The organism is Catellatospora chokoriensis, assembly GCF_011297315.1.
GTDB lineage: Bacteria > Actinomycetota > Actinomycetes > Mycobacteriales > Micromonosporaceae > Catellatospora > Catellatospora citrea.
Genome location: NZ_JAAOTI010000016.1, coordinates 1 through 57,671, shown reverse-complemented (window position 1 = coordinate 57,671; position 57,671 = coordinate 1). Strand labels below are relative to the sequence as shown.

The 57,671-nt window shown below is 72.0% G+C and carries 32 protein-coding genes; 13 read left to right on the top strand and 19 right to left on the bottom strand.

What is annotated here, in order from left to right; genetic code table 11:
- Nucleotides 1-4: 4 nt before the first annotated feature.
- Nucleotides 5-1,414: a type VII secretion protein EccB gene (gene eccB / locus HAV39_RS23720; protein WP_191841362.1), complete on the bottom strand. Its 1,410-nt coding sequence runs from the start codon at nucleotides 1,412-1,414 to the stop codon at nucleotides 5-7.
- 2 nt (nucleotides 1,415-1,416) lie between these two features.
- Entirely contained in the window at nucleotides 1,417-2,802 is a 1,386-nt protein-coding gene (gene eccD, locus HAV39_RS23715; RefSeq protein WP_191841361.1) for a type VII secretion integral membrane protein EccD, read from the bottom strand.
- Nucleotides 2,803-2,947: 145 nt separating this feature from the next.
- On the opposite strand from eccD, the gene eccCa reads away from it, so the two are divergent.
- On the top strand, nucleotides 2,948-7,006 hold the full coding sequence (gene eccCa / locus HAV39_RS23710; protein WP_191841360.1) for a type VII secretion protein EccCa: 4,059 nt from the start codon (nucleotides 2,948-2,950) through the stop codon (nucleotides 7,004-7,006).
- Nucleotides 7,007-7,032: 26 nt separating this feature from the next.
- Here the strand turns inward: eccCa and HAV39_RS23705 are convergent, their stop codons facing one another.
- On the bottom strand, nucleotides 7,033-8,181 hold the full coding sequence (locus HAV39_RS23705) for a S8 family serine peptidase (RefSeq protein WP_191841359.1): 1,149 nt from the start codon (nucleotides 8,179-8,181) through the stop codon (nucleotides 7,033-7,035).
- A gap of 152 nt (nucleotides 8,182-8,333) precedes the next feature.
- Between HAV39_RS23705 and HAV39_RS23700 the strand changes: the two genes are divergently transcribed.
- From HAV39_RS23700 to HAV39_RS23680, 5 genes are all read left to right on the top strand, one after another.
- Nucleotides 8,334-11,528, top strand: coding sequence for a right-handed parallel beta-helix repeat-containing protein (locus HAV39_RS23700; protein WP_191841358.1), 3,195 nt, complete (start codon nucleotides 8,334-8,336; stop codon nucleotides 11,526-11,528).
- Between the two features lie 358 nt (nucleotides 11,529-11,886).
- Nucleotides 11,887-12,207: a hypothetical protein gene (locus tag HAV39_RS23695; RefSeq protein WP_191841357.1), complete on the top strand. Its 321-nt coding sequence runs from the start codon at nucleotides 11,887-11,889 to the stop codon at nucleotides 12,205-12,207.
- Between the two features lie 25 nt (nucleotides 12,208-12,232).
- Nucleotides 12,233-12,529: a WXG100 family type VII secretion target gene (locus HAV39_RS23690; protein WP_191841356.1), complete on the top strand. Its 297-nt coding sequence runs from the start codon at nucleotides 12,233-12,235 to the stop codon at nucleotides 12,527-12,529.
- 45 nt (nucleotides 12,530-12,574) lie between these two features.
- Nucleotides 12,575-22,774, top strand: a complete 10,200-nt coding sequence (locus HAV39_RS23685; protein WP_191841355.1) for a WXG100 family type VII secretion target — start codon at nucleotides 12,575-12,577, stop codon at nucleotides 22,772-22,774.
- A gap of 18 nt (nucleotides 22,775-22,792) precedes the next feature.
- Nucleotides 22,793-23,824, top strand: coding sequence for a hypothetical protein (locus tag HAV39_RS23680; protein ID WP_191841354.1), 1,032 nt, complete (start codon nucleotides 22,793-22,795; stop codon nucleotides 23,822-23,824).
- Nucleotides 23,825-23,849: 25 nt separating this feature from the next.
- Here the strand turns inward: HAV39_RS23680 and HAV39_RS23675 are convergent, their stop codons facing one another.
- The 8 genes from HAV39_RS23675 to HAV39_RS23640 all read right to left on the bottom strand — a co-directional run bounded on the left by HAV39_RS23675 (nucleotide 23,850) and on the right by HAV39_RS23640 (nucleotide 33,061).
- A complete protein-coding gene (locus HAV39_RS23675; RefSeq protein ID WP_191841353.1) occupies nucleotides 23,850-24,554 on the bottom strand; it encodes a response regulator transcription factor in 705 nt (234 codons plus the stop codon).
- Between the two features lie 523 nt (nucleotides 24,555-25,077).
- A complete protein-coding gene (locus HAV39_RS23670; protein ID WP_191841352.1) occupies nucleotides 25,078-25,902 on the bottom strand; it encodes a GNAT family N-acetyltransferase in 825 nt (274 codons plus the stop codon).
- 62 nt (nucleotides 25,903-25,964) lie between these two features.
- Nucleotides 25,965-26,699, bottom strand: a complete 735-nt coding sequence (locus tag HAV39_RS23665; protein ID WP_191841351.1) for a dienelactone hydrolase family protein — start codon at nucleotides 26,697-26,699, stop codon at nucleotides 25,965-25,967.
- 220 nt (nucleotides 26,700-26,919) lie between these two features.
- Nucleotides 26,920-27,930: a ketol-acid reductoisomerase gene (gene ilvC / locus HAV39_RS23660; RefSeq protein WP_191841350.1), complete on the bottom strand. Its 1,011-nt coding sequence runs from the start codon at nucleotides 27,928-27,930 to the stop codon at nucleotides 26,920-26,922.
- A 774-nt stretch (nucleotides 27,931-28,704) separates the two neighbouring features.
- On the bottom strand, nucleotides 28,705-29,151 hold the full coding sequence (locus HAV39_RS23655) for an SRPBCC family protein (protein ID WP_191841349.1): 447 nt from the start codon (nucleotides 29,149-29,151) through the stop codon (nucleotides 28,705-28,707).
- Between the two features lie 221 nt (nucleotides 29,152-29,372).
- Nucleotides 29,373-29,996, bottom strand: a complete 624-nt coding sequence (locus HAV39_RS23650; protein ID WP_191841348.1) for a hypothetical protein — start codon at nucleotides 29,994-29,996, stop codon at nucleotides 29,373-29,375.
- 91 nt (nucleotides 29,997-30,087) lie between these two features.
- Nucleotides 30,088-32,034 carry a zinc ribbon domain-containing protein gene (locus tag HAV39_RS23645; protein WP_191841347.1) on the bottom strand — a complete coding sequence of 649 codons (1,947 nt, stop codon included), beginning with the start codon at nucleotides 32,032-32,034 and terminating at the stop codon, nucleotides 30,088-30,090.
- Between the two features lie 322 nt (nucleotides 32,035-32,356).
- A complete protein-coding gene (locus HAV39_RS23640) occupies nucleotides 32,357-33,061 on the bottom strand; it encodes a hypothetical protein (RefSeq protein WP_191841346.1) in 705 nt (234 codons plus the stop codon).
- 227 nt (nucleotides 33,062-33,288) lie between these two features.
- On the opposite strand from HAV39_RS23640, the gene HAV39_RS23635 reads away from it, so the two are divergent.
- Nucleotides 33,289-34,317, top strand: coding sequence for an SAM-dependent methyltransferase (locus HAV39_RS23635; protein ID WP_191841345.1), 1,029 nt, complete (start codon nucleotides 33,289-33,291; stop codon nucleotides 34,315-34,317).
- Between the two features lie 106 nt (nucleotides 34,318-34,423).
- Here the strand turns inward: HAV39_RS23635 and HAV39_RS23630 are convergent, their stop codons facing one another.
- From HAV39_RS23630 to HAV39_RS23615, 4 genes are all read right to left on the bottom strand, one after another.
- Nucleotides 34,424-35,419 (bottom strand): RNA polymerase sigma factor, encoded by a 996-nt coding sequence (locus tag HAV39_RS23630; protein ID WP_239121025.1) that lies wholly within the window; start codon nucleotides 35,417-35,419, stop codon nucleotides 34,424-34,426.
- Nucleotides 35,420-35,870: 451 nt separating this feature from the next.
- The gene (locus tag HAV39_RS23625; protein WP_191841343.1) at nucleotides 35,871-36,689 is read right to left on the bottom strand and encodes an alpha/beta fold hydrolase; all 819 of its coding nucleotides are present in this window, start codon (nucleotides 36,687-36,689) and stop codon (nucleotides 35,871-35,873) included.
- Between the two features lie 148 nt (nucleotides 36,690-36,837).
- A complete protein-coding gene (locus HAV39_RS23620) occupies nucleotides 36,838-40,026 on the bottom strand; it encodes an ATP-binding protein (protein WP_191841342.1) in 3,189 nt (1,062 codons plus the stop codon).
- A 374-nt stretch (nucleotides 40,027-40,400) separates the two neighbouring features.
- The gene (locus HAV39_RS23615) at nucleotides 40,401-41,189 is read right to left on the bottom strand and encodes a GNAT family N-acetyltransferase (RefSeq protein ID WP_191841341.1); all 789 of its coding nucleotides are present in this window, start codon (nucleotides 41,187-41,189) and stop codon (nucleotides 40,401-40,403) included.
- A 421-nt stretch (nucleotides 41,190-41,610) separates the two neighbouring features.
- On the opposite strand from HAV39_RS23615, the gene HAV39_RS23610 reads away from it, so the two are divergent.
- Nucleotides 41,611-42,054 (top strand): CBS domain-containing protein, encoded by a 444-nt coding sequence (locus HAV39_RS23610; RefSeq protein ID WP_191841340.1) that lies wholly within the window; start codon nucleotides 41,611-41,613, stop codon nucleotides 42,052-42,054.
- A gap of 49 nt (nucleotides 42,055-42,103) precedes the next feature.
- A complete protein-coding gene (locus tag HAV39_RS23605; protein WP_191841339.1) occupies nucleotides 42,104-45,829 on the top strand; it encodes an FHA domain-containing protein in 3,726 nt (1,241 codons plus the stop codon).
- 10 nt (nucleotides 45,830-45,839) lie between these two features.
- Here the strand turns inward: HAV39_RS23605 and HAV39_RS23600 are convergent, their stop codons facing one another.
- Complete coding sequence (locus HAV39_RS23600; RefSeq protein WP_239121024.1) at nucleotides 45,840-48,140, bottom strand: sensor histidine kinase; 2,301 nt, start codon at nucleotides 48,138-48,140, stop codon at nucleotides 45,840-45,842.
- A gap of 105 nt (nucleotides 48,141-48,245) precedes the next feature.
- Between HAV39_RS23600 and HAV39_RS23595 the strand changes: the two genes are divergently transcribed.
- The gene (locus HAV39_RS23595) at nucleotides 48,246-48,920 is read left to right on the top strand and encodes a response regulator (protein WP_239121023.1); all 675 of its coding nucleotides are present in this window, start codon (nucleotides 48,246-48,248) and stop codon (nucleotides 48,918-48,920) included.
- Between the two features lie 58 nt (nucleotides 48,921-48,978).
- Here the strand turns inward: HAV39_RS23595 and HAV39_RS23590 are convergent, their stop codons facing one another.
- The 3 genes from HAV39_RS23590 to HAV39_RS23580 all read right to left on the bottom strand — a co-directional run bounded on the left by HAV39_RS23590 (nucleotide 48,979) and on the right by HAV39_RS23580 (nucleotide 55,204).
- Complete coding sequence (locus HAV39_RS23590; protein WP_191841336.1) at nucleotides 48,979-52,047, bottom strand: M4 family metallopeptidase; 3,069 nt, start codon at nucleotides 52,045-52,047, stop codon at nucleotides 48,979-48,981.
- Nucleotides 52,048-52,323: 276 nt separating this feature from the next.
- Nucleotides 52,324-54,168, bottom strand: coding sequence for an alpha-galactosidase (locus HAV39_RS23585; protein WP_191841335.1), 1,845 nt, complete (start codon nucleotides 54,166-54,168; stop codon nucleotides 52,324-52,326).
- Nucleotides 54,169-54,265: 97 nt separating this feature from the next.
- Entirely contained in the window at nucleotides 54,266-55,204 is a 939-nt protein-coding gene (locus HAV39_RS23580) for a cyclase family protein (protein ID WP_191841334.1), read from the bottom strand.
- A 288-nt stretch (nucleotides 55,205-55,492) separates the two neighbouring features.
- On the opposite strand from HAV39_RS23580, the gene HAV39_RS23575 reads away from it, so the two are divergent.
- From HAV39_RS23575 to HAV39_RS23565, 3 genes are all read left to right on the top strand, one after another.
- Nucleotides 55,493-55,957 carry a hypothetical protein gene (locus tag HAV39_RS23575; protein ID WP_191841333.1) on the top strand — a complete coding sequence of 155 codons (465 nt, stop codon included), beginning with the start codon at nucleotides 55,493-55,495 and terminating at the stop codon, nucleotides 55,955-55,957.
- A 106-nt stretch (nucleotides 55,958-56,063) separates the two neighbouring features.
- A complete protein-coding gene (locus HAV39_RS23570; protein WP_191841332.1) occupies nucleotides 56,064-56,690 on the top strand; it encodes a hypothetical protein in 627 nt (208 codons plus the stop codon).
- Between the two features lie 152 nt (nucleotides 56,691-56,842).
- Nucleotides 56,843-57,568 carry a HEAT repeat domain-containing protein gene (locus HAV39_RS23565; RefSeq protein WP_191841331.1) on the top strand — a complete coding sequence of 242 codons (726 nt, stop codon included), beginning with the start codon at nucleotides 56,843-56,845 and terminating at the stop codon, nucleotides 57,566-57,568.
- Nucleotides 57,569-57,671 lie beyond the last annotated feature (103 nt).

Here is a 57,671-nt window from a genome sequence, read left to right as displayed (position 1 = left end):
CGGGTCACCCGGCCGCGGCCGCCACCGGATCGAGCACCGGCCCCGACGGCACCAGCGCCAGCAGCGTCGCGGGCAGGTCCACTGCCACGACACCCCCGTAGCCGAGCGCGGTGACCGCCGCGTCGCTCATCGGGTAGCGCACGCCGACGTCGGTGATCAGCCAGCGGGCGCTGCCCGGACGGCCCGGCGCGGTCTCCGGGCGCACCAGCACCCCCGCTCCGGCGGCGACCGCGACCAGGGTCGCCGAGCGCTGGTCCACCGCGCCCGGCGGCGGCGTGGCGGCCCGCAGGTGCCCGACCCGCGCGGTCACCAGGGCCAGGCTCGCGTCGGCGCCGAATGTGGCCCGCGCGCACGGCACCTGGTCGCCCAGTTCGTTGGGGTCCAGCAGCAGCGGGGGCCGGGCCGGCAGGCCGCCGTCGCCGATCGGCCGGGCGGCGACCGGGGCCGACACCACGCCCGCGGAGCTGACCGGCACCGCCCGGGGGCTGCCGTCGTAGGCGGCGCGGCTGCGCGGGTCGGCGAGGATCAGCTCGGCCATCGTCGGGGTCAGCGAGGCCAGGCCGTCGGCGAGCACCAGCCGGAAGCCGGCGCTGTCGTCGTCGGCGCCGGATACGCGCAGCACCTGCCCGATCCGGGTCGGCTTGCCGTCCACGGGCGGTCCTGCTGCGCCGACGCCGGCGACGGGCGGCGGGGCCAGGTCCGGCCCGGCGGGGAAGCCGTTGAGCCAGGTGTCGGCCACCGGTGTCGCTCGCACGCCGTCGAGTGCCAGGGCGACCGAGGCGGCCGGGTCGGCCACCCGCATACGGCGGTTTCCCCAGATGAGATAGCGGGTGCCGTCGGGGATGGCGACCAGCATCGCGCGATCGACCGGGGTGGCCGCGAGGTCGGCGGGGGCGCCGATGGCCAGCAGCACCGTCGGCCGGGACTGGCCGGTGACCTCGGGTGCGCTGGTGGCGCAGACCAGCCACGGGTCGCGGCTGAGCCGGGCGGTGGCGGGCAGCGAGTCGGGTGCTCCGGTGATGCCCACGGGCAGGCCGTGCGGCACGCCTGCCAGCGACTTGACCGACACCGAGCGCACGACGGAGTCGGGTCCGGTCAGCAGCAGCGCGGAGGCGTGGTTGCGGACGGGGCGCAGCACGCCGGCGGTGCTGTCGTAGACGTAGGCGGTGCCGGTCTCCTTCTCGACGACGATGGTGCCGGGTTCGCGCCAGGAGGTGCTGCCGCCGGGGAAGAAGAAGCCGTAGGCCCCGCAGCCGGCCACGATGAGCGCGCCGATGATCAGCCCGGCGAACGCCGCGACGCTGAACCGGCGGGTCGGGGTCTCCAGCGCGTCGGGCTCGCCGGTCAGCAGGGCCGAGCGCAGCCGTCCGACGACGAAGTTGTGGGCCTGCAGCTGGTCGCGTTTGGTCTGCACGGTCAGCCGGCCAGGCCCCGGACGTAGCCGTACACCCCGAGCACCGCCAGCAGCAGCGGGATCAGCGCGACGGCGAGGGTGGTCTCGAACAGCTCGGCGGCGCGTCCCCAGTACGGTCGCGGCCGGCGGCTCTCCGGGGTGCGTACGGCGGCCAGCAGGCCGAGTCCGAGCACGAGCGCGGTCGCGGGCAGGCCGTACAGCTGGAACGCCGGCCCGGTCAGCCGCAGGGCCAGCAGCAGCAGGCCCCACCCGGCGGCGGCGGTCAGCGCCCAGCGGGCCCAGGCCCCGGTGAGGATGCGGGTGCGCAGCAGGAGCAGCACGCACACCGCCGCGGCCAGGGTCGGCGGCGACCAGCCGGCCCGGTCGGCGAGCAGCCACAGCCCGGCGGCGGCGACCAGCGCGATGGCGATGTGCCCGGCGGTCACGTAGCGGTCGACGACGACGGTGCGCTCGTGCAGGGTCGCGTCGGGCACGGGTTCCACGTCGCGGGTGATGTCGTCGGGGGTGGTGGGCAGGTCGGGCAGCCGCAGCCCGCCCAGCCGGAAGGCCAGCGAGGGCAGCTGCGGGCTGATCAGCAGCGCGAGCACGGTGACCACGGCCGCGGCGGCCACGGGGGTCAGCAGGCCGCTGGCGGCCAGCAGCGCGCCCGCGGTCACCGCCGCGCTGGTGGCCACCACGACGAACGCCATGGGGCGCAGGTCGCCGACGGCCACGGCGACGGCGACGCTCAGCGCGGCGGCCATGGCGACGGCGGCGGCCAGGCCGGCCGCGAACTCGGGTGGGGCCTGGCCGGCGCCGGTCAGGGCGGGTGCCAGCAGGCCCGCCGCCGCGGCGTAGAGGACGGCGCTGCCGCCGAGCACGAGCGCGGCGGGCCGGTCGGCCAGCGCGCGGGCGGCCAGGGCGGCGGCCAGCAGCAGTACGGCGGACATGCCCGCGGCGGCGAGCGCGTGCGCCCAGCCGGCCCCGGGTGACAGCGGCGCGGCCAGTCCGGCGGCGAGGGCGGCGGCGGCCGCCACGCGCAGGGTGGTCCGGGCGCGTTCGGTGGTCCACCGGCCGGGGCGCTGCCGCACGCCGGCGGCCACGCCCTCGATGAGGTCGTCGTGGGCGTAGGTCGGGGTGGGGTTGTCGCGGGCATTGAGGTAGACGACGTCGCCGTCGCGCAGCCCGAGGGCGGTGGCGGTCTGCTCCTCGTCCAGCGGTTTGCCGCCGAGTTTCTGCAGTACCGCGCCCCGGCCGGCCATCTCCCGGGCGGTCTCCTCGCCGAGCAGGTCCACGATGGCCGGGGTCACGTCCGCGAGCGTCAGCGTGGCGGGCACGGCCAGGTCGATGCTGCCGTGGGGCCCGATGATCGTGAGCCGGCAACGCTCTGCGGAGGTGCTGACGTTCACATTTCACTCTCCCCTGCCACGGCGTGGCGACGAGAGCAGGTTAGCGGCGGCCACCGGGCCGAACATGGGCCTGCGGACCCAAGCCGCCTGCCGTCGCGGCACGCAGAATGAACGCGTTCTGCCGCCCGCCCCCTGGGAGAGTCCCATGACCACGGTGATCTTCCGCCGGCCCGTGCGCCAGCCGGGTCCCCCACTGCCCCGGGGCGAGATGATCCTGCAGGAGCCCCCCACGCTGCCGGAGCTGAGCGGTGTCGACATGTCGTCGATGCTGACGTACCTGCCGATGGCGCTGGGCACCGGCGCGATGGCGCTGATCTTCATTCAGCCGGGGTCGTCGTCGCTGACCTATGTGGCCGGTGGCCTGATGGGTGTGTCGGGTCTGGGCATGCTGGTCAGCCAGCTGGGTCGCGGGGGCGGCGAGCGCAAGCAGCGGCTGCGCGGCGAGCGCCGTGACTACCTGCGTTACCTGGGGCAGATGCGCCGGCAGGTGCGGCAGCTGTCGGAGAAGCAGGCGGCGGCGCTGTTCTGGAACCATCCGGATCCCGAGGTGCTGTGGTCGCTGGCGGGCAACCGGCGGATGTGGGAGCGCCGCCCGACCGGTGGCGACTTCGCCGAGATCCGGCTCGGGCTGGGCAGCCAGCGGCTGACCGTGACGCTGACCCCGCCGCAGACCAAGCCGGTGGAGGACCTGGAGCCGCTGTCAGCGCGGGCGCTGCGCCGGTTCCTGCAGGCGCACTGGACCGTGCCCGGCACGCCGATCGCCGTGCAGTTGCGTGGTTTCGCGCGGGTGCTGGTGCAGTCCACCGACGAGCCCGCCGTGCCGCAGGAGGAGCGGCCCGGGGCGCTGCGGCTGCCGTCCGGCGAACACGGGCTGGACCTGGTGCGGGCGATGCTGGGCCAGCTGGTGACCTTCCACAGCCCGGACGACCTGCGCATCGTGGTGTGCGCGCCGGTCGAGCGCCACGCGCGCTGGGACTGGGTGAAGTGGCTGCCGCACGCGCAGCACCCGGGGCAGAGCGACGGCGCGGGCGCGGCGCGGCAGGTGGCGGAGTCGTTCGCCGACCTGGAGCGGCTGCTCGGGCCGACCTTCGCCGACCGGCCGCGGTTCGACGACCCGGCGCTGCCGAGCCGGGAGGAGCCGTACACGGTGATCGTCGTCGACGGGGTGCCGATCCCGCCGACGTCGCGGTTCGCGATGAGCAGCGTGCGCAACTGCACGATGATCGACCTCGGCGACTCGCTGCGCTGGGCGGTCGACCCGGTCACCCTGCGGCTGCTGGTGCGGCCCGACGTGATCGAGATGATCGGCGCCGACCCGCAGGGCCGCGACAGCGCGACCGCGCTGAGCACCCCGGACCGCCTGGGCCCGGACCACGCCCGGGTGCTGAGCCGCCGGCTGTCGCCGTACCGGCTGGGCTCCTCGGCCGAGACGGTCGACTCGCTGACCGTCGACCTGGACCTGACCGTGCTGCTGGGGCTCGGCGACGCCGAGACGTTCGACCCGGCGGCGGCGCGCACGGGCCGCTCGCGCTGGGACCACATGCGGGTGCCGATCGGGATCTCGGCCAACGGGACCCCGGTGGAGCTGGATCTCAAGGAGGCCGCGCAGGGCGGCATGGGCCCGCACGGAATGATCATCGGGGCGACCGGTTCGGGCAAGAGCGAGCTGCTGCGCACCCTGGTGCTGGCGCTGGCGGTGACGCACAGCTCCGAGGTGCTCAACGTGATCCTGGTCGACTTCAAGGGCGGCGCCACGTTCCTCGGGCTGGAGACGCTGCCGCACACCTCGGCCCTGATCACCAACCTGGCCGACGAGCTGCCGCTGGTCGACCGGATGCAGGAGGCGCTGCAGGGCGAGCTGGTACGCCGCCAGGAGCTGCTGCGCCAGGCCGGGCACAGTTCGCTGCGCGACTACGAGAAGGCCCGCGCGGGTGGGGCGCCGCTCGCGCCGCTGCCCACGCTGCTGGTGGTGGTGGACGAGTTCAGCGAGCTGCTGGCGACCAAACGCGAGTTCCTGGACACCTTCGTGATGATCGGGCGGCTGGGCCGCAGTCTCGGCGTGCACCTGCTGCTGGCCTCGCAGCGCCTGGACGAGGGCCGCATCCACCAGCTCGAATCGCACCTGTCCTACCGCATCGGCCTGCGGACGTTCTCGGCCGGGGAGAGCCGCAGCGTGATCGGGGTGCCGGACGCGTACACCCTGCCGACCGCGCCGGGCAACGGCTACCTGCGCATCGACACCAACACCCTGGTCCGGTTCAAGGCCGCGTACGTGTCGGCGCCGCTGAAGCGGGCCGAGCGCCAGCAGCGCCAGGAACGGGCCCGGCTGGACCTGACCAGGTATGTGGTCGGGCACGTGCCGATGCCGGAGCACGCGGCCACGCCCGCGGCCCCGGCCGAGGCTGCCGACGGCGAGGACGCGCAGGCGAGCGGGCCGCGGCTGCTCGACGTGATCGCGGGTCGGCTGCTCGGGCACGGCCCGCAGGCGCACCAGGTGTGGCTGCCGCCGCTGCAGGAACCGCCGACGCTGGACCAGCTGCTCCCGCCGGTGCGGATCACCGCGGAGCGGGGGCTGGGTGTCGTCCCGGAGCAGGGCCTCGACGAGCAGCAGCGCGGTGCCGCGGGCCGGCTGCGGGTGCCGGTCGGTGTCGTCGACCGCCCGTCGGAGCAGCGCCGCGACCTGCTCATCGCCGACCTGACCGGGGCCGGTGGCCATGTCGGTGTCGGCGGCGCCCCGCAGAGCGGCAAGAGCACCCTGGTCCGGACGCTGATCACCGGGTTGGCGCTCACCCACACGCCGGCCGAGGTGCAGTTCTACTGCCTCGACTTCGGCGGCGGCAGCCTGGCCGGGCTGGCCGGGCTGCCGCACGTCGGCGGTGTCGTCGGCCGGCTGGACCGGGAGCGGGTCACCCGCACCATCGCCGAGGTCACCGACCTGCTGCTGCGCCGCGAGCAGCGCTTCTCCGCCCTGGGCCTGGACAGCATCACCGAGTACCGGCTGCGCCGCGAGCAGGGCACGCTGCCGGCGGGGGCCGACGACGGCTACGGCGACGTGTTCCTGGTCGTGGACGGCTGGTCGACGCTGCACCAGGACTTCGACACGCTGGAGGCGCAGTTCTCGGACCTGGCCACGCGCGGGCTCAACTACGGCATCCACCTGATCGTCACCGCCTCGCGCTGGTCGGAGATCCGGCCGTGGCTGCGTGACCTGCTCGGCACCCGGTTCGAGCTGCACCTGGGCGACCCGGTCGACTCCGAGATCGGGATGCGCCAGGCGGCCAACGTCCCGGCCATCCCCGGCCGCGGCCTGACCCGCGACGCGCTGCACTTCCTGGCGGCACTGCCACGCATCGACGGGCTGGCGCGCACCGGTGACCTCAACGAGACCGCCCGCGAGCTGGCCGAGCACAGTGCGCGGGCCTGGCCGGGCCCGCGGGCGCCGAAGGTGCGCCTGCTGCCGACCCTGCTGCCGGCCGCCGAGCTGCCCGCGCCCGACGCGCCCCGGCGGGTGGCGCTGGGGCTGGACGAGGCGCAGCTCGACACGGTCTGGCACGACTTCGACCAGCAGCCCCACCTGATGATCTTCGGGGAGTCCGAGTCGGGCAAGACGAACCTGCTGCGGCTGATCGCCCGCAGCATCGTGCGCAACAACTCGGCCGACCAGGCGCGCATCCTGCTGGCCGACACCCGCCGCCACCTCTACGACGCGGTGCCGCCCGACATCCAGGTCGGCTACGCGGTCTCCACCGCGGCGCTGACCGATCTGGTCAAGCAGGCCGTGGAGGCGGTCACCCCGCGCCTGCCCGGACCCGACATCACGCCCGACCGGCTGGCCCGCCGGGACTGGTGGGCCGGCCCGCACCTGTTCGTGCTCATCGACGACTACGACCTGCTCGCCGGCGGCTACAGCAGCCCGCTGGAGCCGCTGCTGGAGGCGCTGCCCCAGGGCTCCGAGGTGGGCCTGCACCTGGTGCTGGCCCGCACGACCTCGGGTGCGTCGCGGGCGATGATGTCCGACCCGGCGCTGCGGCGGCTGTGGGACCTGGGCACCAGTGCCCTGCTGTTCTCCTACGACAAGTCCGAGGGCGTGTTCCTGGGCGAGGCCAAGCCGCTGCGGCTGCCGCCCGGCCGGGCGCAGCTGGTCAGCCGGCGGCTCGCCCCGACCCTGATCCACACCGCGCTGCAGCCGGCCGGATCGGACTGACGATGGCAGACGTCGACGGGATCGGCTCAGTGCGCGCGGGCGCGCCTGCGGCGGATCCGCGGCGCGGCCAGCGCCAAGGCCGCCATCAGCAGGGTCAGGCCACCCGCCGCGGCGGCGACGGCCACCGCGACCCGGAAGGCGCGGTCGTCGACCGGCTGCGGGCGGGCGATGTCGGCGGGCGGCACCGGCACGCTCGGCACGGCCGCGCCGCGCTCGGCGGGCAGCACCGCGGTGACGGCGGCGTACAGGTCGAGCGCTCCGTGGCCGAGCTGCGGGTCCGGCACCTGCCGGGGCACCCGGTCGCTCGTCGCCAGCAGCCGCTGCTTGACCTGCGCGGCGGTCAGCTTCGGGTGGTGTGCCCGCACCAGCGCGGCGGCCCCGGCGACGTATGCCGCCGCGTAGGCGTTGCCGCCGGCGACCACGTGCCCGGAGCCGCGGGGGCCGAGGCTGAGCACCCCGGCGCCGGGCGCCATCAGGTCGACCGGGGCCGCGGTGCCCGACACCAGGCCGCCGTCGGGGTCGAAGCCGCCGACCGACAGGATCCGCTCGCTGACCCACGGGTCCACCGGCACCGCACGGTCGGTGGGTCCCCAGGAGGCGGCGACGACCAGGGCGTCCCGGGCCTGGGCCTCCTCCAGCGCGATACGCAGCGGCGCCCCGGCCCGCACCATGGGCGTGCCGACCACGATCACCCGCGCGCCGCGCTGCGCGGCCGTGCCGATCGCCGTGGCCAGCGCCGTTTCCGGCGGCGGCTGGTCGTCGTCGACGGAGACCCGCAGCGGCAGTATCCGTGCCTGCGGGGCGAGCCCGGCGAAGCCGACCTCCGGCTGGCTGCCCGCGGCCACGATGCCCGCGACGAACGTGCCGTGGCCCAGGCAGTCGTCGTCGGCGCGACCGCCGGCGAGCACGTCCAGCCCGGGTTCGACCCGTCCCTGCAGCTGGCGGACCTGCGCGTCGACGCCGGAGTCCAGGACCGCCACGGTGATGCCCGCGCCCTGGGTCAGCGGCCAGATCCGCTGCGGGCGCAGCCACTGCTGGGCCCAGGGCAGGTCCGGGACGACGGTGCGGGCCGGCGGGGCGCAGTCGGCTGCCGCCGCGGCCGCCGGCACCGGCATCCCGGCGAAGGCCAGCACCGCCGCCAGGCCCAGCCGGCTCCAGCGTGTCACGCGTCGCATCCGTACTCCCTGTCGAAGCTGCCGCTCTGGCCGCCGCCTGCGAACCCCGGCTGGCGGCACTGTACGAACCGCAGGCGGTCCGGGCATGGGCCCGCAGACCCGGCCTGGGCCCGACTCGGGCGCTCGTCGTCCCCGCATGGAAAGGTCCCCCGGTGAACCACCGCGTCCTCACCGTCTCCGCCACCGCCCCCGACTCCTACCGCACCATCGGCGCGGCGCTGCAGGCGGTCCGGCCGGGCTGGATCGTCAGCGTCCTGCCCGGCACCTACGCGGAGTCGCTGAACCTGCACGTGCCCTGCACCATCACCAGCGAGGAGGGGCCGGGCACGGTCGTCATCGCGGCACCGGCGGGCAGCGCCGTGGTGATGGAGGCCGAGGAGGCGACCCTGAGCGGGCTGACCCTGGCCTGCTCCGATCTCGACCTGTCCGCGATCGACATCCCGTCCGGGCGGCTGCTGCTGGAGGAGTGCGAGATCCGGGCGCAGGCCGGCGCGGCGATCTACGCCAGGGCGTCGGGCGACCTGACGGTGTCGCGCTGCCACATCCGCAACACCGCCGGCGCCGGGATCATCGCCGTCGACCATGCCACGGTGCTGGTCGAGGAGACCACGCTCAGCCAGGTGCGCACCTCGGCCGTGGTGGTGCGGGCGTCGGCGTCGCTGGTGATGCGCGACAGCATCGTGGCCGACGTCGGCGGCAACGCCATCTGCGGCACCGAGCAGTCCCGGCTCACGGTCGAGCGCTGCACCGTGTCCCGGGCCACGGGGCCGGCGATCGCCGTCGAGGGCGACTGCGAGGCCGTGCTGCGGGCCAGCGCCGTGACCGACACCCAGGAGGCGGGCCTGCTGGTGACCGGCCAGGCCCGGCCGCTGGTGGAGGACTGCCGGTTCACCGGCACCGCGGGTGCGGGCATCGTCGTGGACGGCGGCGCCGACCCCCGCGTGACCGGCACGTCGATCGCCTCCGCCGCGACCCACGGCATGGTCGTCACCGGCGGCGCGACCGGCACCTACCTGGACCTGGCCATCGCCGACAGCGGCGCGGGACTGGCCGTGGTCGGCGGCGCCGACCCGCTGCTGCAGCGGCTGTCGGTGACCGGCAGCCGCGGCCACGGCGTCACCGTCTCCGCCGACGGGCGGGGGCGGCTGGAGGACTGCACGGTGTCCGGTTCGCTGGGCGCCGGGCTGTACACCGCCGACGGCGGCACGCCCGTGCTGCGCGGCAGCCGGCTGACCGGCTCCGGCGAGGCCGGTGTGCTCGTCGGCGAGCGAGGTGCGGGCACGCTGCGCGAATGCCAGGTCGAGGAGTCCGCCGGGCACGGCGTGCAGATCACGGCGGGAGGCGAGCTGGTCCTGGAGGAATGCTCGATCTCGGCCAGCCGCGGCGCGGGTGTGCTGGTCGACGACGACGGCGCCGTGTGGATCACCCGCTGCGAGGTCTCGGGCAACACCGCCGACGGCGTACGGATCGGCCAGGTCCGGTCGTCGTCGATCAAGGGCTGCGCCCTGCACCACAACGGCGGCAGCGGCCTGCACCAGGGCAGCGGCGACGTGGACCTGGCCGTGGCCGATCTGGACAGCCACGACAACGGGCAGCCCGACCACCGGCTCGCACCCGGCGAAGCGATTGAGGCCGCCGACGAACGCCCGGTCCCGGCGGGAGAGTCGCGCCGCACCGCACCGCCGCCCGCGCTGGAGGGCCTGCTGGCCGAGCTGGACGGCCTGGTCGGGCTGGCCGGGGTGAAGCAGGAGGTGAACATGCTCGTCGACCTGCAACTGCTGGCCGGCCGCCGCGCCGCGGTGGGCTTGCCGCCGCCGCCGATGAGCCGCCACCTGGTCTTCGCCGGCCCGCCCGGCACCGGCAAGACCACCATCGCCCGGCTGTACGGGCAGATCCTGCAGGCGCTGGGCACCCTGCGCAAGGGGCACGTGGTCGAGGTCGCCCGCGCCGACCTCGTCGCGCAGATCATCGGCGGCACCGCGATCAAGACCACGGAGAAGTTCGAATCGGCGCTGGGCGGGCTGCTGTTCATCGACGAGGCGTACGCGCTGACCGACGAGGGCGGCGGCACCGGGCCCTCGTTCGGCCAGGAGGCCATCGACACCCTCGTCAAGCTGATGGAGGACCACCGCGAGGACATCGTGGTCGTCGCGGCCGGCTACTCACCGCAGATGCGCTCGTTCCTGTCGTCCAATCCCGGCCTGGCCTCGCGCTTCACCCGGACCATCGAGTTCGAGAGCTACTCCGACGACGAGCTGGTCACCATCGTCGAGAACTTCTGCAAGCGCCACCGCTACACCCTCGACTACGGCACCGGCCACGCGCTGAAGAACCTGTTCGCGCTCATCCCGCGCGACGGCAACTTCGGCAACGGCCGTACCGCGCGCAAGGTGTTCGAGGACGCCATCGGGCGGCAGGCGCAGCGGCTGTCGCGGGCCGAGGTGGTCTCCGCGCCGGAGCTGACCCGGCTGCGGCCGGAGGACATCGGCCCGCCGCCTACCGGCGGCATCCGCCTGGGCGGCGCCGCCGAGCGCCCCGACCTGGCGCAGCTGCGGGCCAAGCTCGCCGCCCTGGTCGGCCTGGAGGAGGTCAAGCGCGAGGTCAACGACACCGTCAACCTCCTGGCGACCTCGCGCAAGCGGGCCGAGGCGGGGCTGCCGGTGCCCGCGCTGGGCCGGCACCTGGTCTTCTCCGGCGGGCCCGGCACCGGCAAGACGACCGTCGCCCGCCTGTACGGGCAGGTGCTGACCGCGCTGGGAGTGCTGGCCAGCGGGCAGCTGGTCGAGGTCAGCCGGGCCGACCTGGTCGCCGAGTACGTCGGTCAGACCGCGCAGCGCACCAGGGAGAAGTTCGAGCAGGCCCGGGGCGGGGTGCTGTTCATCGACGAGGCGTACACCCTCGCGCCGACCGAACGCTCCGGCGGCGCCGACTTCGGCCGGGAAGCCGTCGACATGCTGATCAAACTCATGGAGGACCACCGCGACGACGTCGTCGTCATCGCCGCCGGGTACGACGAGGAGATGGCCGCGTTCCTGAAGGCGTATCCCGGGCTCGGCTCGCGGTTCGCCCACACCGTCCACTTCGCCGACTACACGCCGCAGCAGCTGGTCACCATCGTCGAGCAGCACTCGGCCGCCTCCGGGTACGAGCTGACGCTGGAGGCGCGGTCGGCGCTGCGCAAGCACTTCACCGCGGTCCCGCGCGAGCACGGGTTCGGCAACGGCCGCTTCGCCCGGCAGGTGCTCGACGCGATGATCGTGCGCCAGTCGGGACGGATCAGCAAGATAGCCGAGCCCACCCGCGAGGACCTCGTCACGCTCCTGCCCCAGGACATCGACAAGCGCTGACCGCCTTCGGTTCGGTGCTCGGCAGCCGATGTGCGGTGAACGGCGGCCAAAGCCCAGCCGTCGAATCACCTGCCCGCGGGCATCGTCGCGGTACGCCTGCTCCCGCACCGGGCAGGCGTGCCGCTGGGGGCCCTTGCGTTTATCGCCTGGTCAGCGGCTCGGATGAGTTCCCGGGCCTACGTTCATCGGTGTGTGACCGGCGCGTCGCCCCGGGTGCCTTTAGGCCTTAGGAGAACCAGCCGAACTGGTTACGTTCGGCTTCGCAGCGGCGCCGTGCGGCGACGACGCCAGAGGTGAACGGCCTCGGCGACGCCGGACGGTGTGCCTGCCGCTGCGGGCGATCCAGGGGGTGCGGGCCATGACGCAGGCGCAGCCGTGTGCTGACGAAGACGCTTTCGCGGTATCCCACCGGCTGCTGCTGGTGGCACAGGTGGTGCGCGACGCCCATGCCGCGCTGCGGTCGGGCCTCGACGCGGCCGACGGCTGCTGGGGCGGTGACGGCGAGCTGGCCACCTGGTCGGCCGAAGCCCATGCGCCCGCGTGCGGCACGGTGCTGGCCGGCACGGACGCGGTCGCGGCGCTGCTGGCCGGCCTCAGCCGGCAGGCCGACGGGATCGCCCTGGCCGCGACGTCGGGCACCGTCCCCAGCAGCGCCGACGCGCTCGTCCCGAGCGTGTGAGCCCGGAGCCGGCAGGAGGACGGCCGTGGCCCGACTGTTGAAGGTCGACACAGGCGCCGTGGACGGCGTCGGGCACCGCCTGCTCATGGCGGGCAGCCAGGTCGACGCCCACCGGCAGAACCTGGAGCGCGGACTGGGCGCGACGCCGAACGCGTGGGGCCGCGACGACGAGTTCGCCCGCAAGTTCGCCGAGCAGTACCGGCCCGGCCACGACGAGGTGCTCGAAGGCACGAGGAACCTCGCCCGACTGCTGAGCGACATGGGCGAACACGTGCGCACGACCGGCAAGTTCTTCGGCGCGGTCGAGCACGACAACACGTGATCGCGGCCGCACATGTTCACGGCGTCGCCGGGTCGGGGGTGACCCATGGGCATGCACGTGCCGGAGTGGGTGAGCAAGTTCTTCCTCGTCGTCACCGGTGAATCCTGGCCGCAGGCCGACGAGGACCAGCTCTGGGAGATGGCCGACGCGTGGGCCGCCTTCGAGACGAACATGACCGCCATCGAGACCGAGATCGCGGAACTGTCGCGGGTGGTGCAGAGCGGCGGCTGGGAGGGCGACGCCGCCGCGGCCGTACGCGGCCGATTGACCGAGCTGGTCGACGGCGGAAGCCTGCGGAAGCTGGTCGAGGCGGCGGGCAAGCTGTCACGCTTCGCAGACGACGCGGGCACCAACGTCGAGTACACGAAAGCGTCGATCATCGGGCAGTTGCTCATCCTGACCGTACAGATCATCATGCTGCTGCCGTGGGTGTCGTTCCCCCCGACGTCGGCGTGGGCGTCGGGCTGGATCTCCTCCCTGATCGCCTTCGGGCGCTACATGTCGGCCACCTTCTTCCGGCGGCTGATCACCTCCATCCTCTTCGGCATCGTGCTGCAGGTCGGCCTTGACGTGGCGATCCAGTTCACGCAGCTGTTCATCACCGGCACCCGGGACAAGTGGGACGCCAAGCGCACCGGCGGCGCCGCCCTGGCCGGAGCGATCGGCGGCGTGCTCGGCCCGATCCTGTCCGCCGGGTTCGGCCGGATCTTCGGGCCGAGGTTCGTCACCTCGATCGTGGGCTTCGCCGGCATCGGCGCGTTGCACGAGTGGAGCACCGAGGCGCTGGCCGACCTGATCCTCACCGGCCGGCGCGAGCAGAACGACAACGAGTGGGCCTCAGCCTCAGCCGGTGCGGTCGAGGGCGTGCTGGACTGGATCGGTCACCGCGGCGGCAGGAACTCCGCAGGCGCGGGCCTCGACAGCGGGGTCGGCGACCTCGACATCCCCGGACTGGACGGCAACCCGTTCGATTTCGACCCCGGCCCCGACCGGTTCGAGGGCCACGCGACCGCCGACGGCGACTTCACGTTCACCGGGATCTTCCCCGACCCGCAGACGTTCATCGGCAACATCACCTTCACCGGCACGCTGAACCCGGCGGGCGCACCGCCGCAGAAGAGCACGTTCACGGGGTCGGGGGCGTTCCAGGGCAAATTCGACGGCGCCTTCGACCGGTCCCGGCTCGGCACCCGCAACGACATGATCGTCGGCCAGGTCACCGGCAGCGGCAGCCTGACCGGGGACTTCCACCTGTCGGGCTCCTTCACCCCCGTGCCCGGCACGGGCACGGTCGGCGAGCACACCCCGCCGCAGTCCCGGCCGGGCACGCCCGCCCAGCCCGTCACCTCCGTGACGCGTCCGGGTTCCGGGCCGGCCTCGCCACCGACCAGCGGGTTGACCGTCAACAGCCCGGCCACGCCACCGCCGACGCCTGCCCGCACACCGCCGGAACTGCCCGCTGCGGCCACCGACACGACGCCACCAGCCCACGCACCGGCCGCCTTCGCCGAAGCCAGCACCTCCACGTCGGCCACAGACACGACACCACCGGCCAACGCACCGGCCGTCTTCACCGAACCCAGCACGCCCACATCGGCCACAGACACGACACCACCAGCCAACGCACCGGCCGCCTTCGCCGAACCCAACACGTCCGCGCCGGTCACGGTCCTACCCGACGATGTGGCGCAGCACGCCGAGCCGCCGGGCCGCGATCTCGTGCCGCAGCCCGCTGCGCAAGGCGGCAGTCCCGCTCCCGCCACAGACGCCAAGCCGGGCGGCGGCGACCGCACGGTCGTCGTACGCGACCGGCCGGTTCCCTCTGCCGGCTGGCACACGGTTCCCGGCGGCTTCGCCCACCCCGCCGAGCGCGTACTGGTCACCACCGACGGCCGCTGGCAGACCCTGCCGGCGTCGACGCCGGTCGCGGGCCGCCCGGGAGCCTCCCTGATGCGCGCCGACCTGTTCGGGCTCTACTTCGCCACGGCCGACAACAATGTGCTGCACGTGCCGCTGCGCTCGGACCAGGTGACCACGGCCGACACCCGAAGCGCGGCCATGACCGCCACCCCCGCACCCGCCGACGCCATGACGGCCCGGGACGGCACGACCACCCTGGACACGGTCGTCGACCCGACGCCGCTGACGGCGCAGGCAGCGGCGGCACTGGCCGCACTCGCGGTGACCGGCGACGGCAAGGTGCTGTTCCCCGGACCGTACGGCGGAGCCGACCTAGCCGCGGCGCGATGGGTCCCGCCGGGCTCCGGCTCGACCCGGGTGATCGTGCACGCCCAGCACGCCCTGGTCCGCGTCGGCAACAGCCTGCTCACGCCGCAGCAGTTCGCACAGGTGCTGTCCGCGCTGCCACCGGGCACCCTGCGCGGCACCATCGAGCTGATCAGCTGCAACACCACGCCGACCGCGGGCACCCTCGCCGGGTCGCTGGCCGTGGCGCTGGACCGCCCAGTGGTCGGTGCGACGACACCCGTGTGGACCGCCGTCGGTCCCGGCGCGCCGTCGTGGGCACGGGCCATCGCCGCGACCGTGGACCCGTCAGGCCGGCTGCGGCCGCGCCTGAACCCGGACGGCACTCCCGACGGGCGTTTCGTCCGGCACACCCCCGACGGTACGGGCGGCTTGCGCACCGAGAACCTCGGCGCCACCCTCGATCCGGCCACCGCCGAAGCCGTCGACGTGACCGACGACGCCGCGCTCACGCCCCTGCAATCCAGCCCGCAGGCCGCCGGTGCGATCAGCTGGCACCAGTGGGTCGCCCCCGTCGGCACCTTCGGGCCCGCGCGCAACACCCCGGCGCTGCTGCGGGAACCGGGCATCATCGGCGGGCAGAACGTGCCGATCCACGACGTCGTCGACACCAACGGTGCGCTGCGTGCGCACATCGCGGCCCAGCTGACCGCGCTGGCACCGCGCGGCTGGAACCAGCAGCAGCTCACCGACGCCGTCAACGCCCAACTGCCCGACACCGAACTCACCGCACGCGGCAGGTCCCTGTTCGACGGCTCGGGGTTGCGCGTCACCCTCGGCAAGGGGCGCGACGCGATCGAGATAAGCCTGACCGCGGTGGCGGGAGCCCAGTCACGGGCGGCTCCGCTGCTCGGTTCGGACGCCTCGGCCGCACAGGTGTCCTCGGGCAACAGTCCCGACCGGCGTACCCCGCAGCGCACCGCCGTCGACACCACCCGTAGCGAGAGCAGCGCCGGCAGCCTCACCGCCGCGCTCGGCTACTCGGCGGTGGGCATGTCCGACGTGCCGATCCCGGCGGTGCGGGCGGTCCCGCTCGGCTCGGTGTCGGTGCAGGGCACCAGCACCACCGTGCTCAGCCAGTCGGCGCAGACGCGCCTGCGTACCAACGAGGAGATCACGCTGCCCGCCGCCGGCACCGCGGCGACCCAGGCACAGGCCTGGCAGACCACGGGGGCGGTGACCGTCGAGATCACCCGGCGCGGCTACGGCAGCCAGCAGTTGCCGGGCGGCCACCTGGAGGTGACCGTCTCCGCGCTGAACGCCATGACCGCCGTGCCCACGGTGCCCGCGCCCGGCAACCAGCAGCCGCAGTCGCCGCAGCGGGGCTGGCAGCTGCCGCCCAACGCGGTGCTGGAGACCACGTCGGTGCCCGGCGACCTGTTCGGCTCCCTCGTCAACCACGGCCAGATCCCGCCCGGCTTCCGCAAACCCGGCAGCGACCACCGCGCCGCCCTGGCCGACCTGACCGACGCGCAGACGCTGGGCCTGAACCGCCACGGCCTGATCGTGCCGCCCGGCCACGTCGCGCCCGCCAACGCGGGCGCCGCTACTCCGGCCACCACGGGACTGACCACCGACAAGATCACGTCTCGGCGGGGCGAGGACACCCCGGCCTGGCAGCGGCCGTTCACCGCCACGCAGCGCGGCTTCACGACCCTGACCGCCGTGGCAGGCACCCCCGTGCTCATGTTCAACCCGCTGACCCTGCCCGGACGTGCCGAGTCCGCGATCCGGGCCGGCGCCTCCGGCAGCAGCTCCACCAGCCACGACACCACGGTACGGCTACAGGGCACCGCCGGTGTGGGTGTCTCGTTCGGGGAGGACACCGCCGACCCGCTCCACTACGGCACCTTCGCGGCCTCCGGCATCCTCGGCGTCGAGCGTGGCTCGGGCTCCAGCAGCTCGACGGAGTTCTCCACGCAGATCGAGGCCAAGAGCAAGGTCACCGGGGACATGCTGCTCTACCGCGTCCCGCTGACCGTGTACGCGCACGACCACGTCGGCCACGACGCCGCGCCCGCCCGGCAGATCGGCACCGGCCCGGCGCACGTGTACCTGTGGGTGACCCCGCTGGACGCCCACCGCCTGGGCTACCCGGGCGCCCCCGCGCCCACCCCGGTGCCCGCGCACGCCGCAGCGCCCGCCTCGCCGCTGCCCCCGGTAGTCGGCAACTGGCAGCCGATGGCGCTGCCCGACGTGCGCGACATCCGCACCACCGCCGACAACGGCACCAGGCTGTGGGACCGGGTCGTCGCCACGGTCAACGCGGTCGATCCTGATCTGCTGCCACGCCAGGGCGTCACACCCGACCGGGCCCGGCTGCGCAACCTGCAGGCACTGCAGAACGCCGTCACCCAGTCCCACCTGCGCGGCAACTGGCGCACCCTGCTGGAGTCCGGGATCCGGGTATCACTGGAACGGCCTGCCGACATCGCCCACGACACCATGCGGGCCTCGCAGCACGTCTCCATCGTGATCAGCGCCGCGCTCACCTCACCGCTCACCGCCGACAACGCCCTCATCCCCGGCACGCAGATCGAGGAGACGACCCGGGCCGGCCAGGCACACACCGACGGACGCTCGGTCAGCCTCGGCGCGCGCGCCGGGGCGCAGGTACAGATGGGCATGAGCACCGGCCGGGCGAGCACCGCCGCCAGCAAGGTCCGGGCATTCTTCATCCGGTTCGGGGCCGTCATGTCGTGGCGGCACCAGCGGTCGCTGTCCGGCGGCACCGCCCCCGCCACCGGTCACCTGACCAAGGTCGACCGCCCGCTGCGCGCGCACAGCGCCGACCTGGCGTTCTCGGTGCGTGCCGAGTACGCCGACCGGCCACGTACCCTCAACGCCGTCGCCAACCCCGTACCGGGCAGATTCCACCAGGTCACCGTGCCGGGACCGGCACTGACCGTGGCCAACGGGTTCCGGGTCGGGCTGCCCGAATTCGACCAGGTGCACCCACTCGCTCCGGTCGGCGGGCCGCCCCGGGTGGAGATCGTCGACACCGCGGTCGCACCGCACCCGGGGACGGTCAGCATCCAGGGCCCGCACCAGTTCCTCGACGCGCACGTCGCCGGCGACGCCCTGTTCACCGCCGCGGACATCGCCCTGGGCGAGGCCATCACCCGCGAGCAGCCAGGACCCGGGCCGCAGTCGGTACGCGGCCGCCTGGGCCGGCTGTGGAGCGGCTGGCGCAGCACCGCGGGCGTGCGGTCGACCAGCGGGCAGACCTACACCTACGAGTCCACGGCGGTGACCGAGCCGGGCTCGCCCGCCGAGCTGGCCGTCCGCAACAGGCTCACCCCGGACGCGATCCGCTCCGCGCTCGACGTCTACGAACGCGGCGGCGGCCCCGCGACCGTGCTGCGCGGCGGCACCTTCACCGACATGGTCGGCGACCTCACCATGACCGTGCAGCTGGCCAACCCCCGCCGCGCGCTGACCGCCAACACCGGCTACAGCATCTACGACTCCGCGGAGCTCACCGACAAGACCGAATCGGGCCGCCGCCGGGAGAGCGGCTGGGACGTCACCGCCGCCGTGCAGATGAACAGTGAGGCAGCCCCCACCAGCGCCACCGACCCCCGGGGCGTGCACCGGGTCACCGCCATGCCGCAGGTCGGTCACAGCAGCCGCACGGGTGAGCGCGACGAGACCGAGAACGTGCACGGCATCGCCCGCCGCGAGGTGGTGGAGAACGAGGTCAGCACCGCGATGCTCGCCGACCTGGTCGTCACGTTCACCGGCGGCCTGTCCGCGCGGAACGTCATCGCCTCCTCGCACACCCCGGACGTGACCGTGCGCGTCACCGCGCCGGACTCGTTGCTGTTCCTGGTGACCGAGGCCGAAGCGGCCCGGCTGGTCGCGGTCGCGAACCAGCAGCCCGCACCGGCCGCGCCCGCGGCGGCACCGGCGGCGACCCGGATGCCGCCGTTCCTGCGCCGGATGCTGGGGCTGGGTGTGGTGCACCGGGCGGTGCCGCCGCACGACCCGGTGCCGCCACCCCCGAACGCCCCGCCCGGCACCCCGCCGCAGCCGTCGCTGCGCGACCGGTTCGCCGACTCGCTGCCTCAGGACGTGCCGGCGCGCATCCGCGAGCGGGCCGCCGACGTGGCCGCGGATCTCATCACCCTGCAGCGGCTCAAACCGGCCATCGACGGCCTCTACGACGCGGGTGTGTCGGACACCTTCACCATCGACGGCGTGCTGTACCGCGACGAGGTCAAGGTCGTGGTCCAGGCCGCCGCGAGCAACCACCGCCCGGCCGCCGAACAGGTCCCCGGCGCGCTGCGCGCATCGCTGTTCAGCTCGGCGGCCACCGGCACCAGGTGGCAGCGGTTCCGCCAGCGGGTGACCGGGCTGAGCGTGCCCGCCTTCTACGGCGGCGGCTCCCGGCTCACCACCGGCGAGGGCACCAGCACCGGCCTGCAGTCGCTGCCGCTGGGCCTCACCGCGGCCGTCAACAAGGTGCGCCACTGGTCACGGCTGAAGGCCGCCAGCCGCAACACCTCCGGCTACGTGGAGAAGTCCGGGCCGCTGACCGGCGTCGACACCGACCACGCGTACACGGTGACCGTCACCCGCCAGCGCGTCTCGACGAAACTGGGCGTGGCCACGATCGCGGTCGGCGCCGCGACGCACCTGATCGGACGCGTACGCCGCCAGGTCTGGCCCGGCACCCCGGTCGTGCAGCACAACGCGGTCACCGTCGCCGTGCCGGTCACCGCGACCGACCGTCCCGCGGAGCTCGCCAACAGGCTCAACACGATCGGTCAGACCGCACCCGGCCAGGACACCCCGCCCGCGCTGACGCACACCCCCGGCGGGGACGGCACCACACCGGCCTGGGCCCTGCCGCCCGGAACCTCGTACTCGCTGGAGGGGGTGGTCGCGGGCACGGCGCTGCGCGACGCGGTCACGCGGGCGTTCACCCCGGCCGGCGGCCGCACGCCGCGCCTGCTGACCGACTACGTCACCGACCTCGTCCTGGACCGGATCACCGGCGGCGAGACGATGCTGCCCCGGGTGCGCACCATGCTCGACGGCGAGCTGCGTTCCGGTGACCTGTTCGACGACTCCGGGCTCGTCGTCCAGCTCGGCGGCTTCCGGGTCACCGCACGGCTGCACGGCAGGCCGCTGCTGCTGTCCACCAGCACCACGGTGGAGCAGGAGGCGCAGCACGAGGTCGGCGAGATCGAACGCGAGTCCGGCTCGTCGGGCCTGGACGTCAACGCCGGCGCCGCCGGGGTGCGCGGCGGTGCGGTCATCGGCGGCCAGCCCGACACCGACGCCGCCCGGCGGGCGTTCGACTGGCAGCCCAACGAGCTGCTGGGCGACCTCGCGCCCGGTTCCGGCAGCCGCGACAGCGCCTCGTCCGGTGACGGCCTCAGCGGCGGCACGAAGATCAAACAAAAGAACCGGTCCTGGGTGTACGGCGTCGACCTGGCCCTCTACGTCGAACCCGACCGGATCGACGGCCACCTGCCCGTGGTCGAGGGGCGGCTGCCGGTGGCCCCGGCGTCGGTGGTCGTCGACTGGGGCGCCCAGCTGCGCCTGTGGGCCGGCGACGTCGAAGCGATGGGCATGCTCGGCTGGCGCGAACGCCTTGGCGACCCCGCGGACCTCACCGGCGTCGCCGTCGACCCCGGCACCCACCTGGCGGTCGTCAACGGACAGCTGCACCTGGCACCGGGCGCCGGAGCGCCGGTCGGCGACATCACCGCCCTGCCCTCGGACTCCGACGCGGTCCTGGTCGTCGACGCCGGGGTGAGCGACGCGCAGGCCGCCACGTTCGTGAACGGGCTGGCGGCCCCGTCGCGGCCGCCCGCGATCCGCGCGGACGGCCACACCCCCGCGCAGGCGGCGACCCTGGCTACCGCGACCGGAGTGCCGGTCGTCGTGGCCAACGGGACCCGTGCCCTGGCCCCGAACCAGGGCGTGACCGTCCCCGCCGGAGCCGACCCGGCACGCGACCCCGGCTGGCCGGCCCTGGTCGAGGAGATCCGCCACACGCCCCACCAGCACGGACCTGTCACGACCGCGCCGACGAGCGTGCGCCCGGTCGACACCTGGCTGCGGGCCGGCCACGGCCTCACCCCGGTGCCGGGCAACCCCACCGCGTTCGCGCTGGCCGCACACCCCGGCGTCCTGGTCGAGGCGACCGCCTCCGGCCTGTGGATCCGCCGCGCGGCCGACCCCGCCGTCGCCGACGTCCGCACCGCGCACGACGCCCCGGCCACCCCCGCCGGCCCGGTGCTGCGGGTACAGGCCGACACCCAGGCCCTGCGCGACGCCACCGACCACGTGCTCGCCCACCTCCACCCGGACCTCTCGCGGCAGGCGATGGTCCACCGGCCGAACCCCCCGGCGGGCGCCGACCAGCTCGTCCCCGCCGCGGCATGGACCGACCGCGACCACCTCGACGCCCGCGACCGGGCCGCCGCGGACCTCGACCTGCCCGGCCCGGCCGGCGGGCGTACCCCCCGCCAGGTCGCCACCGCCGCCGCCACGAGCGCCAGCACGGTCCGCGACTGGCTCGCCCCACCGGCGCCCGCCCAGCCCACGCCGCGCGACGTCGCCGACACCGCGATCACCGCCTACGCTGCCGAGATGCGCGCACGTCGGCGCGACTGGGACAGCGCCGTCGCCGCGCTCGCACCGCAGCCCACCCCCGCCCAGCTGCAGGCCGTCCGCGACGCCGCCGCGCGACTGGACCCCGACCAGCCCGCCAGCGCGGCCCTGCGCGGGCTGCGCGACATCGCCCAGGCGGCCGTCGACCACCTCGCCACACTGCGTGACCAGGCGCGAGGGCACAGCCAGACCCTCGCCGGCCATCAGGGCGCCGTCGCGGCCATCCAGCGCCCGCTGGCCGCCTACCAGCAGGCCGCCACGGCCGCGGTCGGCTCCGTGACCGCGGCGGTCAACGCCGGCCACCCACCCGGCACCCCGCCGGCGCAGCGCGCCACCGACCTGATCACCGAGGCCGGCAACGCACAGGCGGAGGCGGACGGGTTCGTGGCGACCGCCGCCGACCTGGCTGTCCAGCGCCGTGCCGCCGACGCTGCCGCGCTCGGCCACGCCAACGCGCACACCGCGACCGCCGCCGCGATGGCAGGAGTCGCGCCCGTCGACGCCGCCGCACTCCTGTCCGCACACCACGGCCTGCTCGGCGTCGCCGACCCCGCCAGCCGGGACGCCTACCGGCGCACCCAGGAAGACCTCGACGCGGCGACCGCCCGGCGCGACGGCCTCAACGGCACACAGACCGACCAGCGGGACACCGTCAACCAGGCATCCGCCGCCTGGGCAGCTCAGGTCACCGCGTTCACCACCGCCGCAGCGGGTCACGACGCCGCCCGCACCGAGGCCGGCACGACACTCGACGGGCTGCGCGACCGCATCCGCGACTACGACGCCGCGAACCTGGGCAGCTCCCGGCTGACCACCGTCGGCACGACCACCGCGGGCCTCCACCGGGTCGCCGACCAGCTCGCCGACCGGCTGGCCGAAAACGACACCGCCAGGCGGCGACTGCACGACGCCCTCACCGCCACGGACCTCGACGTCGACGCCGTCACCTCCGCACTCGCCGCCGTGACCGACGCCCGCCGGCACGTCGAGACGGCCGCGGCCGCACTCACCACGGCCGTACGCAACGTGCCCGGCTGGACGGGACAGACGCCCGGCAGCATCGCCCAGCGCAACCAGGCCGTCCTCGCCCTGGGTCGGGCCGCCGACACCCTCGACCGGCAGGCGCGGGCGCTGGTGGACGGGCAGCCCGCCCCGGCGCTCGGCACCACCCTGCGCACCCTCGACCTGGCAAACCGGACACTCGCCGAAATCACGCGCCGCCTTGGAGAAGCGCAACGGGACTTCCTCGCCGCCGACGAACGCCACCGCGGCGACCGCCGCCGCGCCGCGCTCGCCGCCTGGCAGCGTGCCCTGACCGACCTGAACCGGCTGCTGGCCCCACTGGCCCGCTGAAACCGAACGGAGACGACCTTGACCACCGAAACCGACCCGGCGACGTGGCACCGACTACTGCTGCTGCTGTCCGGCCGGATCCCCGACGGGCCGCTGGTCGAGGCACGCAGCCTGCTCGCCCACGGACGTCACGACGAGCTCGCCCGACAGGTCGGCGCCTGGGTCTCCGCCTGGGAACTGGCGCTGCCCGCCGACGCCGCCGTGCTGCTCGGGGCCACCGCGTCCGGTCCCACCGCCGACGAGGTCCTACCGCCCTACGGGCTGGCCCCGGTCGGCCCATGGCTGCTGGCCGCACACGGCGACCGGGTGCCGCAGACCCTGGACCTCTGCGACCCCGGCGACCCGCCCGACGAGATCCACGAACTCGACGCGCTGGACCGCACCGCGCAGACCGCGGCCGCGTCACTGCCCCGGACCGCCGGCCTGTGGCGGACGTGGCGATACCCCACGGCGGCCACACCGTGGGCCCGGCCCAAACGGGTGTACGTCCTGGAGCTGACCGCCGGCCAGCCGGCCGCACTCCCCCGGGCCACACTGGCCGTGCAGGACGCGCTCGCGGCCGCCGGCGAGCCCGATCCGCTGGTGGAGACCTACGCCGACGGCATGACGCTGCCTCCGTTCCAGCGCCACGCCCGGGCCTACGCAGCCCTGCTCTGGTCGGCGAGCGCCGCCGTGCCGATCACCCTCGCCCGGGTGTACGACGGCGCCGATCCGGCGACCGGGCCCTACTTCGACCCGGCGCATCCCCTGGTGCCCGACGACACCGAACGCGCCAGGCTGCTGGCATACCTGACCGGCGGTGTCCCCCTGCTGGCGACCGGATCACTGCTGGCCGATGCCGTCGACCCGCGGCTCGGCGACGTGGTGCCGATGACGTTTCGCACGGACGGCCACTGGATCTGGTCCGAGGCGAGCGCGTACTACCTGGACCGGCACCGGCTGGCACCCGACCCCGAGTTCGCGGCCTGGATCCGCGCGAACGACTTCCGGCACCCGCACGTCGACGGGGTGGCCCTGCACCGGGCGAACGCGGCACTGCTCGCCGCGTGAACGCCAGACGTACCGTCGGTGCGCGTCAGCGCGCCACGGTCGGCTGGTCGGCCAGACCCAGCCAGATGGCGATCACCTCGGCGCGGGTGCGGGCGCCGAGCTTGGTGTAGATGTGGTTGATGTGGTTCTTGACCGTCTTCTCGGTGACGTAGAGCCGGGCGGCGATCTCACGATTGGTACGGCCGCACACGATGTGCTCCATCAGCTCCGCCTCGCGCCGCGACACCCGGGCCCGCGGGCTCGGCTCCGGCTCGGGCTCCGGCTCGGCCTGGGCGTCCGGAATGGACTGGGTGCGGAACGACTCCACCATCGCCGCGAGCGCACCCGGCGACAGGTAGGGCCGCCGCTCCGCCGTGGCGACCACCGCGGCCACCAGATCGGCGGCGGCGAACTGCCCGTGGATCAGGTAACTGGTGGCGCCGTTGCGGAACGCGTGCTCCACCAGGTGCCGCTCCTGGCTGTGCGACACGACCAGCACCAGGGCCTGGTCAGGCAGCGCCAGCGCGGCGTCGCCGTCGGCGGCCAGCGCGCCGTGACTGGCCACGATGACGTCCGGCGTCAGGCTCCGGGCCCGGCTGACCGTCTCGGTCCGGTCGCCCGCCTCCCCGACCACCGAGACCACGTCGCTGCCCTCGAGTACCGACCGTATGCCCAACCTGACCAGTAGATTGTCGTCACTGATCAGGGCGCGCACGCGAGTCGCCGAACTGCTGTGGGCCTGCGTGATCATTAGGTTCCTCCTCGGTCTGCGGAGGGCGGAGCCGGGGTCACCCGCGCCGTCCCGTCAGCAACCTAGGCGGGCCCAAGGAAACGCGGGTGGCGCACCGGTGAACGGTTGCCCTGCTCCACATAGCCATCAGGCGCGCGCCGCAGGCCGGGCAGGTACGTCCGGGTCAAGCGCGGCACCCCGACAGTGCCCCGTCGTCGTGGGCCGGGCCCAAGACGGTCGATGGAACGCACTCACCGACGACGCTGCCCGACGCCAACGGCGCCTGCCGACGGCGGTCTGGCCATGCTCTGGCCCGTCCCTGCCGACAATCGCGTGCTCGACGGACTCGACGGACTGGTGGTACGGAACGAGCCGTCCAGCTGACCGCGCCGTGGCGGGCGGGGGCGGTCGCTGCCACCGGATCAGGCGGCTGCGGATCGTGCGCGTGTGTCAAATGCGGCGTCCACACCGACGCCGCGCCGCGTGAAAGACCTGCTAGCGGCGCGGTGCCGGCGTGGACGCCTGCTGGGGGCGATGCCGTCGGCTACTTCGCGAACGTGAAGAGGCGGTAGCGTCCTACCGTTTCGAAGCCGATGCCCGCATACACCGGCTCGCCTTCATCGGTCGCCTGCAGCGTGGCGACGCGTCGGCCCGACTCCCGGATGATCCGCAACGCGTCCCGGGTGAGGGCGGTCGCGATGCCGCGCCGACGGTATGCCGGGTCGGTGGCGATGCAGTAAAGAGCGCCGACATCGTTGGCGAGGGAGATGGTGCAGGTGCCGACGGTCTTGCCATCGACGATGCCGGCGAGCCGCACGACGTCCAGATAGGCGAAGTTCATCTCGCGATCGACAACCGCGTCGATCTCGCCTGCCGGGATCCCCAGCGGAGCCGCATAGGCCTGCACGTACCGTCGCATCTCCGCCGCGTCGGCAACGGTGCGGATCTTCAGGTCGGCCGGCGGTTCCACATCGGTGATGGCGGTCACGTCGATGGCCATGACCGGCATGCTGGTGAGCTGCTCGGCTCCGCGGGCGAGCAGGCCCTCGGCCGTGCCCTCGTCGCTGTCCGCGCCGACCCACCAGCTCCAAACCGACCCGGCCAACTGCTTGGTGGCCGCGTCGATTGCTTCGTCCAGCGGCTGGTTGCGGACCCGGAGGACTCCGTTGAGCAGCGGGTGTTCGATGTCGGTGCGGTAGCTCGGCAGATCGGTGTCGGGCTGGCTTCCGGCCCAGCCGCACCAGTAGCGGCGGTTAGCGGCGAGCTGCGGAGCCAGATCATGGATGGAATGTACGTTCATGCCCAAGGGACGTCGGCCCGCACGCGAAAATTCGATGATCCTGGGCAGAAATTCCGCCGCGCCGGCCACGGGCGCTGCACGAGACCTGCCTCACCGTCCTGGACGCAGGTCTGCGGGCTCCGTTCGAACGATCAGCCGGTGGGCAGGGCGTTGCCGAGCAGGGGCAGCAGGCGCTCCCAGTGACGTCGCAACCCGGCGGGGTTGAATGCATCGGTGTCGGACATGGTGAAGCCGTGGAGGGTGCCGGGGTAGATCTCGGAGGTGTAGCTGACGCCCGTGGCATCCAGGGTCTCATTGAGCTCGCCGAGCGCCTCATGGGTCATGTCCTCCTCGGCGTGGCCGAAGTGCAGTGGGGCGGTGAGCTCGGCCAGGACGCCCAGCCCGTCGGCGCCGACGGGGGCGTGGAATCCGGCGACAGCCGCGACCCGGTCGGGGTGGGCCGCAGCGGTGCGTACCGCCATGAGGCCGCCGATGCAGTAGCCGACCACCGCGACCGGTCCGGCGCTGACCTCGGGTCGGGTGGCCAGAAATCCGAGATAGTCGTCGGCGTCGCTCAGGGTCCGCTCTGCGGTGTGCGCCTCGATCATGGGCATGATCTGGGCAACGATCGTGGGCCGGGCCTCGTTGCCGATGTACTCGGGAATCTTGATCACCGGGTCTGCGCCGTGCCGATGGAAGATATTTGGGATGAGCACGTAATACCCGTGCTCGGCCAGTTCACTGGCCATCTGCCGGAGCACGGGCCGCACGCCGAAGCCGCCCGGGTACATCAGCACTCCTGGGCTTCGGCCGCCGGCGTCGGGGAAAGCCGCGAAAGCGTCGGCTCGGCCATCCGCAGTCGGGATGTGCAGTGTCTTCGTGGACATGACTTCTCCTGCCGTCATTGAGAGGTGGGTGTACTGCGCCGCGAGCCGGGCTGCGGCAGCGACCGGGCCACCGACGAGGCGAGAGGACACGACAGGACCTTCGGTCTGGCATGGATTCGCAACCACAGCCGTACCCGAAGGCCCTGCCTCGTGTCCGCACGACACACCGAGCCCGATTCGCATGACCCTGCCCTCAGGGCGGATCAGCCCCGCTGACCTGCTACGCGGTCTCGGTGATCGGCCGGTCGACCCAGCTCATCATGGCCCGCAGCTTGGCGCCGGTCTCCTCGATCGGGTGAACCGCGCCCTGCTCCTGCAGCTTGGTGAAGTTGGGGCGGCCGTTGTCGTCCTCGGCGACCCACTCGCGGGCGAACTCGCCGTTCTGGATCTCGCCGAGGATACGCCGCATCTCCTCCTTGACCCAGCTGTCGATGACGCGCGGGCCGCGGGTGACGTCACCGTACTCGGCGGTGTCCGAGATGCTGTAGCGCATGCGGGCGATGCCGCCCTCGTACATCAGGTCCACGATCAGCTTCAGCTCGTGCAGGCACTCGAAGTACGCCACCTCGGGCGCGTACCCGGCCTCGGTCAGCACCTCGAACCCCGTCTGGATGAGGGATGTGACGCCTCCGGCCAGGACGGCCTGCTCACCGAACAGGTCGGTCTCGGTCTCCTCCTTGAACGTGGTCTTGATGACGCCGGCCCGGCCGCCACCGATCGCCTTGGCGTAGGACAGGGCGAGGGCCTGCGCGCCGCCGGTCGGGTCCTGCTCGATCGCGATGAGGCAGGGCACGCCCTTGCCGTCGACGTACTGGCGGCGCACCAGGTGGCCGGGCCCCTTCGGGGCGACCATGGCCACGTCCACGTCCGCGGGCGGAGTGATCAGGCCGTAGCGGATGTTGAACCCGTGACCGAAGAACAGCGCCTTGCCCGCGGTCAGGTTCGGAGCGATCGACTCGGCGTAGATGAAACGCTGCGCGGTGTCCGGCGCGAGGATCATGATGACGTCGGCCTCGGCCGCCGCCTGCGCCGGCGTGACCACGCGCAGGCCCTGCTCCTGCGCCTTGGCGCGGCTCTTCGAGCCCTCCTTGAGGCCGACACGCACGTCGACACCCGAGTCGCGCAGCGACAGCGCATGGGCGTGACCCTGGCTGCCGTACCCGATCACCGCCACCTTGCGGCCCTGGATGACGGACAAGTCCGCGTCGTCGTCGTAGAAGATCTCAACCATTCTCGTACCTCTCATCGTGGCCCGGTCCGCACCTGATCACGCAGGCCACGGCTGTCAGCGCAGACCGGGCCGCGTTCCCGCTGCAGCGGGATGGCGCGAGCGCATGGTCGGTGCTGGACGCGGAGCCTGGGCGTCGGTAGCGGACGCGGGCACATCGGGTCTGTCGTGGGTGGCGGATCCGGCACCGGTGCCGTCTGCTCACCCTTGCGGAATGAAGTTGGTCTGAGCTCGGGACAAGGCACGTGCCCCTGATCGCATCGCCGGACCGGCACCTGCCCACCGCGAACCGGCAGGGCGGCGACTTCATCGGCAGAGCAGTACCTGCGTCGAGGTCCGCATCCGGTCGCCACCGCACCGGGTGCCCGCCCGTCGACATCAGCTGCCCGCTGTTGATCAAGGTACCGACCGACGCAGCCACAGCCTCCGATGATCACAGCGCCTCCTCCCGTCACCTTCGGGTGACAGCAAGAGGACGAACCCCGGCATACGAAAATTCGATCGCCGACTCGAGACCTGGATCACACTGACGTTCGGCCCGTGATCGTACTGTCAGGCGGCAGCGTCCTGGCCACTGGCGGGCCGGGTGCCGGGCCGACGTCGGCCGGTCGCTGGTGTTGTCGCCGTTCCGCCGGCCCGCGTCGGCTCAGGCTTCGGCATTCGCCGTCAAGCCGCCGATCGTCCTCTTCGGAGTCAGTCGACGGAATCGCCGTGCCGCTTGAGGGCCAGGACCGTGCGGTCCTGGCCCTCAAGACGACGCGCGGTCATGCCGACCGCTTACGAGGAGACGCCAAAGCGGGCAGCCAAATTGGCGACGCGGCCGTCCTGACCCTCACGAGCCTTGCGTAGCACGAAAGAACGCATGAACCACGGCGAGTGCAACTCGACCGTCTCCGTCACCTCGGAGCCGTCCTTGCCGGAGGGCACCAGGCTCAGGGTGGCCTCGAGCCGAACCCCACCCGGCGACTTCACCGAACTCCTCAGCGTGTGGCTCGACGCCGTGGGCGTCATCGTCACCTTGATCGGGTTGTCCCAGTGGAACGGACCGAACCGGAAACGTTCCACGGACACGTACCGGACCGAGTCGCCATCCGCCTGGATGTCTCGTACGGCGACAATCAACGGCGCCAGCTCGACATAGCTGCGCGGATCCATCAGAAACTCGAAGACCTCGGCGGGTGGCGCACCAAGCCGGGCAGAGGTACCGAAACGGTCAACAGGCACGCGTCAACGATCCCATGTTCAGACCAGCGATCGACGAGCAGTCCTGAACGGGCAGACCTGGACACGCTACGCACACCGGATTGACTCGCCCTGCCCTGCTCGACGAAGGTGCGATCACTGTGCCCGACCCATGTCGTGAATTTCGGTTCTGGCGAAAATGCCTAGATCGCGGTGCTGGGCGCCCGTTGAGTGCTGCCGCAAACGAGACGAGCGGGGCCGGCTCAGTTCTCATAGATCTCGCCGTGTCCGACCGGCATCGGTGTGCCGTCGGCATCAAGCGCGCTCGGCGTGGTCATGACGCCCGTGGCGCCGTCGGCAGGCTCGAACCAGAAGGCGGTCACCATCGGGTCAGCGCTCCATGTCGCGGTACGCGCCCGTACGGTCCGGCCGTCGAACCTCGCGGTGATCGTCGCCGGCCTCCCGACGTAGTAGCCGAAAGCGGGCTGCATCATGCCGTCGTACTCCATCGGGGCCTGCAAGGTGTGGAAGCCGGCGGCGCGGTCGGCGCCCTTCGTGTCGCCGAGCTGCACGCCGCTGTCGGTGATCGTTCCGTCGGCGGCGCGTTCACCGATACCGATGGCGAACGTGGTGCCAGGACTGCCGGTCCAGGCGTAGGGAATGAAGTACAGCACCCAGCGCCTGCCGGCCGTGGCGGGCACACCGGTGTCGATGATGTCGCCGATGCGGCCGTTCACGGCAGCCGGCAGCGTGGACGGTGACGACGGCGGTCGTGGCGCCGTCGACAGCGGTGTGCTGGCCGGCGGCGGGCTGGTCGGCTGTCCCCCGCCGGTCTGCAGCTGTGCGGCTCCGAATGCCGCTGCGGCGAGGACCGCCGCAGCGGGCACCGAGGCGAGGATGCGCCGCCGTCGACGCATCCTCGTACCGGCCGTCATCACCGCGCCCAAGTCGAACGAACGCGGGACGAAGCGTCTCTGATTACCTGTGTTTGCCTGTGTGTTTCGGGCGTTTCGGGTGTGGGCGTGGCCGTGTCGTGCCGGGTCCGTAGTCGCCGGTGAGGGTGATGACGGGGGTGGCGTGGACGTGGTGGAAGCCAGTCCGATGGTGTCTGGGTTTCAGGTGATCGTGTGCAGGTCCTGACGCCGCCACCGTCTGGTGGTGGTTCTTGGGTGCCTGCCCCGCCGGACGCTGGCCACCCGAAGGTGGGGCGGGGGCCGTGCGCCGGTCGGGCACACGGTGGGAAAGCTTGCCGACCGTGGGTCGTTTCGGGGTAGGACGCAGTTTGCGCCCCGGTGTGGTGATGGTTGTGGCGGGGCGTCGTACGGTCGCGACGTTGCCTTCGACCACGGTGGTGATCCGGTGCCGGCCGGTGGTGCGGTCGGTGCGGACGTGGTGCTGGGCGAGTAGGCCGCGGGCGGTGATGCGCATGGCCGCGGCGTGGTCGCGGTCGGTCGACAGGTTGCAGCGGCCGCAGATCGCCCACTTCCAACCTCGCTCACCGGCCCGGTCGGGTGCGGGGGTGTGGGTCAGTTCGGTGTGTCCTTGTCCGCAGCGGGGGCAGTAGCGGCTGGTGCCGCGGGCGGGCACGGTCACGACCGCGATCCCGGCTTTGGCGGCCAGGTGCACGATCGCGTCGACGACCTGCCCGCGGACCTGTCCGGACAGGCGGGCGTTGCCTTTGCGCCGGCCGCGGGCCGCCAGCGTGGCCAGATCCTCGACGTAGATGACGCCGGCGTGCAGCGCGACCGCTTGGTCCACGGCCCAGCGGCCGGCGGACCAGGCGAGGGTTTTGTTGAGGTGGCGGATGCGGGCGCAGACCTGTCCGTGCTCGGCGGTGGCGCGTGCGGCCAGCACTGTCAGATGCCTGGCGCGCGGGTCGTCGTCGGGCAGTCCGGTGGTCAGGGTGGTGTGGTGGTCGCGTTTGGCGGCGAGGTGTTCGCGGTGCTGGCGCAGGCGGTGGAGTTGGGCGGAGACGGCGGTGGCGTCGTAGCGAAGCATCCGTCCATCGGTGACGACCCGGCCGGTGTCGGTGAGCCGCCCTGCGGTGCCGGTCAGCAGTGTGTTGACGCCCCAGTCCAGGCCGAGGGCGACCCGGTGCCCGCGTACTGGCGCGGTGGTGGCCGGAGCACGGTGGGGCAGGTCGACGCGTACTCGGTGCCCGACGACGCGCAGCGTCGGGGCGCACAGCCTGGCGTGCTCGGCAACGTGCGCAGGCAGGGTTATGGGCAGGGCGTGCCAGGCCCAGTCCGCCGCTGACGCCGGACGGGCCGTCAGTGGCAGCTGCACCCGCAGCAGCGCCCGGCCCGGCCCGTCGCGGCCGATGGCGGCCAACTGTTTGTCGGCGGCGGCCAGCAGGACCTGCGCCGCGACCGCCGGGGCGGCCTCCAGCTCGGTCAGGTCACCGGGAAGTCGGCCTTGGGCGTGCTGGTAGGCGCGGACCTGCCGGGTGCGGTTGGCGACCACCGCGCCGGTCACCCCGGCCGGTAGGAGCTCACGCAGCGCCTGCCAGTCGGCGTCGTCGCGTCTGCCGTCGGCGGGCAATGTGGCGACGATCGCGTGCAGGACCTCGCGCCGGTACACGCCCAGGCGCAGGGCGCGGGCGGCTTGCTCCTGGGCGCACCGGCGCACCCGGTCGCTGGCATACACCCCATCGGGCACAGGCGCTGCCCAGCCCAGCCGCCGCAACGCCATCCAGCCCTTGACCGGCAGCGCCCGCCCGTCCGGACCGACACCAGCAGCCAGAATCGCCAAATCCGTTCCGGTCCAGTGCCCGGCCACGATCTGCCCGGCCATCTGCCCGACCAGGTGGGCCAGCCAGCCGACCCGCGCGGCCAGGATCCGCTCACCGACCCGCCGGCCGTCGGCTTCGACCGTCGCCGACATCGCCGCGCAGGTCGCTGTCGCGGTGAGCTGCCCGACCGCCATCACCACACCCCCACCCCGGCCAATCCCGACGGTGACGAGCCTAGGACACACCCCCGACACCACCGCCACCCGAACCAGCCCCTGGCATCCCCACAGCAAGACCGCCACCACAACCAACCAGAACGCAGTCACGCTTAGCAAACGAGAACAACAGTTGACACCCTGTGCCGCGTCCTCGGCCTGGTCCCGATCGCCGGTGAGCAGGTACGCCGCCTGTTGCAGGCGGGCCTGATTCGCTCGGGCGAACTCGACGAACTCGTCGTCACCGCGCGCCATACTCCACCCTTACCTCGTGACGTCCGGCCGATGTGATCGGCACATGTCAGTGGCCGACGACCTCGACGTGACCGCTGACCATCGGCTTGCCCTGGTCGTCGTAGGCGCTCAGACCCGACACGACACCGTGTCCGCTCGCCTTCGGGTCGAACCAGTACACGGTGACGTCCAGGTTGTCGCTCCACCTCGCGGTGTGCGCGGTAATGGTCTTGCCGTCGAACTCCGCGGTGATCCTGGCCGGAGTGCCGACGTAGTAACCGAACGCCGGCTGCACCAGGTCCCCCTCCAGCATCAGCGGGCCCTGCAGCAGGTGGAAGCCGGCAGCCTTGTCCGAACCCTGGTACTCGTTGATGACGATGTATTCCTCGATGCGGCCGTCGTTGTGCCGCTCACCCAGGGCAAAACCGAACGTCGTACCGGGGGCGGTCGCCAGGTGGACCGGCACGCCGTAGATCACCCATTCACTGATCGGGCTGCAATCCATCCCCGTGCTGATCACCGCACCCAGGCGTTGCGGCGTCGCGGGCCGGACCGTCGCCGGCTTGGTGGTGGGCGTCGTGGGTCGGGCAGCTGTAGCCGACGGGCTGGTCGCCGCGGGCGTGGGTGTCGTCGGCGCGGCAGACGCCACGGGAGAGATCACGCCGGCCGGCTGGGGGTCCTCCGTCTTCAGCAGGGCCACACCGACCAACGTCACGACAACAGCGGCGGCCGCAGTGGCCGCCGGCACGACGACCTTACGAGACACAGACATCGGACTCCTCGTTACTACGCGATGTGTTGCTTTCAGGGATCAAGACGGTCGCCACGGCGAGAAAATTCACCGCGACGTTGAGAGGAAGATCTCCGAGACTTTTCGGGCCCCCGGCTCGTAGCGCGGGAGCCACGGCAGTCGCACCACGCCGCGTGTATCAGCGGGCACCTCGCTCGATAAACAACCTGCTTCACAATCGCTTCACCGCGTGCTCGTAGGTTCGGCCCATGAAGACCGAACCAACGACGCCCGAAGCCCGCAACGAACTGGCCGGCCGCGCTCGCCGCAGGCTGACCGGCTGGGCCCAGGGCGCCGGCGCGATCACCCTGCTCAAGGCGGTGCACGACCGCGGCTGGACCACCTACCTGACGCAGCCGCGGACGGAGGCCGAGTTGACCGGCTTCGCCGGCGTCGGCCCAGCACGCGTCGCCCATGTTCTGGCCGCCCTCGAGGCCTTCGGCCTGGTGATCCGCGAGGACACCGTGATCCGCCTGGAGCCGGCCGTCGCTGAGCTGGTACTCGACGACGGCCTGTACGCCCTGTCGGACGTCGTCGCGCACGCCGCCGCGCTCGATGTGGTCCTGAGCCACGCCGTCGATCCCGCCGGGCCGCCGCCGCCGACCGGCGCGGAGGCGCTGGCCGTCGCCGAGGGGTCGGTGTGGCGTCCCGGGCCGGGTGGCCGCGAGCTCTACCGCAAGCTGCTCGAGGCGGTTCCGGAGTTCGCCTCGGCCGTACGCGAAGGCCGGCTGCTCGACGTCGGCTGCGGCGTCGCCGGGGCCACGCTGACCGCGGCGACGATGCTTCCCGGGATGCGCGCGACCGGCCTCGAACTCGTGCCCGAGGTGGCCGCGGTGGCTCAGCGGCGGGCGGCCGCACTCGGCATCGACGACCGGTTCCAGGTCCTTGCGCTGGACGTGCGCGATTTCGATGAGGCGGAGGCGTTCGACGCGGCCTTCTGGGCGCAGCCGTTCTTTCCGGTGGACACGCGCGCGGCCGCGTTGCGGTCGATCCGGCGGGCGCTGAGGCCGGGCGGCGTGTTGATCGTGCAAGAGATGGAACGCGAGCCGAGCGACGATGCCGACCGGCCGGGTTTCGTGTTGCGGCGGCTGGTCTTCGACGGCTGGGGCGTCCCGTTCGCGCGTACCGCCGAGGAGTTGGCTGCCGAAGCCGAGAAGGCAGGCTTCGAGACCGTACGCCTCGTGGCCAGTCCGCTCGGACGCATCGTCGTGCTGCGCAGGCCGGGCCAGACCGGCTGACGGGTCACCTGGTCGGTACGGAGCTGGCCGAGGCGTTCGATGCCTGCCTCGGCCAGCTGGTCGGCAGCTCTCCCGCGGACCGCCGCAAAGAGCTCCTCACGCACGGTCATCCGCGGGTCGCGTGGTCCGCGGAATCCTGGCTTTCACCACGACGTAGATCTTTGTTGCCGGTGTATATCAGACGAACTTCGTAGATCTTGGCGTCTTTTTCGCGGAGCAACCATGTTGCCTGAGGTGGGCAGTGCGTGGGGTCATGGGACGGGTTGACGAAGGCGTTCTCCCAGATCGTCGTTCCGTGTCCGGCCACCAGGCCGGTGAGCCGCGCGGTGACGCCGTCGTCGTAGTTGACCTGGATCGTGGCGAACAGTGCCGGCAGGCCGATGGTGATCCGGCCGCTGGGCCAGTACATCCTCACATCGTCCGCCCAGCGCCCGGCCACCTTGCTGACCGGGATGCAGTCCGGGACCGCGGTCAGGATCGTGCTCGCCTCCGCGCGCCGCTCGGCGGTGAGTGCGTCGATGGCGTCATGTCGTTCGTCTCGGATGTCGGGCAGGATGCCGGCGAGCTGCCGCCGTGCTTCGCTGAGCCGGCTGGCGACCGTGCCGACCGGGATGCCGCACAAGGTCGCGATCTGCTCGTAGGTGTTGTTGTCGGTGAAGTAACGGAGCATCGTCACTGCCTGGGTTGCCGGCGTCAGCCGTTGCAGACCTTGCCAGATCCAGTCACGCTGCGCGGCGCGCTCGATCGATGCCACCGGGTCGTCGGTCTCGGGCGCCGGCTCGTTCTCGCCGGCGACGCCGACCGGCACCGGGCGACGGGAGCGCAACACATTGATGCAGATGTTGCGCACGATGGTGTGCAGCCACGACCGTACAGCCGCCGGGTCTCGCAGCTCGCCGATCCGGGCCATTGCCATGATGGCCGCGTCTTGACAGGCGTCCTCGGCGTCGGGTCCGTGCCCGAGTATCCGGTGTGCGACGGCCAGCATGCCCGCGTAGTGGATCCGCAGCACCAGGGTGAAGCTCTCCGTGTGACCCTGCTGGGCCTCCCGGACCAACTGGGCCGTCTCGTCGGCGGTCAAAGAATTCGGGAAGAGCAACATCACTTTCCAACGCTATCGGCCAGGTGAACGGTTTGCGCCGCCGGACGAAGGTGTCGGCCGACGGCGCATCTGCGCACGGGTCTCCGTGGCAGGTCGTGGATCGGGTGCTTCTCGGACGCCTGGGAAGGCGTGGGTCGAGCCAGCTGCTCCCGTTGTTGGTCGTAAGCACGCGCCCGGGTGAGCACGTAGCTGACGGCGGCGGCAGCCTTCGCGACGTGCGGCGGGGCCGTCGTGGGGCGTTTCTCGACCATGTGCGCCGCGCTGCGGAATCCGCGACCGGGTGCAGGCCCTGACCGGTCGGACCGCAGTCGTGGTGCCCGGTAAAGGACGATCTTCGTGTGGCGCCTGGCGGCAACCAGAACCAGTCCGACCACGATGGGCTGCCGAGGATTGCGCTTCGGAACGCACAACGTCGGCGACGCGGGATTCCCGCGTCGCCGACGTCAGTTTATCAGGACTGGATGAAGGCGAGCAGATCCGGGTTGAGCACGTCAGCGTGCGTGGTGAGCATGCCGTGCGGGTAGCCCGGGTAGGTCTTCAGAGTCCCGTTCTTGAGGTGTTCGACCGCGCGCGGCACTGCGCTGGCGAACGGAACGATCTGGTCGTCTTCGCCGTGCATCACCAGGACCGGCACCGTGATCTTCTCCAGGTCCCCGGTGTAGTCCTGCAGCCAGGTGTACACGGTCTCGTAGTGGGCCTGGATGCCGCCGGCCATGCCCTGACGCCACCAGTTCGCGATCACCGCCTCGGACGGGGTCGCTCCCGGCCGGTTGAAGCCGTAGAACGGGCCGGTCGGGACGTCCCGGAAGAACTCCGAGCGGTTGCCCACGATCCCGGCCTGGACCGCGTCGAACCACTCGCGCGGCTGACCGGCGGGGTTGTCGGCGCTCTTCAGCATGTTCGGCGTGGGCGAGGCGACGAGCACGGCCTTGGCCACACGGTCCTGGTGGCGCGCGACGTAACTGGCCACTTCGGCGCCGCCGGTGGAGTGCCCGATGTGCACGGCGTCGCGCAGGTCGAGGTGTGCGGTCAGCGCGGCCAGGTCCGCGACCCAGTGCTCCATGTCGTTGCCGGTGCCGGGCTGGCCCGACCGCCCGTGCCCACGGCGGTCGTGGGCGATCACACGGTATCCCTGGTGCAGGAAGTAGATCATCTGAGCGTCCCAGTCGTCGGCCGACAACGGCCATCCGTGGCTGAAGACGATCGGCTGGCCGGAGCCCCAATCCTTGTAGAAGATCTCCACACCGTCCGGGGTGGTGATGGTTGGCATCCTTGTGGTTCCTTTCCCTTTAGGGACATTCGTCCCGCGACCTGACTTCAGGTCGAGATGTATTCAAGGGTGATCAACAAGAATTTTTGTGGATCGACGGCTGTCCCGCAGGAACCAGCGAGGAACAAGCCGTCAACAACGATATTAATCACGCTTTCGCCTGGAAGTTGCCGATCAGCTCATCAACGCGGCGAGTGATCACATATGCCCCATGTTCGGTGGAAATAACCCTGGCCTTCTCCGCCGCCGCCCGGACGACCCTCACCGGCTCACCCCGGGCGTGCAGCATCTTCGCCCGGATCAACAGTCGCAGGCTCTCAGCGAATCGCTCTCCGTTGACCTCGGCGAAGCGATCGGCCCCGTCGAGAGCGATGGCTGCCCGGTCGGGCATCCCGGCGGCCAGGAACATCTCGGCGACCAGGCTGTAGTACTGGGTTGCGCCGTACAACGGCGGTTCCATCATCATGGTGGCCACAACCTGCTCGGCCTCGGCGGCGGCGCCGGCCGGGTCGTCGCCGGTCAGCGCCCGCGCCCAGCAATGGCTCACCCGCAGGTAGGCGTCGACGTTGACGAAGAAGTGGTGGGGATCCGCGGCCCGCCACCGCTGCGTGATCCGCAGGCACCACCACGGGTCTCCCGCCCATTGCGCGGCGTCGGCAGCCCAGTGAGCCCACACCGCGATCGGGTACGGGTCGTCGCCCGCGGCGTCCTCCACCGTGTCGAGCACCGCGCGAGCGGCCTCGACATCGCCGGCCACCGACAGCATCACCCCTCGAAACATGGGCGCGAACATCCGCAGGTCACGTCGCAAGGGGTTGTCCCGGCGCCATCGGGCGTCGTCGCGGGCGGTCCAGTCGTCCTCGCCCATGCAGCGCAGCGCCGCGGCCGCATCGCCCAGTTCGAACTGCATCAGACCGCTGATCTGCCGGGCATATGCCCGAGGGATCGGATCAGTGGAGACCTGACCTTCGTCGATCAGCCGCCGGATCAGCAGCTCGGCTTCCGGCTGGTGCTGGGTGAAGGCGGCGACGATGCGCATGAACAGGAAGTCGGCGGCCTCGGCCTCCTGTCCGAGACCGCGTGCCAGTTGCTCCGCCCGCTTCAGCAGCCCCGTGTATGACTCGCCGAACCCCGCCAGCCGCCAGAAGACCGTTGACAGCAGCGACACGGCCGACAGCTCAAGCTGCGCCAGCCCGAAGGTGCGTGCCACCTGCACGGCCGAGCGCAACTGCCGCTCGGAGGCCTCGAGTGCGGACTTGGCCTCCGCGCGACGCGCGGCGTGCAGCAGCGCGCTCGCGGTTCGCGCCGGGTCCGCGAGCGGGCCCGCGGCCCACAGGTGATGGGCGAGGCGTTCGACGATCGAATCCGGGTCGGCCTCAGCGGTCTCCAGCACGTCCGCGATGCGAAGGTGCAGGCCGGCCGCCAGTCGCGGCGACAGGAACTCGGTAACCGATTCGCGAACCAGGTCGTGCGGAAAACGCAGCGAGAACGGGTCTCCGGGGGCTGGTTCGAGCATGCCGAGCGCCATCACGGGCTCGATCCGGTCGAGGCATGTCTGGACATCGACGGCAGCCGCATGCGCAAGTAGGCACACGCCGACTTCCCGGCCCACCAGGGCGGCAATCTCGAGCAGCTCTTTCGCCTCGTCGCCGAGGCCGGCCGTCCGGCTGCGGACGACGTCACGGACGGTGGCAGGAACCGCAGACCCGAGGACCGACGCAGCGGTGATGGCACCCTGGTCGGTGAGTAGGCGAGACAGTTCCTGGACGAAGAACGGGTTGCCGGCGGTCCGCGCGTGGATGCTGTGCGCGGCGGCGGGGCCGGGCTCCTTGCCGGTCTCCTGGCGGACGAGTTCGGCCACCTCGGCCTCGTTCAGCGAACCGAGAAGGACCCGGTGGTGACCGGGTGCGCGGCTCACCGAGGCAAGGGTCCGCGACAGATCGGCGCCCGGCGCCGGGGCGCGATCGCGCAGGGCGCCGACGAGCACCGCACCGTGGGGCAGCCGCGTCGACAGATGACCGAACAATTGCAGGGAGCCCATATCGGCCCATTGGAGATCATCGAAGGTGAGGACCACCGGCCGGTTCGCGGCCACTTCCGCAACGAGGGCGGCGACCTGGTCGAACAGGCGGAAGCGAGCGGCGTTGTCGAACGGCGCGGGCAACGCCCCGAGATCATCGGCCGGCCGCACGAACCGGCCGAGCTCACCGACGAGCCAGGTGGCCTGCGACTCCCGGGGCAGGCCGTTGATGAGTCCACCGACTATCGTCACCCAGGGCCACATCGACGGTGTTCCCTCGTCCTCGAGGCATGTGCCCCAGAGGACCGATGCGCCCGCGGCATCCGCGTCGGCGGCCATCTCCTTGAGCAGGCGGGTCTTGCCGATGCCGGGTTCCCCCTCGACGATCACGACTGCCGTCTTCCCGTCGAGCGCCGCCCGTACGGCGTCGCGCAGCACCCCGAGTTCGCTCACACGGCCGATCAGGCCGGATGCGGGTGCCGCGGCGTAAGTGTCGATGCCGGCCATCGGCTCGAGACTGTCCGCCAGCACCTGTCGCTGCGCGGCCCATAACGCCGGACCGGGGTCGATGCCCAGTTCCTCGGCGAGACGGATGCGGACCGACCGGAACACCTCCAGCGCCTCGCCTCGAAGCCCGGCAGCACCGAGGCTGACGATGAGCATCGTGTGCAGCCCTTCGTTCAGCGGCGCCATCGATACCGCGAGTTGCAGTGCCGGCAGCACCCGCTCCGGCTGCTCCAGCCGCACCGCCAGTTCCGCGGTGGCGACGCAGGCCTCGAAGAACTCGTTGTTCAACGGCAGGAAGACCGGCGCCGCCTTGAAACCGAAACTCAAACCGTGACCGGCGGGGCCGTGCCAGAGCGCGAGAGCCTCGACGAACCGGTCGAGCGCCCGGGAATCCTGGTTTTCGGCCAGGGCGGTTCCGGCCGCTTGGACGAGCTCACGGAAGGCGACCAGGTCAAGTCCGCTGTTCACGCCCACGAACAGGTAGCCGTCGCCGCGTCGCCGCAGGTAGGAACCGCTGTCGCGGGGAGACAGGTCGGGTTCGAGCAGCCTGCGCAGCGCGCCCACGTACTTGTGGATCACGTTGAGTGCGCTGGCCGGCGGACTGTGGTCCCAGAGCAGGTCGATCAGCTGGGCCTTGCTGATCGGCTGCCCCACCCGGGCCAGCAGCAGAGCGAGCATCGACGCCTGCTGGCGTGGACCCGGGTCGACTTCGGCGTCGCCACGCCATAGCCGCAATGGACCCAGGACCTGCAGGCGCAGCGAACCCTCCGCGTCCGGCCCGGCCGGCGGCTTTTCGAGCGCCACGGTCATACCGGGTCAGCCCCCGCGTCGGACGAAGACTTCGTCAAGACGGACCTTCTATCTTTCTTGATCGTGGCGATCAGTCGATGGGACCTCGCGGCCGGCATCATGGCCAAGGAGCGCGTCATCCTGTCCGCAGGAAAGACGGCATCGTATGGGTGGGGCTTGGCCTGTTCGACCGGCTGGCAGAAAGCTTTGCGGGCGTCAACGAGATCGGCGTGATCGCGTGGTGGCCGACGACGTCGCAGAACGTCAGGGCGGCAACCGCTGCTGCCGGGAAAGTCAGACCTCGACCGCCCGGGAAGGCCGTGGACCCCGAGCCGATACCGCCCGTGGAAAACTTCCTGCCAGCCACCGCCATGGAAAAGCTCTTGCCGGCTACGTCAGTTTCCCGAGGTCCACCGCCAGATCGCACGCGGATAGAGCACGTCCAGCCCGGCGCGTCGCATGTTGTTGAACGAGCTGTTCGGCCGGTCGGGCCCGGGGCTGGCGGTCTCCGTGATGACCCACCGGCATCCGGCCTTGCGTGCCGCCTCGGCGCGCGCCGCGATCAACGCCGACTGGGCGCGGCGGTTGCGGTACGCCGGCAGGGTGCTGCCCGAGTGCAGGGCCCCGACATCGCCGTGGACCAGCAGAACCCCGCCGGCCACCATGGTGTCACCGTCCCATGCCGCGAACGCCTGGGAGTTCGGTGCGGTGACCGCCGACGCGATCATCCCCGACAGGGGTGTGCCCGGCGTGCTGAATCCGGTCGCGACCACCTCGCCGAACTCCGCGGCGTCAGCGGCGGTGACCTGGTCGATCCGGAGGTCGGTCACGGCGCTTTTCACACCGGCCGCCTCGCCGCCAAGCTTCATCTTGGTCCCCGTCTCGACCAGGCCCCGTGCCGCGGCCAGCTCCGCGAAATCAGGCGGGAGCAGGTCGGGGGCGAAGTTCACGGTGAACGTCTGAGCATTCTGCCCCCGGTAGTAGGCCATGATCTCGTCGAGCAGGTCGGCGGTGGCCGGTTCGGTGAAGCCGACTGCCTGGCTCCAGTAGTCGATCGGGTCGTTACGCATGTGGAAGACGACGCCGCTACGCAGGCGATCGACCGTCGCGTCGAGCGCCGCCGGCGCATTCTTCCCGTACAGGTACATCCACTCGGCCTCGGCCGTTTCACTGTCGAACTTCATGCCCTACTGATGCGGTCGAGGATACGAACCTTCGGTAAACCTTCAGTGCCGTACATCACAGCCGGGATCAGCCCAGCCGATCCGATGGGCGGATAATATCGGAAACTTTTGGTTGCCTGCGGGAACCATGTCCCGGGCGGGCCGGGATCAAGTTTCCGACTCGGTACCGCGGGCGCGGCCGCCCACCTGTACCCGGATCAGGGCAACGTCGCCGACGTCGGACTAACGGACTGCGGCGTCCCCCGATCATCGGATCATCGCCGGTCACGGGTCTGGATAAAATCGATCGGTGTCGGCCGATCACTCCGCTGGCCGGCCGGACCGGCGGCAATCGAGTCCAGATCCCTTCTCGTGCCGGATTCGCGTGGCCAGGTGTGGCACAGACGGCGCAGGACGACCGCAGATCGGACTGGGAGGTGGCGTGCGGGTCAGCGACGTGATGACAGCGTTCCCGGCGTACATACGGCTCGGCGCCACCATTCGCCGGGCGGCTGAGGTGGTCAGCGTGTCGGAGGTCGGCCAGCTGATGGTGCTGGACCACGAAGGCCGGTTCGTCGGCTCACTGTCTGAAGAGGACCTGGTGCGGGCGATGCTGCCCGGCTTCGACGACGTCACCGCCGGCGGCGGCACCCTCGCCGACGCGTTCCGGATCTTCCTGGAGCGGGGTCGCACGCTGGCCGACCGTCCCGTCGATCCCCTCGTCGTCCGCGACGCGGCGACCGTCGCCTCGACCGACGAACTCGCCCGAGCGGCGATCGTCATGATCGACCGCGGGATCCGTCGGCTGCCCGTCGTCGACGACGGCAAGCTCGTGGGCACGCTGTCCCGCGCCGACCTGTGCCGAGCGGTGATCTACCATTCCTGAGCTCCGGCTGGTCCTGACCGATCGGCACACCCAGGCGACCAGCGAGCAGGTGTGCGCGCTGCCGGTCACCCTCGGCCGGTACAGTGGCCTGGCCGCGGTGGCCCTCGACGACGTCAGCGTCTCCCGGCGGCACGCCCGGCTGGAGATGGTCGGCGACTATCTCGTGCTCACCGATCTGGGCAGCACGAACGGCACCTACGTCAACGACCAGCGGTTGACCCGCCGCCAGGCGCTCGTTCCCGGGGATCGGATACGGATCGGCCGGTTCGACCTGACGTGGATGTTCCTCGACCCCAACGCGACGATGCTGGTCGACGAGTCCCACCTGACCGTCCACCGGCCCGACACCCCGCCTGACGTCGCCGCGCGACGTGTCGTGGCGGCCGCAGAGGCGCATAACCGGCAGGTCGGCCACGAACTCGACGGATTCCTGTCGCTCGCGCACGGGTTCCTGCCCGCGCAGCCGCCGCTGCTGGCCTTCCCGGACTCGCACCGCGCCTGGGACGAGATGACCGACCGGCTACCCGAGCTGTTCCGGCGGCTCACCCTGCGCCGGGCGTTCGACGCGATGCCAGTCCTCGACGCCAGAGCCGAGGCGCTGCCCGACCGGTACCTGCTGCGCGCCTCGACCCTGCTCGGCGTGTTCGCCCACGCCTACCAGTACATGGCGATCGACCCGCCGGCCGCGCTGCCCGACTCGCTGCTGCGACCGTGGACCACCGTCTCGCGCCGGCTGGGCAAGCAGACCCCGGCCGTGTCGTACATCGACCTGTTCTTCTACAACTGGCGCCTGCGCGACCCGGCCGGCCCCCGGGCGCTGGACAACATGGACCTGCTCGTGCCGACCTGGAACAACGCCGCCGAGCGGGTGTTTTACCTGGTCACCACCGAGTTCGCGATGGGGCTGACGCCGGTGCTCGGCGCCATGCTCGACGCCCAGGAGGCCGTGGTCGCCGACGACCCGGCCGCCCTGGAAGGCGCCCTGCTGGTGATCCTCGACCAGCTGCAGCACGTCACCCAGGCCATCTATCCCCAGATCGATCCCAACCCCCGCGGTCGGCATCCACTCGACCAGGTGCTGTGGGCCAAGACGGTCGGCACCGCCGGAGTGCCGATCTTCGACGGCGCGCCCAGCCCGAGCGGCACCGCCCAACCTCAGATCCACGCGCTGGACGCGTTCCTCGAACGCAGGGACTTCGGCTCACTGGTCGGGCAGCAGAGCACCTACCTCGCCGGCTACTTCCCCCGGCACTGGCAGGAACTGGTCGCGGCGCTGCGCGAGGTGTCGGTGCGCCGGTATGTCGAGGACACCCGCAGCAGCGCCCTGCGTGGCGTCTACAACGCCATGCTCGACGCCTACGTCGGTGACCGCGGCTGGATGGGCCTGCACCGCATCAAGGCGTACGGCTTCCTGGAAGTGGCGTTCAAGGTCGGCCGGCAGGTCACCACCGGCGCCCGGTTCACCGGCCTGTTCAAGGACCGGACCTGGGACAAGGTCGACGGGGAACTGGCCGTCGTCCGCGAGGAACGCCGCCCCCCGGTCGGCGCGCCCGTGGTGTTCGGGACCGCGCGCCGGGGCCGGGTCGTCACCGGCGAGTCCGGCGCCTGGACCTGCTACCTGGACGTCGACGTCACCGGCCAGGGCGTGCACCACCTGCCCGGTGACCGGGTCGGCGTGCTCGCCGAGCACGAGGACGACCTGGTGCGCCGCACGGTCGCCGCGCTGCAGGCCACCGGCGACGAGCTGGTCCCGCTCACCCCGCGCTGGCGGGCGGCGGTGGCCTGCCGGGAGGGCTACGGCGAGGTCGACGTCCTGCCGCTGCGGACGCTGCTGCGCTTCGCCCAGCTCCGCCCGATCGGCCGGGAGGTGGCAAAACGCCTGGCCAGCCTCACCGCCGTCGGCGCGTGGCAGCGGGTCGTCGACGCCCGCATGGAGGACCAGTGGGAACTGTGGGACGTGCTGAACCTGCTGTACGCCGGCGGATATGACGTCACCCGGCTGTGGAAGGCCGACCCGGGCGACAGCGACGCCTTCTGCGCGGTCGTCGCGCCCGAGCCGTTCCGGCTGTACTCGATCGCGTCGGCTCCGCCGCCCGGCGCACCGGCGAGCACCCTGAAACTGGTCGTCGCCGGTCTCGACTACACCTCCGCCCGCACGCCGTGGTCGTACCCGCGCAAGCGGCAGGGCGCGGCATCGTATTTCCTGCGCCGGGCCGGCCTCGACGGCCGGCAACGGGTCTCCCTGCAGATCGTGGCCACGCCACGGTTCCGGCTGCCGGCCGACCCGGCCCGACCTGTCGTGATGTTCGCCGCCGGCTCCGGGATCGCCCCGTTCCTCGGGTTCGTCGCGGCCCGCACCGGGCCCGGCGAGAACCGGCTCTACCTGGGCATCCGGACACCGGACGAGTTCGTCGAACACCCCGAGCTGGATGCGGCGGCCGCCGCGGGCCGGCTGAACCTGTCCGTCGCGTTCTCCCGCGCCGACGCCGCGATCCGGTTCGACGGCGGGCGCCATGTCGTCGGCGCCGGGCAGCGGCGCCGGGTCGACGACGTGATCCGCGCCGAAGCCGACGCCCTCTGGGAGCTGCTGCGGCCCGTCGAGGACGGCGGCCGCGGCGCGTTCGTCTACGTCTGCGGCAGTTCCCGCTTCTCCGTCGCCGTGCTCCAGGCGCTTACCGGCGTCGTGCCCGGCGACGGCCGCGAGTTCCTGCGCCAGCTGGTGGCTGACGGGCGCCTCGCCCAGGACGTCTTCACCACCTATCTCGGCCATGCCCAGCAGACCCCCCGTATCGAGATCTCGGACCTGGCGCAGCACGACACCCCGGATGCGGGCTACTGGATGGCGATCGGCGGCGCCGTGATCGACGTCAGCGAGTTCATCCACCTGCACATCGGCGGCCCGCACATCGTCCGCAACTACGTCGGCATGGACGCGACCGCGGCATACCGCAAGGTGCTGCACCACGCGCACGCCGAGATCGACTCCCAGCTGTCGATGTACCAGATCGGCCACCTGCGCCGGCTGCAGTTCGGCGCCCGCTGGGGCGTGGTCCTCACCGAGCACGGCCTGCGCTCGCTGCCGCTGGAGGAACTGTTCCGGACCTGGGTTCGGTTCCTTTACATGCTCGTCGCCATGCGCAACGCGCTCACCGCCGACTACGGCTTCACCGCCTCGGTCACCACCATGGGCGAAGACCCACGCGACCTGACGCCCTTCAAGGCGCAGTACGTCATCGAGGGCCACCGCCGGTTCCTGGTCAGCTACCTCGACGGGCTGCTGCACGACGACCTGCGCACCCTGTGGCAGCACACCGTCGGCTTCTGCGACCCGCAGCAGGACATCCGCCAGTTCGACACCCAGCTCGCCGCGATGGCGGCCCGGCCGGACGTCACGCTGGTGCGCAACTCCGTGACCGCCGTCAAGGAACTGCTGCTGACCGGCGACGACCCGCGCCGGGTCACGGCGCTGTGCCGCACGTACGCACACGCCGACGTCCAACTGCTCAGCGACCTGAAAACCGCTGTGCTACGGGGCATCCGGGCCTTCGAGACCCACGAGGCCGACGTCGTCGCGCAGGCGGGAGGCACGCTGCTCGCCGCCGTCGGTGACGCGCTCGCCGCGGTGTCGGCCTACTACGAGCGACTGGCCGGGCAGACCCGCGGTCAGGGCGTCACCGCCGACGGTGCGGTCGAGGAGCCGATCCCGGTCGACCGGGGCCTGCCCGGTCACGGCGGGCCGCCGCTGCTTGCCGACTCACCGCCGACCGGGCGCTGACGGACCTGCGTCACGCCACCCGCAACACCCGGTCTGAGCTCGGGTGTTCCCGGTCGGTCGCGGACGCGGCAGGGTCGGCGGCGGGTACGGCGATGGGCAGTCGGCAGCGTACGACGGTGCCGTGGGGTGTGGCGGCGGTGATGACGGCCCGGCCGCCGAGTTCGAGGCAGCGTTCGCGGATGCTCGCCATGCCCATGCCCGGCCGGTAGTCCGGGGCCATACCCCGCCCGTCGTCGGTGACCTCGATGTACAGGTGCCCGTCCCGCCACACCGACACCGCACAGTTTTCGGCCGCGGCGTGCCGGACGACGTTGGTGAGCGCCTCGGAGACGATCCGGTAGGCGGCGACCTCCACTGCCGCCGGAACCGGGTCGGCGCCGATCGCGCAGTCGAGCCGGGTACGCGTGGCGCCGCTGACCCGGTCGACGAGTTCGCGCAGTGCGGCGGGCAGCCCGAGGTGGTCGAGGACGGTGGGGCGCAGGCCGTCGATGATCTGCCGGACGTCGCCGACGACCGCGCGGTGGATCTCGGCGAGGTCGGCAAGGATGCGCTCGGCGGCGGCCGGGTCGGTGCCGATGAGCGACCGGCCGAGTTCCAGACGCATGGAGGCGGAGGCGAGGGTCGGGCCGAGACCGTCGTGGATCTCTCTGCGCAGACGGCGGCGTTCCTCCTCCAGGACGGTGACGGTGCCTTCGAGCGCCCGCTGGAGCCGGGCCGCCAGCAGCAGGCTGTAGGCGGTGGCACCGGCCTGGCGAGCGAGGCCGGCGAGCAGGCGGCGGTCGGAGGGGCCGAAGGGTTCCCGGTCGGGTCCCGGGTCGAGGACGAGCCGGCCGATGGGTTCACCGTCGTGGACGAGGTCGAGGCTGGTGGCATTCGGTCCGGGTGCGCCGTGGCTGCTGGACGGCAGCGCCAGCCCGGGGACCTCGATGGCGGCGTGGGTCAGGCGCAGGGCGCCGACGAGGGTCGCGACGAGCTGGTGCAGCGCCGTCTCGGCGGAGTGCGCCGATTCCAGCCGCTGTCCGAGTTGGCGCAGCACCTCGTAGGGGTCTTCGCGCTGGCCGTAGACGAGGCGGCTGACCACGCGGCGCAGCCCGGACCGGGCGGCGGTGAAGGAGACGGCGACGACCACGACGAGCAGGACGGGTGCGGGTTCGAGTCGGGTGTGGAAGGCGTGGCTGAGCAGGGCGGCGGCACCGAGGTAGGCGCCGATGAGGGTGACGGTGACCAGCCCGTAGACCAGCGAGCGGCGCAGGATGAGCTGGATGTCCCAGAGCCGGTAGCGCAGCACGGCGGCGGCGAGCAGCAGCAGGGCGGGAAGCCAGACGACAGTGAGGTATTCCCACGGGATCAGCGGGTGCCCGAGGAGCTGTTCGGGGAGCTTGCCCAGCAGGAGGTAGCCCCCGGCGAGGACGACCAGGCCGTAGCTGACCAGGCGCATCCGCTGTCGGGCCAGCGGGTCGCGGGCGAGGACGTAGCTGGTGACGACGGCGGCGAGCACCAGGACGGGGAAGAAGCCGGCAGCGGGCACGGAGACGCCGATGAGGGTCCAGGTGTGGCGCAGCCCCTGCTCGGTGTGCAGGCTCGTGACGAGGACCGTGCCGTAGGCGAGGAAGGGCAGGGCGTAGCCGAGGGTGATCAGCCACGGTCTGCGGCGCAGCAGTGGCCAGGTCTGCGGGAACGAGATGGCGAAGTGGAGCAGGCACGCCCACAGGACGCAGTTGACGGCTTCGGCTGCGGTGGTGACCCAGAGCCGGCCGGTGGCGATCTCGATGGCCTGGGTGCCGTACATGTGGGAGGCGTATCCGATGAACTGCGTGACCGCGACCAGGTAGAGGGTGACGGCGGCGGGATCGCGGGGGCGCCGGGCGAGCACGAGCGCGGGCAGCAGGACAATGAAGACGATGTAGGGCAGGGTGTAGGCGTTGCGGGCGGCCAGGTTCGCGAGTGGATAGTCGGTGAGGATGACGGGCACGTCGATGCGGTGTCCGTCACGGTCGACGGTGTAGACGACGGTGTCGCCGATGCGGGGCGGCCGGTCGGCGAGCGATCCGGCGGCCAGGGGGCGGCCGCCGATGGCGACGACGGTGTCTCCGGCGCGCAGCGGTGTGCCGTCACCGGCGGCGACGGACAGGACGAGGCCGTCGGCATGCCAGGCCCGGGAGTCGGTGTTGGTGGAGGTGCCGTCGGAGGGATGTCCGGCCCGGGCCGCCCACAGCCAGCCGAGGGCCAGCAGCGCGAGCAGCACGGCGAGGACCATGCGGGTGAGCCAGGCGCGGCTGGCGCGGGCGGGGGGCGCGACCACGGCTGTCATCGGTCTCCATGGGAGGTGCTGTCCCGGGACGGCCGACCCATTGACGCCGGGACGGCAGTGAACGCATGGTGGTGCGGATCCCCCAGTGACGATCAGGAGGATAGCGTGCCTGAGCAAGATCCGGCCGTGACGACCCTGGGTGTGCTGGTCGCCGACGACCACCCGATCTTCCTCGCCGGGATGCGGCAGCTGCTGGAGGTCTACCCGGGGCTGACCTGCGTCGCGGCGGTGACGTCGGGGTCGGAGGCGGTGCGGCAGGTGGTGGCGCTGCGCCCGGACGTGGCCGTGCTGGACTTGGACATGCCCGACCTGTCGGGAGTGGACGTGGTCCGCGCGATCGGGGCGCAGGCGCCGCAGGTCGGGGTGCTGATGCTGACGATGCACGGCGACGACGAGTCGGTGTTCGCGGCGCTGCGCGCCGGGGCCCGCGGCTACCTGCTCAAGGGCGCGACACCGGACGAGGTGGTGGCGGCGATCCGGTCGGTGGCTTCCGGCGGGGCGGTGTTCGGGCCGAGCATCGCGGCGCGCCTGGTCGAGTACTTCGCGGCGCGCCCGCCGGCGGTGTCGGTCGCGGCGGCGCTGCCGGAGCTCACCGACCGGGAGCGGGAGATCCTGGCCCACCTGGCCGACGGGGAGGCGAACGCGACCATCGCCGCGCGGCTGTACCTGAGCCCGAAGACGGTGCGCAACCACGTGTCGAACATCTTCACCAAGCTGCACGTCGCCGACCGCCACGCCGCGGCCCGCCGGGCCCGCGAGGCCGGTCTCGGCCGCCCCTGACCGGTACGCGTGATGGCCGCCCCGGCATGCGCCGGGGCGGCCACCGTGCCCTGTCGGGTTACGGGTTGGCCTGCAGGCCGGTGGTCAGGCAGTCGACGCCGTCGGGCTCCCAGATGTCGTACACGACCCGCAGGAAGATCCCGCCGGTGCCGATGTGCCACCAGCCCAGGCTCGCCGCGAGGTCCTGCGGCAGGCCGGGATTGGTGCGGGTGATGGTGAAGCCGCGGATGCCGTCACCGTAGGTGGTCGCCGACGGCGGGGCCGGCGTGTTGTGCCCGCCGGTGCCGGGGGTCCGCCAGTACAGCAGGCCGCTGACCCGCTCGACGCTGCACCCGTTGGGCAGCGACAGGAACGCGTTGATGACCGTGTTGCCGCGGTGGCCGTCCAGGATCACCGGCCAGCGCGCGAACTTCGTGGTGCTGTAGACGGTCCGGCGGTGCACCGGCCCGAACGGTGTCCGGCACTGCGCGTCGGTGACTCCCGGCGGCTTGTTGTAGTTCTCGACCAGGTCGACGATGACCCGGGCGTCCCCGTCCTGCCACGGCACGAAGATCTCGATCACGGCTTCGCGTGCCGTCGGGTCGCTCGACGACGCCCGTGACACGACACGCGCCTCCCACTCCCCGGCGAAGCTGACGCTCAGCCCGCCAGCGATGTTCGACGTCAGCACCTGCCCGGTCGACAGGTCCTTGGCGACCAGGGTCTGGTCGTTGATCGTGCAGCCCCGGTAGAGGAACAGCCCGCCGTACTGGGTGTACTGCACCGTGCCGAGCCACTCCACCCGCCAGCCGATGTCCTCGAACGCGGTGACCCCCACGGCGTTGAACGCCCTGGCGATGTGCTCGCACATCGGGATCGTGAAACTGATCCCGCCCAGCGGCGTGCCCACAGCGTCGTAGCAGGTGGCCAGGGTCTCGACCCGGTGGTTGAGGAAGTCCGACGTCGCGCCCAGGCGCCCGCCGACCAGGGTGGCGTAGGCGAGCTGCGTCATCGCGGGCCGCCCGATGCCCGGGCTGCCGCTGCCCGGCACACCCCCGTCAGTGATCATGACGGCGGCCCGGTTCGGCACGCCGGCCATTTCGTGGGTGCACAGCCAGCACCCGGTGTTGATCGAGGCGACATGGTCCGGGTGGCCGAACACCCGCGGGTTCGCCATGTCGCGCACCGCGCCGCCCGAGGAGTTCTCGGCGATGCGCCAGTCGTTGGCGTCGTTCTCCACCAGGTTGCCCATCAGGTCGGCGTAGTGCTCGCCCAGGGCGCCCGCCTCGCCGGTGCCCAGGAATCCGGCGCTGCTCTCGGCGACGCCGTGGGTGAACTCGTGCGCCACGATGTCCAGTGACGTGATCTTGGTGCCGAGGTGCATCCGGATGTCCAGGCAGTCCAGGTACCCGTACAGGTCCGGGTCCGATGTCTGCCGCGGCAGGGTGGTCTCCTGCGGGGTGCGCCCGCACCAGACGGCGTTGCCGTCGTAGGACGACCCGACCCGCACCTTGACCTGCGTGCCCTGGTTGTCGAAGCTGTTGCGGCCCAGCGCGGTGTAGAACACGTCGGTGGTGTCGAGGAACGTCGACACCGCCATCGAGTCCGGGTGCATGGTGTTGACCGGCACCATCGGGGTGCCGGGTGTCGTCGCCGGAGTGCCCGCCGGCTTGCTGATGTCGGTGCGGTCGAGCTGCTGACCGTTGAGGATCGTGTAGGGCACGGCGTTGGCGTGCGAGTCCACGGCGAACACCTCGGTGCCGCTGCGGGCGTCGACGTAGGAGATCCGGCCGGGCAGCGCCACCCGGTACACGAGCCGCTCCTGGCCCTGTCCCAGGTTCGTCCCGGCGAACAGGTCCGCCGACAGGACCACCAGCGGGCTCGTCGGCTGGGTCGCCGACAGCCAGAGGGCGAACCGCGACAGGCAGTCCTGCTGCCAGTGGCAGACCGCGTCGCGGTACCGGTCGACGGCGACGGCGCGCGCGGCCGCCGCGGTCACGGTCGCCTGCGGGTACGCGGTGGGGAACGTGACGAACCTGGCGCTGATCGACTCGGCGCGTCCGTCCGGGGCAAGGGTGACCGTCAGGTAGGCGCCCTCCACCGGGAAACCGGCGTAGTACTCCTGGAAGCGGACGCTGACCCGTCCGCCGACGTCGGCGAACTGCTGCGGCGCCTGCAGGTGCTGCGTCGGGCGCAGCGTGCCGTACAGCTGCGCGAACAGCGGCTTGGCCATCAGGTCGCGGGCCCGGTCGACGGGCGTGGCGCCCTGCGTCGCGACGCCCAGGTGACCCAGGCCCACCCAAGAGGGGGTGCCGGTCGCGGGATCGACGACGACCCGTTGCAGCCACGCGACGGGATTGACGAGCTGGCAGCCCGCGACCGACTTCTCGGTCAGCGTCAGGCCGGGCCCGGTGACGGCCATGGTCGCGGTGCTCTGGTCGACCAACTGCAGGCCCGCCGGGACCTCCTTGGCGGGCTCCACCCACGCCGCGTTGCCGAACAGCCAGCCCAGACGCGGCGCGTGCGCCCCGCCGGTCAGGAAGAACGGGTCGATGACGACCTGCGTCGGTGCCGGCAGCGCCACCACGTCGGCGTCTTCGTAGCCACGGGAGGCCTGGTAGGCACGCACCACCTCGACGGCCTTGGCGGCTTCCAGCTTGCTCGTGTCGACGTCGCCCAGCTTCTCCCCCGTCAGCTGGCCCGCCACGCCCCTGATGACGCCGTCGCGGCTGAGCACGACCGACATCGTGGCATTGGCGACCACCAGCTTGTCGAGGGCGACCCGGCTGAACGTCACCGTCGAGCACTCACCGGCGCTGACGACCCGGGTCACCTGGATGTCACCGAGATCGTCGAGGTTCCACAGCGACCGGTTCCGCTCGACGAACGCGGTGGCGTGCTCGGTGAGCGACGCCTTCGGGTCCAGACCGCTGGGGATCCGCAGCTCCAGGCGGGCCACGGTGCGCGCCTGCGGCCAGCTCTCCGCGCGCAGCTGGATCGTCGACCTCTCCGCGAGGCCGTCGAGGACTTTGACCTGGTCCTTGGACAGGTGGGGGTCCTTGCGGTAGTCGGTGGTGATGGTGGACTCCTCGGCCGCCTTCACCACGGACTGGGCGAGGTCGACGACGGTGACCGCCAGACTCGCCATGAGCGTCAGGACGGCTGTCGTCGCCACCGTCCGACGCGTTAGGAATAGTCGCCGATACATAGGGGAATTGCCTCCTCGAAGCCGAATCAGCCCGAGGATGGTCGACCCGGATCACCGGGCGCATGGGGCACGCGTCCTCAATGGAGTCCCGACTGTCCCGGCGTACCCGCGCCGCCCCATGGGACACATCGAGGCCCGTCATCGCCGTCCCCACCGGAGGTCCGCTCGCCGACCCCCAGGCGGCTTTGGCGCGCGCCCTCCCGGTGCGGCACGGTTCTATACCTGGGCGCGCTGCCACTGCTGGTTGGTGCCGGTGCCGCAGGTCCACTGGACGGCCTGAGCGCCGTCGGTGGTGGCAGCGTTGACCACGTCCAGGCATTTGCTGCTGTGGCGGGCGACGAGCTGGAGGTAGCCGCCACCGGCGTCCTGGATGCGCCACTGCTGGTTGGTGCCGGTCCCGCAGGTCCACTGCACGACGCGGACGCCGTCGCCGGTCGCGCTCGCGCCGCCGTACACGTCCAGGCACTTGCCGCTGTTGAGGCTGACGACGTTGTAGTAGCCGCCGCCGGCGTCACGGAACTGCCACCGCTGGTTGGCCTGCCCGTTGGCGGCCCACTGCACGACGTTCGCGCCGTCGGCCGTGGCGGCGTTGTAGACGTCCAGCAGCTTGCCGCTGTGCCGCGCGGTCAGCGTGTACGTGGGAGTCGCCGGCGGCGTCGGCGTGGTGGTCTGCGTCGCGAGCCGGTAGAGGCCGGCGCCGTGCGCGGGCAGGGAGCGGGTGAAGGTGCTGCTCGCCGTGCCGAGGTTCGCGCCGGACCACAGGTCGGTCACGGTCGCCGAACCCACCCCGAGCTCGGCGAGGTTCACCGACACGTTCGCCGCCGCGCCTTCGCGGTTGAACAGGGCCACGTACTTGTGGTTGCCGCCGGGCACGTCGGCGGCCCATACCTGCCGGGTGCCCGCGGTGACCTGGCGATTGTTGCTGCTGTTCTGATCGACCGCCAGCACCGCGGCGTTCGTCATCAGGGCCAGCTCGGCGGCGCGGTTCTCGACCAGGTTCCCGCCCCACATCAGCGGTGCCCGGTTGATCACCCACAGTGTCATGAGGGTGCGTTGCTCGTCGGCGGTGAGCCCGGAATAACGTGGCGAGCCGACCGGCCCGTACTTCGACAACCGCCCGATCGGGATCATGTCCGGGTCGGGCCAGGCGCCCGTCGCCCGGTACGGCGTCCAGACACGCAGCTGGTCGAACATTGCGTCGAGCGCCGACCAGTTGTCCCACAGGTCGTTGACGATCCGCCACATGTGCGCGTTGGCCTGCACATGCGAGCCGCCGGACACCGGCGTCGCCCCGGGTGACAGACTCAGCACCATCGGTCGGCCGCTGCGCTGGATCGCCAGCCGGTATCCGTCGATCTCCGCCTGCCGGTACGTCGGCGCCGCGATGTCGTCCACCTTCACGAAGTCGACGCCCCAACCGGCCAGCAGCTGGAACACCGAGTCCAGGTAGGCCTGCGCGCACGCGTTGGACATGTTCACGCCCCACATGAGGTTGAGCCAGGCCGCGGTCGTGCTGTTGTTGATCTGGTTGGCGCGGCAGTTGGTCCCGAGGACCGGCACGTTGTCGGCCACCGCCTGGCGCGGGATGCCGCGCATCAGATGCACGCCGAACTTCAACCCCTGCGCGTGTACGTAGTCGGCGAGCGGCTTGAAACCGTTGCCTCCCGTCGCCGACGGGAACCGTGTGGTGTCCGGCAGCAGCCGACCGTTGGCGTCCATCCGCAGCCGAGGTTGCAGGTTCGCGTCCTGGTTGGGGCTGTTGTTGTGCCGGCCCGGGAAGTACCACGCCCAGTCGATCACGATGTACTGCCATCCGTGCTGGCGCAGGTTGTCGCGCATGTAATCGGCGTTGGCGCGGACGTCAGCCTCGGTGACGCTCCAGTTGAACGAGTCGTAGCTGTTCCAGCCCATCGGCGGGGTGGATGCCACACCGTTGTCCCAGGCGGCGGCAGGCGCTTGCGGGCTGACCGCGAGTCCGACGGCGAGCAGCAGCGCCGCGGCGGTCAGCACTGCGCTGACCATCCTGCGCGCTGCCGCCGGGCGTACCAGGACACGGCTCATCGGACCCTCCCGAGGGACATCCATCCATAGGTCCGCATCAGTGTTAGCGGTCACATGCGCGCTGTCAAGTGACCCGATTCCGTCCGAGTTGCCGCAGTCAGAAGGTGGCGATCGGATTGACCGGGCTGCCGGACGTGCCGGCGAAGCGGACCGGCGCGACGGCGAGCTGGAAGTCCCACTGGCCGAGCTCGGCAGCCGTCGTCGCGCACGCCTCCAGGTCGCAGTTGTCGAGCATCCACAGACCCATCGCGACGAGGCTCACGGCGTGGACCGGCATCAACACGTCCGGGTACCCCGACGGCTGAACGTCCTGCGGGGTGTCCGCGCCGATCAGCGCGACGCCCCGTTCATGCAGCCACGGCAGGCAGGACGCGTGCCAGCCGGCCTGCGTGAAACCGCCGGCCGCACCGCGCTCGTGCCGGAAACGGCCGTAGCCGGTCCGCAGGAGCACCGCATCGCCGGGGCGCACCCGCACACCCTGGCGACGCTCGGCCTCCTCGAGATCGTCGGGAGACACACCCTGCCCCGGCTCCAACCACGGCATCTCGCGCACCCTCGCGATGTCCAGCAGGACACCACGCGTGACGATGCCGTTCGCCGCCGCCGTGACCGCCGCCCACGCCGATCCCGCCGCGGCGTCGACCGACGAGTGCGACCGCCCGTTGTACATCGTGCCGTCCCAGTAGATGTGGCACGGCGAGTCGAGGTGGGTGATGGTGTTGCCGTGGAACGTGATGCCGAGCCGCTCGGACGAGAAGCCCCAGCGCCGGTCGGCGTGGAATGCGGCCACCGGCATGTTCTCCGCGCCGGGCATGTCGGCGGCGCACGGGCACGTCGTCGTCGACCGCTCCATGTCCTCCGGAGCGGCGACCTCCCACGCGCAGGACACGCTCCTGCCGTGGCGCACGGCCCGCGCCGCCGCCAGCCGGACGTCGTCCGTGACGTGGTTCAGCGTGCCGAGTTCGTCGTCGTCGCCCCAGCGTCCCCAGTTCGACAGCGTGTCGAAGTATCCGAGCACGTCATCCTGTGTGGGCATCGGTCGACTTGCCGTCATCCGAGTCTCGACTCCTCCGGTCACGCGGTGCGAGGCACTGTGGCGTGGGGCAGCCCGCCCTCTCCTTCGCCATGCCAGGGCCCGCTCATGAGCTGGCATGACACTACATCGGCAGGGCGACAGTCGGCCGGTTGGCGGCACTCGCGTCTGAGCCGTTCACGGTGCCGGATCAGTGGTGGACGCGGACTGCCGAACGGGGTCCGCACGGCCGATCGTGCAGGCAGGATAGCGTGTGCAGTGCCCACATCCTGCGACGATCGGCAGTCCCGTATGAGCCAGCTCGAAGACATCGCGCAACAGGACGGCTGGCGCTGCTGGGTGTGCGACGAACCCGTCGACCCGGCCACGTCGGTGAACGACCCGCGCGGTCCCAGCGTCGACAGCAGGACGAACGCACGGTCGGCGAAGAAGAGCGCACCGGACTTCGCCGGCGGCGAACGGCTGGCCCACCGCAGCTGCAACACCAAGAAGGGCGCCGTCACCCCGGTCATTCCGTGGCCGGCGCACCTCGTCCTCATGGATCCCGCGCCGCTGATCGCGGTCGCGGAGCGCCTGGACCGCAAAGGCGGCCGCGAGGTCGTGGTCCGGTGCGCCGACCGCGCCGACGCCCGGCAGACGGCGGACTGGCTTGTCGACCGCTTCTCCCGGCTCGCCCCTGCGCTGCAGGTCGACGCGAGCATCGATCCCGGCGGTGGCCAGTTCGTGGTCGCTTTGACCGCCGCCCGACGCCGCTGAGCGCGGTCACCACAGCGGCGCTGACGAAGGCGCCGAACGTTGCGCTGAATGCCACCGGCTGACATTGCGCTCCACCGGCCCGTACCCACCGTGGCATGGTGTGCCGGTGAGCGAAGCGAACGAATGGGCAATCCCGCCCCAGTGGGAGGTGCTTCGGCCCGACGACCCCGCGCGGGCGGAGGTCGCTTTCGCCGGCCTGGGCGTCCTGGCGGTGCTGTGGCGCGACGCCGACGGTGTGATCTGGGAGGAACCCGATCTCGACGTGGCCCTGCCGGTCGCCGCCGACCTGGCCGGCTACCGGGAAGCGGTGGCCTCGGGTCGCCGGTACCGCTGCGCGTACGCGGCCGGCCTGCTGGACTGGACCGCCGCCGAACTCGCCGAGGCGACCGGCATGCCCGTCGGACCGCCCTACCGGCACGCCGACGCCGTGTGGCCGCCTGAACTGGCAGCCGGCTACGCCAGACTGAACTGGGACCGCGACGAACCCGTCGCGGTCGTGGGTGCGGCGACCGCCGAGCGGTTCTGGGCGGCGCTGTCGGCCGCGCTCGTGCTGCGCCCCGGCACGACGGTCCGCCTGGGCACCGGACTGTCCGGGCTGAACATCGGCGGCGGGAGCCCGCCCGAGGGCACCGTGCTCTTCGACGGCCCCGACGTGCACTGCTTCCACCGTGAGCGAGGTCGGCTGGTGATCATTGCCGGGCGGGAGACGGGCTGGTTACAGCCGCACCCGTGACGATCTGGCCCGCGGCTATACGGATGACCGCGCATGACGCGATGCTCACTACGGCTGGCTTCACGGCTGGTTCAGCTCCTGTGTCGATGTGCAGCATCGTCTCGCGCAACATGAGCTGTGCCGTACCGGCAAGGATGTGGCATGTTGAGCGGATGATCGACAACGTCGCGGCGTTGCCGGCCGTGGTGCGGCATGCGGCGGAGCTTGATGACGACTACGACGACATCGCGCCCACGGTCGCTGCGCTGTCGGCCTGCGGGGACAGCGCACTGGTTCCCCACCTGCACGAGGAACTCGACCGGTTCCTCGACGCAGAGAACTTCTATGGCCGCGACCTCGTCGCCGGCATCCTGGCCGGCATCGACGGCGTGGCGGCACTGCGGACGCTGCTGCACGCATCCAGCCGCGATCTCGGCGACGACCAGGACAGTCTGAGCGCAGAGATCATCGACCTGTTGAAAACCGACCAGGAAGCCGTCCGGCTCACAGTGCTCGATCTCGCCACCAGCGACATACCCGGGCTGCGCCACACGGCCCTGTGGGCGCTGGGATTCGTGGCCCAGGCGCAGGACTTCGAACTGCTCGCCGCAGCCGCAGCCGACCCCGACCCGCAGATCAGATCCACGGCGATCGGCTCGATGCCAGACCCGGCCGACGACGACCGGGCATTCGATGCGATCGTGCTGGCACTGCGCGACCCGCACGAGACGGTGCGGATATCGGCGGCCAGCAGGCTCGGCTACACCGGCCGGCCCGACGCGGCTGCGCCGCTCGCCGCGCTCGCCGCCGACCGGGCATCACGGGTGCGGTCCATGGTCGCCTATGCGCTCGGGCGCCTGGGTCGTCACGAGGTCACCGTTCCTACTGACTGTGCATAAGTTGCACAGGTCCAGTCGTGTGCCCCGAACGGTCTTGGACACACTGGTCGCCCGCGTTCAGGTCGCAGTCCGGCGACGGGCATCGTGTGCGCGGTCCGGGAAT

Coding starts and splice junctions, on each gene's coding strand:
- HAV39_RS23665 (WP_191841351.1), bottom strand. CDS start 26,699: ATGTCCACGAAGACACTGCACATCCCGACTGCGGATGGCCGAGCCGAC.
- HAV39_RS23585 (WP_191841335.1), bottom strand. CDS start 54,168: ATGAGCCGTGTCCTGGTACGCCCGGCGGCAGCGCGCAGGATGGTCAGC.
- HAV39_RS23580 (WP_191841334.1), bottom strand. CDS start 55,204: ATGCCCACACAGGATGACGTGCTCGGATACTTCGACACGCTGTCGAAC.
- HAV39_RS23675 (WP_191841353.1), bottom strand. CDS start 24,554: ATGATCACGCAGGCCCACAGCAGTTCGGCGACTCGCGTGCGCGCCCTG.
- HAV39_RS23565 (WP_191841331.1), top strand. CDS start 56,843: ATGATCGACAACGTCGCGGCGTTGCCGGCCGTGGTGCGGCATGCGGCG.
- HAV39_RS23640 (WP_191841346.1), bottom strand. CDS start 33,061: ATGTCTGTGTCTCGTAAGGTCGTCGTGCCGGCGGCCACTGCGGCCGCC.
- HAV39_RS23635 (WP_191841345.1), top strand. CDS start 33,289: ATGAAGACCGAACCAACGACGCCCGAAGCCCGCAACGAACTGGCCGGC.
- HAV39_RS23620 (WP_191841342.1), bottom strand. CDS start 40,026: ATGACCGTGGCGCTCGAAAAGCCGCCGGCCGGGCCGGACGCGGAGGGT.
- ilvC (WP_191841350.1), bottom strand. CDS start 27,930: ATGGTTGAGATCTTCTACGACGACGACGCGGACTTGTCCGTCATCCAG.
- HAV39_RS23600 (WP_239121024.1), bottom strand. CDS start 48,140: ATGACAGCCGTGGTCGCGCCCCCCGCCCGCGCCAGCCGCGCCTGGCTC.
- HAV39_RS23695 (WP_191841357.1), top strand. CDS start 11,887: ATGACGCAGGCGCAGCCGTGTGCTGACGAAGACGCTTTCGCGGTATCC.
- HAV39_RS23645 (WP_191841347.1), bottom strand. CDS start 32,034: ATGGCGGTCGGGCAGCTCACCGCGACAGCGACCTGCGCGGCGATGTCG.
- eccCa (WP_191841360.1), top strand. CDS start 2,948: ATGACCACGGTGATCTTCCGCCGGCCCGTGCGCCAGCCGGGTCCCCCA.
- HAV39_RS23630 (WP_239121025.1), bottom strand. CDS start 35,419: ATGTTGCTCTTCCCGAATTCTTTGACCGCCGACGAGACGGCCCAGTTG.
- HAV39_RS23575 (WP_191841333.1), top strand. CDS start 55,493: ATGAGCCAGCTCGAAGACATCGCGCAACAGGACGGCTGGCGCTGCTGG.
- HAV39_RS23685 (WP_191841355.1), top strand. CDS start 12,575: ATGGGCATGCACGTGCCGGAGTGGGTGAGCAAGTTCTTCCTCGTCGTC.
- HAV39_RS23705 (WP_191841359.1), bottom strand. CDS start 8,181: ATGCGACGCGTGACACGCTGGAGCCGGCTGGGCCTGGCGGCGGTGCTG.
- HAV39_RS23625 (WP_191841343.1), bottom strand. CDS start 36,689: ATGCCAACCATCACCACCCCGGACGGTGTGGAGATCTTCTACAAGGAT.
- HAV39_RS23615 (WP_191841341.1), bottom strand. CDS start 41,189: ATGAAGTTCGACAGTGAAACGGCCGAGGCCGAGTGGATGTACCTGTAC.
- HAV39_RS23590 (WP_191841336.1), bottom strand. CDS start 52,047: ATGGCGAGTCTGGCGGTCACCGTCGTCGACCTCGCCCAGTCCGTGGTG.